Source organism: Streptomyces sp. NPDC002577 (assembly GCF_053594815.1).
Genome location: NZ_JBSFWK010000026.1, coordinates 5578 through 62899, shown reverse-complemented (window position 1 = coordinate 62899; position 57322 = coordinate 5578). Strand labels below are relative to the sequence as shown.

Annotated in this window: 49 protein-coding genes; 20 read left to right on the top strand and 29 right to left on the bottom strand. The window is 71.4% G+C overall.

Annotated elements, in window-relative coordinates; translation table 11 throughout:
• The first annotated feature begins 183 nt into the window (after positions 1-183).
• The 4 genes from ACWD4J_RS27570 to ACWD4J_RS27555 all read left to right on the top strand — a co-directional run bounded on the left by ACWD4J_RS27570 (position 184) and on the right by ACWD4J_RS27555 (position 2501).
• Positions 184-1050: an enoyl-CoA hydratase/isomerase family protein gene (locus ACWD4J_RS27570; RefSeq protein WP_451398118.1), complete on the top strand. Its 867-nt coding sequence runs from the start codon at positions 184-186 to the stop codon at positions 1048-1050.
• A 74-nt stretch (positions 1051-1124) separates the two neighbouring features.
• Positions 1125-1745 carry a flavin reductase family protein gene (locus ACWD4J_RS27565; protein ID WP_451398117.1) on the top strand — a complete coding sequence of 207 codons (621 nt, stop codon included), beginning with the start codon at positions 1125-1127 and terminating at the stop codon, positions 1743-1745.
• 91 nt (positions 1746-1836) lie between these two features.
• Positions 1837-2106, top strand: coding sequence for a hypothetical protein (locus ACWD4J_RS27560; protein ID WP_451398116.1), 270 nt, complete (start codon positions 1837-1839; stop codon positions 2104-2106).
• Positions 2103-2501: a PIN domain-containing protein gene (locus ACWD4J_RS27555; RefSeq protein ID WP_451398115.1), complete on the top strand. Its 399-nt coding sequence runs from the start codon at positions 2103-2105 to the stop codon at positions 2499-2501. The genes ACWD4J_RS27560 and ACWD4J_RS27555 overlap by 4 nt, the downstream gene beginning before the upstream one ends.
• 1 nt (position 2502) lies before the next feature.
• Here ACWD4J_RS27555 and ACWD4J_RS27550 read toward each other — a convergent pair whose 3' ends face one another.
• Entirely contained in the window at positions 2503-3819 is a 1317-nt protein-coding gene (locus ACWD4J_RS27550; RefSeq protein WP_451398162.1) for an MFS transporter, read from the bottom strand.
• Between the two features lie 168 nt (positions 3820-3987).
• Here ACWD4J_RS27550 and ACWD4J_RS27545 point away from each other — a divergent pair, with 168 nt between their 5' ends.
• Entirely contained in the window at positions 3988-5055 is a 1068-nt protein-coding gene (locus ACWD4J_RS27545) for a GlxA family transcriptional regulator (protein ID WP_451398114.1), read from the top strand.
• 66 nt (positions 5056-5121) lie between these two features.
• Here ACWD4J_RS27545 and ACWD4J_RS27540 read toward each other — a convergent pair whose 3' ends face one another.
• Together ACWD4J_RS27540 and ACWD4J_RS27535 are read right to left on the bottom strand one after the other, a co-directional pair.
• Entirely contained in the window at positions 5122-6171 is a 1050-nt protein-coding gene (locus ACWD4J_RS27540) for a Zn-dependent alcohol dehydrogenase (RefSeq protein WP_451398113.1), read from the bottom strand.
• Between the two features lie 22 nt (positions 6172-6193).
• Complete coding sequence (locus ACWD4J_RS27535) at positions 6194-7105, bottom strand: SDR family oxidoreductase (RefSeq protein ID WP_451398112.1); 912 nt, start codon at positions 7103-7105, stop codon at positions 6194-6196.
• A 101-nt stretch (positions 7106-7206) separates the two neighbouring features.
• Between ACWD4J_RS27535 and ACWD4J_RS27530 the strand changes: the two genes are divergently transcribed.
• On the top strand, positions 7207-8133 hold the full coding sequence (locus tag ACWD4J_RS27530; RefSeq protein WP_451398111.1) for a cyclase family protein: 927 nt from the start codon (positions 7207-7209) through the stop codon (positions 8131-8133).
• 441 nt (positions 8134-8574) lie between these two features.
• Here the strand turns inward: ACWD4J_RS27530 and ACWD4J_RS27525 are convergent, their stop codons facing one another.
• The 4 genes from ACWD4J_RS27525 to ACWD4J_RS27510 all read right to left on the bottom strand — a co-directional run bounded on the left by ACWD4J_RS27525 (position 8575) and on the right by ACWD4J_RS27510 (position 12768).
• Positions 8575-9096 carry an ATP-binding protein gene (locus tag ACWD4J_RS27525; RefSeq protein ID WP_451398110.1) on the bottom strand — a complete coding sequence of 174 codons (522 nt, stop codon included), beginning with the start codon at positions 9094-9096 and terminating at the stop codon, positions 8575-8577.
• 370 nt (positions 9097-9466) lie between these two features.
• Complete coding sequence (locus ACWD4J_RS27520) at positions 9467-10378, bottom strand: acyl-CoA dehydrogenase family protein (protein WP_451398109.1); 912 nt, start codon at positions 10376-10378, stop codon at positions 9467-9469.
• 7 nt (positions 10379-10385) lie between these two features.
• A complete protein-coding gene (locus ACWD4J_RS27515) occupies positions 10386-11567 on the bottom strand; it encodes an acyl-CoA dehydrogenase (RefSeq protein ID WP_451398108.1) in 1182 nt (393 codons plus the stop codon).
• A gap of 7 nt (positions 11568-11574) precedes the next feature.
• Positions 11575-12768, bottom strand: coding sequence for an amidohydrolase family protein (locus ACWD4J_RS27510; protein ID WP_451398107.1), 1194 nt, complete (start codon positions 12766-12768; stop codon positions 11575-11577).
• A 216-nt stretch (positions 12769-12984) separates the two neighbouring features.
• On the opposite strand from ACWD4J_RS27510, the gene ACWD4J_RS27505 reads away from it, so the two are divergent.
• Positions 12985-14520 (top strand): class I adenylate-forming enzyme family protein, encoded by a 1536-nt coding sequence (locus tag ACWD4J_RS27505; RefSeq protein ID WP_451398106.1) that lies wholly within the window; start codon positions 12985-12987, stop codon positions 14518-14520.
• Between the two features lie 55 nt (positions 14521-14575).
• Here the strand turns inward: ACWD4J_RS27505 and ACWD4J_RS27500 are convergent, their stop codons facing one another.
• Both ACWD4J_RS27500 and ACWD4J_RS27495 read right to left on the bottom strand, forming a co-directional pair.
• On the bottom strand, positions 14576-15088 hold the full coding sequence (locus tag ACWD4J_RS27500) for an EF-hand domain-containing protein (protein ID WP_451398105.1): 513 nt from the start codon (positions 15086-15088) through the stop codon (positions 14576-14578).
• A 206-nt stretch (positions 15089-15294) separates the two neighbouring features.
• A complete protein-coding gene (locus ACWD4J_RS27495; RefSeq protein ID WP_451398104.1) occupies positions 15295-15690 on the bottom strand; it encodes an STAS domain-containing protein in 396 nt (131 codons plus the stop codon).
• Positions 15691-16102: 412 nt separating this feature from the next.
• Between ACWD4J_RS27495 and ACWD4J_RS27490 the strand changes: the two genes are divergently transcribed.
• A complete protein-coding gene (locus ACWD4J_RS27490) occupies positions 16103-16681 on the top strand; it encodes an RNA polymerase sigma factor (protein ID WP_451398103.1) in 579 nt (192 codons plus the stop codon).
• Positions 16678-18090: a zf-HC2 domain-containing protein gene (locus ACWD4J_RS27485; RefSeq protein ID WP_451398102.1), complete on the top strand. Its 1413-nt coding sequence runs from the start codon at positions 16678-16680 to the stop codon at positions 18088-18090. Before ACWD4J_RS27490 ends, ACWD4J_RS27485 begins: the two co-directional genes overlap by 4 nt.
• A 72-nt stretch (positions 18091-18162) precedes the next feature.
• Here ACWD4J_RS27485 and purU read toward each other — a convergent pair whose 3' ends face one another.
• Positions 18163-19044, bottom strand: a complete 882-nt coding sequence (gene purU, locus ACWD4J_RS27480; RefSeq protein ID WP_451398101.1) for a formyltetrahydrofolate deformylase — start codon at positions 19042-19044, stop codon at positions 18163-18165.
• A gap of 177 nt (positions 19045-19221) precedes the next feature.
• Positions 19222-19722: an SCO4402 family protein gene (locus ACWD4J_RS27475; RefSeq protein ID WP_451398100.1), complete on the bottom strand. Its 501-nt coding sequence runs from the start codon at positions 19720-19722 to the stop codon at positions 19222-19224.
• A 117-nt stretch (positions 19723-19839) separates the two neighbouring features.
• Here ACWD4J_RS27475 and ACWD4J_RS27470 point away from each other — a divergent pair, with 117 nt between their 5' ends.
• The gene (locus ACWD4J_RS27470) at positions 19840-21132 is read left to right on the top strand and encodes an ABC transporter substrate-binding protein (RefSeq protein ID WP_451398099.1); all 1293 of its coding nucleotides are present in this window, start codon (positions 19840-19842) and stop codon (positions 21130-21132) included.
• 48 nt (positions 21133-21180) lie between these two features.
• Here ACWD4J_RS27470 and ACWD4J_RS27465 read toward each other — a convergent pair whose 3' ends face one another.
• The 3 genes from ACWD4J_RS27465 to ACWD4J_RS27455 form a co-directional block, all read right to left on the bottom strand.
• Positions 21181-22845 carry a transporter gene (locus ACWD4J_RS27465; RefSeq protein ID WP_451398098.1) on the bottom strand — a complete coding sequence of 555 codons (1665 nt, stop codon included), beginning with the start codon at positions 22843-22845 and terminating at the stop codon, positions 21181-21183.
• On the bottom strand, positions 22842-23630 hold the full coding sequence (locus tag ACWD4J_RS27460; protein WP_451398097.1) for an ABC transporter ATP-binding protein: 789 nt from the start codon (positions 23628-23630) through the stop codon (positions 22842-22844). Before ACWD4J_RS27460 ends, ACWD4J_RS27465 begins: the two co-directional genes overlap by 4 nt.
• 86 nt (positions 23631-23716) lie before the next feature.
• Entirely contained in the window at positions 23717-24424 is a 708-nt protein-coding gene (locus tag ACWD4J_RS27455; RefSeq protein WP_451398096.1) for a bifunctional DNA primase/polymerase, read from the bottom strand.
• Between the two features lie 302 nt (positions 24425-24726).
• Here ACWD4J_RS27455 and ACWD4J_RS27450 point away from each other — a divergent pair, with 302 nt between their 5' ends.
• The 3 genes from ACWD4J_RS27450 (at position 24727) to ACWD4J_RS27440 (ending at position 30080) form a co-directional block, all read left to right on the top strand.
• Positions 24727-26109 carry a transcriptional regulator gene (locus tag ACWD4J_RS27450; protein ID WP_451398095.1) on the top strand — a complete coding sequence of 461 codons (1383 nt, stop codon included), beginning with the start codon at positions 24727-24729 and terminating at the stop codon, positions 26107-26109.
• Positions 26110-26341: 232 nt separating this feature from the next.
• A complete protein-coding gene (locus ACWD4J_RS27445; protein ID WP_451398094.1) occupies positions 26342-28165 on the top strand; it encodes a hypothetical protein in 1824 nt (607 codons plus the stop codon).
• A gap of 511 nt (positions 28166-28676) precedes the next feature.
• Positions 28677-30080: a PAS domain-containing protein gene (locus tag ACWD4J_RS27440; RefSeq protein WP_451398093.1), complete on the top strand. Its 1404-nt coding sequence runs from the start codon at positions 28677-28679 to the stop codon at positions 30078-30080.
• 35 nt (positions 30081-30115) lie between these two features.
• Here ACWD4J_RS27440 and ACWD4J_RS27435 read toward each other — a convergent pair whose 3' ends face one another.
• Entirely contained in the window at positions 30116-30913 is a 798-nt protein-coding gene (locus tag ACWD4J_RS27435; RefSeq protein WP_451398092.1) for an SIS domain-containing protein, read from the bottom strand.
• Positions 30914-31254: 341 nt separating this feature from the next.
• Here ACWD4J_RS27435 and ACWD4J_RS27430 point away from each other — a divergent pair, with 341 nt between their 5' ends.
• Together ACWD4J_RS27430 and ACWD4J_RS27425 are read left to right on the top strand one after the other, a co-directional pair.
• The gene (locus tag ACWD4J_RS27430) at positions 31255-31947 is read left to right on the top strand and encodes a metal-dependent transcriptional regulator (RefSeq protein ID WP_451398091.1); all 693 of its coding nucleotides are present in this window, start codon (positions 31255-31257) and stop codon (positions 31945-31947) included.
• Between the two features lie 613 nt (positions 31948-32560).
• Positions 32561-33436 carry an alpha/beta fold hydrolase gene (locus tag ACWD4J_RS27425; protein ID WP_451398090.1) on the top strand — a complete coding sequence of 292 codons (876 nt, stop codon included), beginning with the start codon at positions 32561-32563 and terminating at the stop codon, positions 33434-33436.
• A 9-nt stretch (positions 33437-33445) separates the two neighbouring features.
• Here the strand turns inward: ACWD4J_RS27425 and pdxH are convergent, their stop codons facing one another.
• Positions 33446-34084 carry a pyridoxamine 5'-phosphate oxidase gene (pdxH, locus tag ACWD4J_RS27420; RefSeq protein WP_451398161.1) on the bottom strand — a complete coding sequence of 213 codons (639 nt, stop codon included), beginning with the start codon at positions 34082-34084 and terminating at the stop codon, positions 33446-33448.
• Between the two features lie 450 nt (positions 34085-34534).
• Here pdxH and ACWD4J_RS27415 point away from each other — a divergent pair, with 450 nt between their 5' ends.
• Entirely contained in the window at positions 34535-35635 is a 1101-nt protein-coding gene (locus ACWD4J_RS27415) for a citrate synthase 2 (protein WP_451398089.1), read from the top strand.
• 140 nt (positions 35636-35775) lie between these two features.
• On the opposite strand, the gene ACWD4J_RS27410 is transcribed toward ACWD4J_RS27415, so the two are convergent.
• The 11 genes from ACWD4J_RS27410 to ACWD4J_RS27360 all read right to left on the bottom strand — a co-directional run bounded on the left by ACWD4J_RS27410 (position 35776) and on the right by ACWD4J_RS27360 (position 50466).
• Positions 35776-36396 carry a TetR/AcrR family transcriptional regulator gene (locus ACWD4J_RS27410; RefSeq protein ID WP_451398088.1) on the bottom strand — a complete coding sequence of 207 codons (621 nt, stop codon included), beginning with the start codon at positions 36394-36396 and terminating at the stop codon, positions 35776-35778.
• On the bottom strand, positions 36384-37136 hold the full coding sequence (locus tag ACWD4J_RS27405) for an enoyl-CoA hydratase family protein (RefSeq protein ID WP_451398087.1): 753 nt from the start codon (positions 37134-37136) through the stop codon (positions 36384-36386). The genes ACWD4J_RS27410 and ACWD4J_RS27405 overlap by 13 nt, the downstream gene beginning before the upstream one ends.
• Complete coding sequence (locus ACWD4J_RS27400) at positions 37133-38710, bottom strand: 4-coumarate--CoA ligase family protein (RefSeq protein ID WP_451398160.1); 1578 nt, start codon at positions 38708-38710, stop codon at positions 37133-37135. Before ACWD4J_RS27400 ends, ACWD4J_RS27405 begins: the two co-directional genes overlap by 4 nt.
• A gap of 51 nt (positions 38711-38761) precedes the next feature.
• Complete coding sequence (locus ACWD4J_RS27395; RefSeq protein WP_451398086.1) at positions 38762-39937, bottom strand: acyl-CoA dehydrogenase family protein; 1176 nt, start codon at positions 39935-39937, stop codon at positions 38762-38764.
• Positions 39934-41802: an ATP-binding protein gene (locus ACWD4J_RS27390; protein ID WP_451398085.1), complete on the bottom strand. Its 1869-nt coding sequence runs from the start codon at positions 41800-41802 to the stop codon at positions 39934-39936. Before ACWD4J_RS27390 ends, ACWD4J_RS27395 begins: the two co-directional genes overlap by 4 nt.
• 7 nt (positions 41803-41809) lie before the next feature.
• Positions 41810-43408: an acyl-CoA carboxylase subunit beta gene (locus ACWD4J_RS27385; protein WP_451398084.1), complete on the bottom strand. Its 1599-nt coding sequence runs from the start codon at positions 43406-43408 to the stop codon at positions 41810-41812.
• Positions 43405-45102, bottom strand: coding sequence for an acyclic terpene utilization AtuA family protein (locus ACWD4J_RS27380; protein ID WP_451398083.1), 1698 nt, complete (start codon positions 45100-45102; stop codon positions 43405-43407). The genes ACWD4J_RS27385 and ACWD4J_RS27380 overlap by 4 nt, the downstream gene beginning before the upstream one ends.
• Complete coding sequence (locus tag ACWD4J_RS27375; protein WP_451398082.1) at positions 45099-45899, bottom strand: TIGR03084 family metal-binding protein; 801 nt, start codon at positions 45897-45899, stop codon at positions 45099-45101. The genes ACWD4J_RS27380 and ACWD4J_RS27375 overlap by 4 nt, the downstream gene beginning before the upstream one ends.
• 259 nt (positions 45900-46158) lie before the next feature.
• A complete protein-coding gene (locus tag ACWD4J_RS27370; RefSeq protein WP_451398081.1) occupies positions 46159-47133 on the bottom strand; it encodes an EamA family transporter in 975 nt (324 codons plus the stop codon).
• Between the two features lie 157 nt (positions 47134-47290).
• A complete protein-coding gene (locus tag ACWD4J_RS27365) occupies positions 47291-47473 on the bottom strand; it encodes a hypothetical protein (RefSeq protein WP_451398080.1) in 183 nt (60 codons plus the stop codon).
• A complete protein-coding gene (locus tag ACWD4J_RS27360; RefSeq protein WP_451398079.1) occupies positions 47470-50466 on the bottom strand; it encodes an FAD-binding and (Fe-S)-binding domain-containing protein in 2997 nt (998 codons plus the stop codon). Before ACWD4J_RS27360 ends, ACWD4J_RS27365 begins: the two co-directional genes overlap by 4 nt.
• 174 nt (positions 50467-50640) lie before the next feature.
• On the opposite strand from ACWD4J_RS27360, the gene serC reads away from it, so the two are divergent.
• Positions 50641-51759, top strand: a complete 1119-nt coding sequence (gene serC, locus ACWD4J_RS27355; RefSeq protein ID WP_451398078.1) for a phosphoserine transaminase — start codon at positions 50641-50643, stop codon at positions 51757-51759.
• 138 nt (positions 51760-51897) lie between these two features.
• On the opposite strand, the gene ACWD4J_RS27350 is transcribed toward serC, so the two are convergent.
• Both ACWD4J_RS27350 and ACWD4J_RS27345 read right to left on the bottom strand, forming a co-directional pair.
• Complete coding sequence (locus ACWD4J_RS27350) at positions 51898-53427, bottom strand: cellulase family glycosylhydrolase (protein ID WP_451398159.1); 1530 nt, start codon at positions 53425-53427, stop codon at positions 51898-51900.
• Between the two features lie 204 nt (positions 53428-53631).
• A complete protein-coding gene (locus ACWD4J_RS27345; protein WP_451398077.1) occupies positions 53632-54627 on the bottom strand; it encodes a WD40 repeat domain-containing protein in 996 nt (331 codons plus the stop codon).
• A gap of 99 nt (positions 54628-54726) precedes the next feature.
• Here ACWD4J_RS27345 and ACWD4J_RS27340 point away from each other — a divergent pair, with 99 nt between their 5' ends.
• The 3 genes from ACWD4J_RS27340 (at position 54727) to ACWD4J_RS27330 (ending at position 57168) form a co-directional block, all read left to right on the top strand.
• Positions 54727-55407: an SGNH/GDSL hydrolase family protein gene (locus ACWD4J_RS27340; RefSeq protein ID WP_451398076.1), complete on the top strand. Its 681-nt coding sequence runs from the start codon at positions 54727-54729 to the stop codon at positions 55405-55407.
• A 117-nt stretch (positions 55408-55524) separates the two neighbouring features.
• The gene (locus ACWD4J_RS27335; protein ID WP_451398075.1) at positions 55525-56112 is read left to right on the top strand and encodes a Uma2 family endonuclease; all 588 of its coding nucleotides are present in this window, start codon (positions 55525-55527) and stop codon (positions 56110-56112) included.
• 66 nt (positions 56113-56178) lie between these two features.
• Positions 56179-57168 (top strand): aldo/keto reductase, encoded by a 990-nt coding sequence (locus ACWD4J_RS27330; RefSeq protein WP_451398074.1) that lies wholly within the window; start codon positions 56179-56181, stop codon positions 57166-57168.
• The last annotated feature ends 154 nt before the right edge of the window (positions 57169-57322 follow it).

Genomic DNA, 57322 nt, shown 5'->3' with positions numbered 1-57322 from the left:
GCCGCCACCCCATCCCGGGCACGGACCCACGCCGCCACCCCATCCCGGGCACGGACCCACGCCGCCACCCCATCCCGGGCACGGACCCACGCCGCCACCCCATCCCGGGCACGGACCCACGCCGCCGCCGTCGCCCGCACCCACGCACGAGCCAACCGCCCTACCGAACGGAGCCACTCCCCCATGACCGACGCCCCCCTCGCGACAGCCTCCGACCACTCCCCCGAAGCTCCCAAATCCCCCGACAGCCCCGAAGAATCCGTCGAGTCATTGGTACTGCACGCCACTGACAACGGCGTCTCGTGGATCACGCTCAACCGGCCCGAGGTCATGAACGCCGTCACCTGGGACCAGCGAGAACACATCATCCGGCTGCTCGCCGACGCCTCCGCCGACCCCGCCGTACGAGCCGTCGTGATCACCGCGACCGGCAGGGGTTTCTGTGCGGGGGCCGACCTGCGCGGATCGCCCTCCAGCGCCGAGCGGATCCCCGGCGACGTGGCACGGACCATCAGGCTCGGTGCCCAGCGTCTGATCGCGGCCGTCCTCGACTGCGAGAAGCCCGTGATCGCCGCCGTCAACGGCACGGCCGCCGGGATCGGGGCCCACCTCGCCTTCGCCTGCGACCTCGTACTGGCCGCGGAATCCGCCAAGTTCATCGAGGTGTTCGTACGGCGCGGACTGGTGCCGGACGGCGCGGGCGCGTATCTGCTCCCCCGTCTCGTCGGTCCGCAGCGCGCCAAGGAACTGATGTTCTTCGGCGACCCGCTCCCCGCCGCCGAGGCCGAACGGCTCGGACTCGTCAACCGTGTGGTCCCGTCCGACGAGCTGGAGAAGACGGCCCGCGAGTGGGCACAGCGGCTGGCCGCCGGCCCCACCCGGGCCATCGCCCTCACCAAACACCTGGTGAACGCCTCCCTCGACTCGGACCGCGCGACGGCCTTCGCGGCCGAGGCCATGGCTCAGGAGATCAACATGTCGACGGCGGACGCGCAGGAGGGCGTGGCCGCGTTCGTGGAGCGCCGCCCTCCGGCATACAAGGGTCGCTGATTCACAGCGCTGCATCACAGCGGTCGCCGAACACCTTCACTTCTGACGATCCGTCAGTTTCAATGGATGGTGTGATGGGACACGCAGGGATGGCGGCCACCGTCGTCCGATACCTCAGGTCCGTCGGGGCGCCCACCGTCGCCCGAACCGTCGACGCGCTGCCGCGGCCGGAGCTGCGTGCGGTCAGGGACGACGAGCGCGCGCCGGTCGATGCGGCCGAGTTCCGGCGCGTACTGGGCGACTTCGCGACCGGCGTGACCGTGATCACCGCACCGGCCGCCGAGGAGGAGGACGGTCCGGCGGGCTTCGCCTGCCAGTCCTTCTCGTCGCTCTCCCTCGACCCTCCCCTCGTCGTCTTCATGGTGACCCGCACATCGACCACCTGGCCGCGCATCGCGCGGGCGGGCGTCTTCTGTGTCAACATCCTGGGGGCGCACCAGGGCGATATGTGCCGCGGCTTCGCGGTGAGCGGTGCCGACAAGTTCGCGGGCGTCGCATACGACCGGGCACCGGTGTCCGGCTCGCCGCGCCTCTCCGGCGCGCCCGCCTGGATCGACTGCACGATCCAGGCCGTGCACACTGGCGGTGACCATCTGATCGTGGTGGGACGCGTGGACGCACTGGGCACACAGGCCGACGGCCCGGGGGGCCCGCTGCTGTTCCACCGGGGTCGATTCGGACGGTTGAGCGACTGAATCTTCGGTTCCGCACATGGCGCTCATCAGTGCGAGTGATCCGTACGGCTGGGGCTGTTACGGAGCGTGGTGGGCGCCCTACCTTCGAGGCATGAACAAGCCCACACGCATCGACGTGTCCGAGCTGCACGAGCCCCATCGCCTCACGCAACTCGTCGCCGGCCCCTACCCTGTCGAGATCACGGACCACGGTGAGGTGATCCAGGTCATCGAGGGTGACAAGCCCTATCTCACAGCTGAAGAGATGATCCAGTTCTGGGAGTCCGGCGGCGGGATCGATCGCGAGATGCTGGACGAGATCGATGCCATGTTCTCCGACTCGGATGAATACACCTCCGGAGACTCCGGTCATGTGTCGTGAATGGTGAACTCGCCCTCGCAGACACCAGTTTCTTCGTGGGCCGCGAGGTGGGGCGTCCCATGGTCACGGCGCTGCCGCGACGGCTGGGGGTCTCCTCCATCACGCTGGCTGAGCTGAGTCTGGGCGTCAACACAGCCCGCAACGACGAAACGCGCGCACGTCGGCTCGCGACGCTCCGCACGGCAGCCGGGCACCGGATCCTGGTGCCCGACCGCATCGTCGCCTCCGTCTGGTCGCAGATGATGGCCGAGATAGTCAGTTCCGGTCGTCGCCTGCCCAAGGCCCGCGTCAACGACGCCTGGATCGCCGCCACCGCCCGCGCCAACAGCATCCCGGTCGTCACCCAGGACGACGGCTTCGCCGCCTTCCCCGGCGTCGGCGTCATCCGCGTATGACCTACGCCGCCACCGCCGTCGGCACGGTCGCACGCCCCCGCCTGATCACCAACACCATCAGCGTCGCCGCAGCGCACAGCGCCCCCGACGCGTACCAGACCATGTCGTAGGAACCGTACACATCCCGGGCGACGCCGCCGAGGAAGGCGACCAGGGCCGCACCGACCTGGTGGGAAGCCAGGACCCAGCCGAAGACGATGGCGCTGTCGTCACCGTAGTGCTCGCGGCACAGGGCGAGCGTCGGCGGGACCGTGGCAACCCAGTCGAGGCCGTAGAAGACGATGAAGAAGATCATCGGCGGGTGGACGGTGGGAGCCAGGAGCATCGGCAGGAACAGCAGCGAGATGCCGCGCAGGGCGTAGTAGACGGCGAGCAGGCGGCGAGCCTCGAAGCGGTCCGTGAACCAGCCCGACGCCACCGTGCCGACCACGTCGAAGATGCCGATGACGGCGAGCAGCGAGGCCGCCGCCGTGACGGGCATGCCGTGGTCGTGGGCCGCGGGGACGAAGTGCGTCTGGACGAGGCCGTTCGTCGAGGCGCCGCAGATGGCGAAGCTGCCGGCGAGCAGCCAGAAGGGACCGGTCCGTGCCGCGGAGAAGAGGGTCTTGAGCGCGCGCCGAGCGGCACCCGGGACAGGGGCGGGCTTCTCCACGAACTCCTGCGAGCCATACGCCTTCAGACCCACATCAGCCGGATGGTCGCGCAGCAGCAACCATACGAACGGGACCACTGCCAGCGCGGCCAGCGCCACCGTCCCGGCTGCCAGGCGCCAGCCTTGCTTGTGCTCCTCCACCAGCCAGGACAGCAGCGGCAGGAAGATCAGCTGACCGGTTGCGGCCGCCGCGGTGAGGATGCCGCTGACCAGACCGCGGCGCTCGATGAACCACCGGTTCGTCACGGTCGCCGCGAACGCCAGCGCCATCGAGCCGGTGCCGAGGCCGACCAGCACACCCCAGCACAGCAGCAGCTGCCAGGCAGCCGTCATCCACACGGTGAGGCCGGAACCGAGCGCGATCATGGTCAACGCGACGGCGACCACCCGCCGGATACCGAACCGGTCCATCAGCGCCGCGGCGAACGGCGCGGTGAGCCCGTACAGCGCGAGGTTGATGGACACGGCGAGACCGATCGTGCCGCGCGACCAGCCGAACTCCTCGTTCAGCGGATCGATGAAAAGGCCCGGCACCGAACGGAAGGCCGCCGCGCCGATGATCGTCACAAAGGTGACGGCCGCGACGAACCAGGCGCGGTGCACCGAGAGACCGCGGGTGCGCCCCCGGCTGGCCGGGACGGCCGCGCCGACCGGGCGGGTCGGCAGATCCGCGGCCGGCAGGTCCGCGGTCGGCGCGTCTGCGGCCGGCTCGTCCTGGATGCGAGGCGCCGCGGTTGTCGGGGTCACGTCGTTCTGCGTCACACACAAGAGCTTCCCGTGTACCCGCCAACGAGATCGAGTGGCCCGAAGGACATCATTCGCTAGGATCGGGCCATGGGTACCGTGCGCGCGCTCCGCAGACACCGCGTCGTCGTCCTCGCCATGGACGGGCTGCTGCCCTTCGAGCTGGGCATCCCCCATCGCATCTTCGGTGGCGCCCGGGACGCCGACGGAAGACGGCTGTACGAGGTCTTCACCTGCTCCATCCGGCCGCCGGGACCGGTGCGTACGCAGGCCGACTTCGACATCGACGTATCGAACGGGCCGGAGGCGCTGGCCACCGCGGACACGCTCGTCGTGCCCGCCTCCTACGAGCTCGGCCCGGTCTTCGAAGAGGGCCGGCTCACGGACGAACTGGCCGCCGCACTCGCCCACCTGAGGCCGGGAACGCGGCTTTTGTCCATCTGCACCGGCGTCTACGTCCTGGCCGCCGCCGGCTACCTCGACGGCCGGCCCGCGACCACGCACTGGCGCGACGCCGAGCACTTCCAGCAGGTCTTCCCCCAGATCAAGGTCGACCCGGACGTCCTCTTCGTCGACGACGGCGATGTGCTGACCTCCGCCGGGGTCGCCGCCGGAATCGACCTGTGCCTGCATGTCGTACGCCGCGACCACGGCACCGCGGTGGCCAACGAGGTCGCGCGGCGCACGGTCGTACCGCCCCACCGCGACGGCGGACAGGCGCAGTACATCCACCGGCCGGTCCCCGAACCGCAGCTGGCCACCACGGCTGCCGCGCGCGCCTGGGCGCTGGAGCGGCTGCACGAGCCGATCCAGCTGCGCGACATGGCCGAGCAGCAGTCCATGTCGGTACGCACCTTCACACGCCGGTTCCGTGAGGAGGCCGGCGTGAGCCCGGGCCAGTGGCTGACGCAGCAGCGGGTCGAACGGGCCCGTCAGCTGCTGGAGTCCAGTGACCTCTCGATCGACCAGGTGGCCCGGGACGCCGGTTTCGGCACCCCCCAGTCCATGCGCCAGCACCTCCAGGCGGCCCTCGGCGTCACGCCGACCGCCTACCGGCGCACCTTCCGCGCCGCCGGCCCGCCCTCCGGACCGTCTGCCGAACCGCCTGCCGGCCAGGCCGCGAAGCTACAGCTGGTCGCCGACCGGGCCGCCTCATGAAGCCCAGAGGCCGTCCAGAGGCCTCATGAGGCCTCATGATGAGGTCTTCATGAGGTCCAGCGCCGCTCAGAACGTCAGCACCGCCCGCGCCACGCGCCCCTCCCGGGCGTCCTCCGCGGCCTTCGCGAAATCCTCCACCGGATACGTCGTCGTCACCAGCTCGTCCAGGAGCAGCCGGCCGTCCCGGTACAGGTCCGCGTAGAGGACGATGTCCCGTTGCGGCCGCGACGATCCGTAGCGGCAGCCGAGGATGGACTTGTCCAGGTACATCGACGAGACGAGGAACGACGCCTCGGCGGTCGCCGGAGGGACGCCGAGCAGGATGGCCTGACCGTGCCGGTCGAGCAGGTCGATCGCCTGCCGGATCAGATCCACGCGCCCCACGCACTCGAACGCGTGGTCCGCACCCTGCGGCAGTACGTCCTTGACGCCCTCCGTCGAGGTGAGGAAGTGCGTGGCGCCGAACTGCCGGGCCACCGCCTCCTTGTCCGGGTTCGCGTCCACGGCGACGATCGTGAGGGCGCCCGCGATCCGCGCCCCCTGGATGACGTTCAGGCCGATGCCGCCGGTGCCGATGACGAGCACGGTGTCGCCGCGGTCCACGCGCGCGCGGTTGAGCACGGCGCCCACCCCCGTCAGCACCCCGCACCCGATCAGCGCCGCCGAGGTCAGGGGTATCCCGGACGGGATCCGCACGGCCTGCACCGCCTTGACGATCGTCTGTTCCGCGAAGGCCGAGTTGGACGCGAACTGGTAGAGCGGCCGCCCGTCCCGTGCGAACGGCTGCTGCGGCATTCCGATCGCCTTCCGGCACATCGTGGGCCGCCCGCGGTCGCACTCGGCGCACGCCCCGCAGTTGGCGAGCGTCGAAAGTGCTACATGGTCCCCCGGCTGGACATGTGTGACGCCCATACCCACGGCCTCGACCACACCCGCGCCCTCATGTCCGAGCACCACAGGCACGGGGAAGGGTATGGTCCCGTCCACCACCGAGAGATCGCTGTGGCAGAGACCGGCCGCGGACACCCGGACCAGTACCTCTCCCGGCCCGGGTTCCCGTATCTCCAGGTCGTCGACGACCTGGATCTGTTTCCCGTCGAAGATCACGCCTCGCATCGCAGACTCCTCACCACGTTCTCTACGCGTTCGGACGTTCCTTCGCCGCTGCTGCCCTCGCCATCTCCTCCAGTCGCGCCAGCATCGGCATCGGGTCCGTGCCGACCGTGCCCGGGAGGAAGTCGGCGATCTTCTCCGGGGTCCAGGAGCCGTCCGCGTAGCCGGCGCGCAGTTCCCGGGGCTGGGCCCATACGGCGATCTTGGGGCCGGCGATCGTGTACACCTGGCCGGTGATGTTCTCGGCCCTGGCCCGGTCGCTGAGCAGGTAGACGACGAGGGCCGCGACGTCCTCGGGCTCGCCGATCTCCTTGAGCTCCATGGGCACGTTCGCGGACATCCGCGTACGGGCCACGGGGGCCACCGCGTTCGCTGTCACGCCGTACTTGTGCAGGCCGAGTGCCGCGCTGCGGACGAGCGAGATGATGCCGCCCTTGGCCGCCGAGTAGTTGGCCTGGGACACCGAGCCCTGATGGTTGCCGCTGGTGAAGCCGATGAGGGTGCCGGAGCCCTGCCTGCGCATGACCGCCGAGGCGGCGCGGAAGACCGTGAAGGTGCCTTTGAGGTGGGTGGCCACCACGGGATCCCACTCCTCCTCGGACATGTTGAAGAGCATGCGTTCGCGCAGGATGCCGGCCACGCACACGACGCCGTCGATCCGCCCGTACTCCGCGAGCGCCACGTCGACGAGCCGCTGCCCGCCCGCCATCGTGGAGATGTCGTCGGCGACCGCGACCGCCTCTCCGCCCGCGGACTCGATCTCCTTGACCACCGCGTCGGCTATCTCGCTGGTCGGTTCGGCGCCGCCGACCGAGACGCCGTAGTCGTTGACGACGACCTTCGCGCCCTCCGCGGCGGCAGCGAGGGCGACCGCCCGGCCGATGCCCCGCCCAGCGCCCGTCACGGCGACGACCTTGCCTGTCAGGAAGTTCCCCACGCCCGTCCCCTTCCCGAGGTTTCTGACGGACCGTTAGATTCAGTTGGGAGCCGATTCTACGACCCATCAGATACCTGGAGACAAGCCCCGGGGAGGGACCGATGTCACTGCCTGCCGAGTTCCACGACATCGCCAAGCGCGTGAACAACTGGGGCCGCTGGGGCGCCGACGACGAGATCGGGACGCTGAACCTGATCACGGACGCGGTCGTACGGGAGGCGGCCGCGAGCGCCCGGACGGGGCGCCGGGTCCCCCTCGCGCTGCCCCTGAAGCAGGACGGCGTACAGACCGGCGTGATCCCGGGCCGGGTCAACCCCCTGCACGCCATGGTGCAGATCAACCAGGAGATCTTCGGTCCCGGCACGATCGCCTGCAGCGACGACGCCGTGACGATGGGGCTGCAGGCGGGGACCCACTGGGACGCCCTCACCCATGTCTCGCACTCGGGGAAGATCTACAACGGCCGGCCCGCGAGCAGCGTCACAGCGCACGCGGGCGCCGAGTTCAGCGGCATCGACAAGCCTCGGCACATCGTCTCGCGCGGCGTCCTGCTGGACGTGGCCCGCGCACGCGGCACGGACCGGCTCGACGGGGCCCACGCCGTGACCCCCGAGGACCTGGAGGCGGCCGAGGAACTCGCGGGCACGACGGTACGGGCGGGCGACATCGTCCTCGTGCGCACCGGGCAGATCCAGACGTATCTGGCAGGGGACAAGCACGGTTACGGCTTTCCGTCCCCCGGGCTCTCCGTGCGGACGCCCGAGTGGTTCCACGCGCGCGATGTGGCGGCGGTCGCGAACGACACCCTGACCTTCGAGATCTTCCCACCGGAGATCGACAACCTCTGGCTGCCGGTGCACGCGCTCGACCTGGTCGAGATGGGCATGCTGCAGGGCCAGAACTGGAATCTCGAGGAGCTCTCCGAGGCCTGCGCGGACGAAGGGCGTTACGCCTTCCTGCTGTCCGCGATGCCGGAGCCGTTCGTGGGCGGGACGGGCACTCCGGTGGCGCCGGTCGCGATCCTCTAGACCGCGATCCCCCAGGCCGCGACCCTCCAGGCCGTGGAGGTGGAGTGGCGGCGCGCCGCACCCGCCCCGAGCACGGAACCGCGCACCGCCATCCAACTCCGACGTGCCGGCACCACACCCCCTGTGCCCCCGCAAGGTGCCGGTGCCACGCCGCGATCCGCACTCGCCGAGGACCCCGGTGATGGACGCCCTCGGCGTCCCCTCGCCGCGAATCGCTGACCACAAGGGTGATGAATCGGACACCTCACGTCAACACCCGCTCGGGTGTTATGTAACTTATGCCTGATTTATCAGGGCGCGTAGGGGAGCATGCAAGGGCGCGATCTCGCGCGCACTTCAGCTCGGGACGCAAGCCCGCGTACGGCACACCGCCTGCCCAACGACCTGAGCCGCAAGGCCCCTTCCGCAACACATCGCGGGCACGCCCGGCGCGCCTGCCGCCTAAACGGCCTCAGCCCGCACCCCTTCGTACGCCGCACCCTCGAATGCCGAGCCTCCGTACACCGCACCTCCATGCGCCGTCGCCTCGTACGACGTTGCGGTCGAGGCCGCCGCCGCCTCGCAGCGGTCCACCTCGCACCAGATGCGCTTGCCCGCCCCTTCGTGCTGCCAGCCCCAGCGGTCGGCGAGTCCGTCGACCAGCGCCAGGCCGCGCCCGTTCGTCTCGTCGCCTTCGGCCTGCCGCGGCCGCGGGGCGCGGGCGCTGGAGTCGGCGACCTCGACGCGGACCGTGCCCGGAGGGGTTGCGGGCACACAGGGCAGAAGGAGGCGCAGCACAGCGGGACAGCCGGTGTGCACGACGGCGTTGGTGACCAGTTCGGACACGAGCAGGACCAGCGTCTCGGCCAGCGGTTCGTCGACCTCTATGCCGGACCCGGCGAGCCGCGACCTGGCCCATCTCCGGGCGCGCCCCACTTCCGCGGGGTCGGGCCGGACCTCGATCTGCACCTGAAGCACCTGCACCGCTCACACCATCCGAACCGGCGGACACATCGCCTCGCGCCTCCACGGGGTCACGGATCGTGATCCCGTTGTGAGACAGCATGGTTGACGTACAGTCACCCCAACAAGCGCTTCGGGCATATTCCAGCGCGAAGGAGTACGCGTGCGGCATACTGTGCGACGCGTGCTGCGGGGGGTCGAACAGGCGGGTACGTGGCTCCGCCATGCCCTGTGACCGGCGCGCATCGCGCGCTCCGGCGTCGCCGCAGGGGCAACTCCGGGATGGCTCAGTCTCACAACCGGTCGCATCCCACACAAGGTACCCGAGCCGGGACGTGACTCCTCGTTGTGACGAGTCACACGTAGGACACAACCGTGTATCGACGCAGGGTTACCGTTTCTCCGCCAGCAGCAGGTCCGCCGCCAGGGACTCCTCGTGCGCCGCCGCACCCGGCCCCCGCCGGGCCCTCACCCATGCCCGTTTCAGGTACATATGTACGTCGGCCTCCCAGGTGAAGCCCATGCCGCCGTGGATCTGGAGGCAGTCGCGGGCCCCGCGCACCGCCGCTTCGTCGGCGAGGAGCCGGGCGGCGGCGATGTCGAGCGGGTCGGCGGTCACGGCGGCCGCGTAGACCGCTGCCCGCGCCACCTCGGTGCGTACCAGCATCTGGGCGCACAGGTGCTTGACCGCCTGGAAGGAGCCGATGGGGCGGCCGAACTGCTGCCGTTCGCGGGCGTATAGGACGGCCATGTCGCAGGTGCGGGATGCGCCGCCGAGTTGTTCGGCGGCGGTGAGCAGCCCGACCGAAGAGTGGTCGGCGCCCGCCGTCGTGGGCAGAACGGCGGGCACGCTGTGCAAGGGCGTCAGCGGATCGACCGAGCGCAGGGGCACGGCCCCGACGGCGTCTCCCTGAACGACGTCGGCCTCGTCCAGCCACTCCACCAGCGTCCCGTCCACGGCCGTGACCACCGTCAGCCCCTCGGCGGCCCCGGGGACGGTGCCCGCGGCGAGGTGCGTGGCCACCAGCGGTCCCGGCAGCAGGGCGCGGCCCGCCTCCTCGAAGGCCAGTACGGCCTCCGGCAGTCCAAGCCCGACCCCGCCCTCCGCCTCCGGCAGACGCAGCGCGAAGAAACCTGCCTCGCCGAGCTCGCGCCACAGGGCGCGGTCCAGCCTGGCCGCCGCCCCGTCCACACCGGCCTGGTCCACGGCCGCCCGCAGCGCCTCGCGCCCGAAGCGGCCGGCCAGCAGCTCTCGTACGCCCGACTGCAAGGCGCGCTGGTCGTCCGTCAGTTGGAAGTGCACCCCGGGCTCACCGATCCTTCCGTCCGTCGCGGTCCTTCGGGAGGCCGAGGATGCGCTCGGCGACGATGTTCTGCTGGATCTGGGATGTGCCCGCGGCGATGGTGTACGAGAGCGAGGAGAGCCGGTCCAGGGTCCACTCGCGGGACAGGTCCAGCGCACCCGGGCCCAGGACCTCGGCCGCGGTGTCGTACAGCTCCTGGCGGGCGTGCGAGTAGCGGAGCTTGAAGACCGAACCCCCGACGCCCGGGACCCCGCCGGTCCTCTCCGACTCGCTGACGTTCCACTGGGTGAGCCGCCACAGGGCCCGGAACTCCGCGTTCAGCCTGCCCAGGCGGTGTCTGAGCGCGGTATCGTCCCAGCGGCCGTTCGCCCGCGCCTCACGGGCGAGTTCCCCGAGCACCCGCCGGCAGGCCACGACCTCGCCGACGAACGCCGTGCCGCGCTCGAAGGACAGCGTCACCATCGTCACGCGCCAGCCGTCGTTCTCCTCTCCCACCCGGTTCGCGACGGGCACCCGCACCTCGTCGAGGAAGACCTCCGCGAACTCCGTCGAGCCCGCGAGGGTCCGCAGCGGCCGGACCGTGACGCCGGGTTCGTCCATCGGCATCGCGAGCCAGGTGATGCCGCGGTGCTTGGGCACGTCGTCGCTGACGGGCTGCGTGCGTACGAGGAGTTCGCACCAGTCGGCGACCTCGGCGTGCGACGTCCAGATCTTCGCGCCGGTGATGACGTAGTCGTCGCCGTCCCGGACGGCCTTCGTACGCAGGGATGCCAGGTCCGAGCCCGCGTCCGGTTCGCTGAAGCCCTGGCACCAGACCTCCTCGCCGCGCAGGATCGGCGGCAGCCAGCGGGCCCGCTGCTCCGGCGTGCCTTCCGCGGCGATCGTCGGGCCCGCGTGCAGCAGCCCCACGAAGTTCGCGCCGACATAGGGCGCCCCGGCCCGTTCCGTCTCCTCCAGGAAGATCAGATGCTGGGTCGGGGTCGCCCCGCGGCCGCCCGCGTCGGCGGGCCAGTGCAGTCCCGCGTACCCGGCGTCGTACAGCATCCGCTGCCAGCCGAGGTCGTACGCCCTGCGCCCGGGCCAGTCGCCCGGGTCGGGCTTCGGCGGGAGCGCGGGCAGCACCTTCGCCAGCCACTCCCGCAGGCCCGCGCGGAACTCTTCCTCTTCCTCGGTGCAGGTGAGGTCCACGCGCGCGCTACTTGTCGAAGTCGAGGTCGAGCATGCGGATGGCGTTGCCCCGCATCAGCTTGTAGACCGTCTCGTCGTCGAGGCCCTTGACGTGGTCGAGGGCGACCTCCTTGGTGTGCGGGAAGGTCGAGTCGACGTGCGGGTAGTCGGTCTCGAAGGTCGCATTGTCCCGGCCGACCACGTCCAGCGAGGCGACCCCGTGCTTGTCGCGGAAGAAGCAGCAGAAGATCTGCCGGTAGTAGTAGGTGGACGGGGGCTCGGGGATCAGATCGCGCACCCCTCCCCACGCCCGGTGCTCCTCCCACACGTCGTCGGCGCGCTCCAGGGCGTACGGGATCCAGCCCATCTGGCCCTCGCTGTAGGCGAGCTTCAGCCGCGGGAACCTCACCAGCACCCCTGAGAACAGGAAATCCATCATCGACGCCATGGCGTTGTTGAAGGACAGCGACGCCTGGACGGCGGGCGGGGCGTCGGGCGACGCGGCGGGCATCTGGGACGACGACCCGATGTGCATGTTGACGACGGTGCCGGTGTCCTGGCAGACGGCGAAGAACGGGTCCCAGTAGCCGGAGTGGATGGACGGCAGCCCGAGGTGGGTCGGGATCTCGCTGAAGGTCACGGCCTTCACGCCGCGGGCCGCGTTCCGCTGGATCTCGGCCACCGCCAGTTCGATGTCCCACAGCGGGACGATGCACAACGGGATGAGCCGGCCGCCGCTGTCACCGCACCACTCCTCGACCATCCAGTCGTTGTAGGCGCGTACGCAGGCGAGCGCGACCTCCTTGTCGTGCGCCTCGGCGAACGTCTGACCGCAGAAGCGGGGGAAGGTCGGGAAGCAGAGCGACGCCTCGACATGATTCAGGTCCATGTCCTTGAGGCGCTCGGCCGGGTCCCAGCAACCGCGCCGCATCTCCGCGCGCGTGATGCCCTCCAGCGTCATGTCGTCGCGGTCGAAGCCGACGGCGGCGATGTTGCGCTTGTACGGGAACTTCAGGTCCTCGTAGATCCACCAGTCGGTCGGCGGGCCGTCCGGGTCCATGGTGATCTGGTACTTCCCGCCGACGTACGCGAGCTCCCCGATGCCCGCGGTGAGCGGCTTGGGGCCGTGGTCGCGGTACTTCTCCGGCAGCCAGGTCTCGAAGAGATGCGCCGGCTCGATCACATGGTCGTCGACGCTGATGATCCGAGGCAGTTCGGTCATGTGTCCGTGTTCCCTCCGGCGTTTCCGGTGGCCCGTACCCGGCCCGCCGGCGCCCGTCGTCGCTGTTCGACCCTCGGCACTTCTGACGATCCGTCAGATATTTTCCTGCAGCCAGGCTAGCCCCGCACCCCTGGACCGGCAAGGCGCCGAGCCCTACGCTCTCGGCACGATCTGACTAGTCGTCAGTTGTTGTCAGTTACGAGGGGACGGAACGCCGTGACCGACACCGCACACGCACTGGGCGCGTCCCGGACGCTCTGGGAGCTCGTCGACCGCCGCGCCGCACTCACCCCCGACGCCCCTGTCCTGCTCCAGGACGACCGGCGCCTCACCTTCGGCGCCCTACGGGACCGCGCCGAGCGCGTCGCGGCCGGTCTGTACGGCATGGGCGTACGGCCCGGGACCGTCGTCGCCTGGCAGCTGCCCACGCGCATCGAGACCGCCCTGCTCTCCCTCGCGCTGGCCCGGCTGGGCGCGGTGCAGTCACCGGTCATCCCCTTCTACCGGGACCGCGAGGTCTCCTTCGCGCTGACGGAGTCGAAGGCCGAGTTCTTCGCGGTCCCCGGTGTCTGGCGGGGCTTCGACCACACCGCGATGGCGCGGCGGCTCGACGCGAAGGGCGTCTTCGAGGCGTACGACTCGCTCCCGGAGGGCGACCCCGCCGTACTGCCCCCGCCGCCCGCCGACGGCACGCAGGTCCGCTGGGTCTACTGGACGTCGGGCACCACGTCGGACCCCAAGGGCGTGCTGCACACGGACCGTTCGCTGATCGCGGGCGGCGCCTGTCTCGCCCACGCCCTGCGCCTGTCGACGGACGACGTCGGCTCGATCGCCTTCCCCTTCGCCCACATCGGCGGGCCCGACTACACCGTCATGCTGCTGCTGTACGGGGTACCGGCCGTCATGTTCGAGCAGTTCGCGCTGCCGGAGGCGCTGGAGGGCTACCGGCGGCACGGCGTGACCATCGCGGGCGGCTCGACGGCCTTCTACTCGATGTTCCTCGCCGAGCAGCGCAGACAGCCCGGCCGGAAGCTCCTCCCGACGCTGCGCCTGCTCGCCGGCGGCGGCGCACCGAAGCCGCCCGAGCTGTACCACGCCGTCGTACGCGAGATGGGCTGCCGGCTTGCGCACGGCTACGGCATGACCGAGGTACCCATGATCACCATGGGCGATCCGGACGACACCGCCGAGAACCTCGCGACCACGGAGGGCCGTCCGCCCGAGGGCATGGAGATACGGATCACCGACGCGAAGGGCGCTCCGCTGCCCGCGGGGACGGACGGCGAGGTGCGGCTGCGCGGAGAGGCCGTCTGCCAGGGGTATCTCGATCCGGCCCAGAGCGCGCAGGTCTTCGACACCGAGGGCTTCCTCATCACGGGAGACCTGGGGCATCTCACGCCCGGCGGACACCTGGTGCTGACGGGACGCGTCAAGGACGTCATCATCCGCAAGGGCGAGAACATCTCCGCCAAGGAGATCGAGGACCTGCTGCATCAGCACCCGGCCGTGGGCGATGTCGCCGTGATCGGGCTGCCCGACCCGGAACGGGGCGAGCGCGTCTGCGCGGTCGTGGAACAGCCGGCGGGGGCCGAGAAGCTGACGCTGGAGACGGTCACGGCCCATCTGCGGGCGGAAGGGCTGTCCGTGCACAAGCTGCCGGAGCAGCTGGAGCTGGTGGACGCCCTTCCGCGCAACGAGACCCTGCGCAAGGTCCTCAAGTACAAGCTGCGGGAGCGGTTCGCGGGGGCGTGAACCCCGGAGGCATGAACCCTGGAGGCGTGAACCCCAGGGTCGCCGCGCGAGCGGGTTACTCGGGAACGGTGAAGTAGCGCGCGAACGCGGAGACGATCTCCGCCTCCGCGACGCGGCCGTCGCCGTCCGAGTCGAGTGTCGCGGCGGCCGCGGCCGCGATGTCGTCGCGCACGCCGAGCACCTTCAGCACGCGCTCGGTCTCCTGGACGGTGGCCGCGCCGTCCCCGTCCGCGTCGGCGACGGCCAGCACGGCGTGCAGGAAGGGACGGGCGATCTCGGCGAACCGCTCCGGGTTGTCACGCAGCCGCTTCACCGCACCGTTCACGAACTCGTCGCGGGAGATCCGCTGGTCGCCGTCCCGGTCCGCGATCCCCGCCATGCCCTGCCAGAACGCCTCAGCCCCGATGTACAGGGCCTGACCCTTGTCGCACCGGGCCGTCGTACCGAACTCGGCGAGCAGCGACTTGGCGGCGCCGCTGAAGTCCTCGCGGTCGATATATCCGTTGCCGTCCTGGTCGAACGTGGCGAAACGGGCAGCGATCTTGCGTTCGTACTCGGTGCTGACCATGGGGTGTCGGGCCGCCTTACGTCACTCGGGGGTGCATCTGGCAGGGAGCGTACGACGCCGGGGCCTGTTCGGGAGACGGAAAACGACGCTTGTACCAAGACCGCAGGAATTCTGGAACAACTGCGTGGCACTGTGCCGTCCAGCGACGGCGTGACCGCAGGTCAGCGACGCGCGGCGCGGGCCGCCCGGAGAGCCCGGGGGGCCGCTCACGCCGAGAGCGGGCCCGCCTCGTCGTCGACGGCCGACGCCACGTCGGGATGGATGTCGAAGAGCCGGCGTACACCCAGGGCGGCGAGGACCTTGTTGACGTGGGCGCCTCCCCGGTTCACGGCGGAGGCCGGGTCGAAGGTGGGCGCGGGAAGTATCAGCCGCAGGCGGCCCTGGCAGGAGCGGATCAGGCGGCGGGTGGCGATCAGGACGCCGACCCCGCTGGAGTCGCAGAAGAAGACCTCGGAGAGGTCGAGGACGAGGCTGCGGCGGCCGTCGGCCACGGCGTCGTGCACCCGCTGCCGCAGCAAGGGCGAGGTCACCAGGTCCATTTCACCCGACACGTGCAGAACGACCCACTCGCCCTTTTCGCCTTCTCTCACGCTCAGTGTCACGTCACGTCCTTCGCCAGTCGATCCGGAAGCCTTCCCTTCACTTCCCCTTCGCGGCTGCCCGGCCGTCGTGCCACGAAACGCCCCGGACGCAACCCCTTGGTAGGACGCCCCGCATGAGGAGTCCGGGTGAAGCGGCATCTCCTGAGGCACCTTGTGCATTCGGCCACCCAAGCGCTCACAGTCGCCGCACAATTGAACTCGTTCGGTCTCTTTCGGTCATCTGTGGGCCTCGTATGCTCACAGTACGCGCAAGAGAAGTCGACGGAGGGGCTTCAGGTGGCCAATACCACTTCGAGGCCTGAACTGGACGAGCATTGACGCAAAGAGGCGTGTCCCGCAGTGGCTGCCGACTACATTCGACACAGGGTGGCAGACGCACGGAACGCGCGGCACGACCAGGTGAGGGGATCGCATGGCGAAGGAGTCACCGCCCCGCTGGGACCGCAGGATGCAGCAACGACTGGCGCGCGGCGAGGCGGCGGCGCTCGGTGAGCTGTACGACCGTTTCGCGTCACTCGTGCACGGACTGGCGCACCGCGTCCTCGACGACGAGGAGGACGCCGACCGCATCACACGCGAGGTCTTCGCCCATGTCTGGGAGAACCCCGGGGCGTTCGATCCCCAGCAGGGCCCGTTGCGCTCCTGGGTGGCCACGCTGACCCACCGGCTGGCCGTGCAGCGGCTGCGGCAGACCGAGGCCGCCGCGCTGGCACGGGACGGCTCGGGCACCACGGAGGATCTGGAACGCAAGGTCCGGCGCGCCTCGGCGGCCGCCCGCGCGGACTACATCGTGACGAACATGCCCGCCCCGCTGCGGGCCGCCCTCGAACTGGCGTACTTCCAGCGCCGCGACTACCGGCAGGCCGCCGCCGACCTCGGCGTCACCGAGGACGAGGCGAGGCGCCGGCTCCGTCTCGGTCTGCAACTGCTGTCCACAGCCCACGACAAGGGCGTCTCGGGGACGCCTCCCGGACCGGGGAGGGCGTGGTGAACGGCCCCGAGCGGTTCGAGCCGTACGACGAAGGCCCGGGAGGAACACGGGGAGACGACGCCGCACGGGGAAGCGGGAACGGAGGCGGGAACGGGAACGGGCGCGCAAAGGACCACGGCAACGAGCCGGGCGCCGTGCCGCCGCGCATCCCGACACCCCGCTCCTCCGTGGAGGACGGCGAGCAGCCGCTGCCCCCCAGCGCGCCGACGACCACGTCCACGCCCCTGGTACTCGAGCACCGGGTCCTCAAGTCGCTCCTGGGGGCCTGGGCCCTCTCCGCGTGCTCGGCGGAGGAGGCGGAGGCCGTCGAGGCACATCTCGGCACCTGCGGACCGTGCGCCGAGGAGGCGCTGCGGCTGCGCGACGCGGTGGCGCTACTGCATCCGGCGGAGCCTCTCGACCTCGACCCGATGCTGCGCACCCGGGTCCTGGAGGGCTGCCTCGACCGGCGGCCGCCACGCTTCCCGGTGCCGGACTGGGTCGCTCCGTACGACGCGGAGACAGCGCGTCTCGACGCACTGCTGCAGGACTTCGGCGACTCGGAGTGGCACGCCCCGGTGCGGCTGCGGTGGTTCGACGGCGACGGGCTCGTGAGCCGCAAGACCACCGTCGCGGGGGTCCTGGCGCATCTGATGATGGTCGACGGCCTGGTGGCGCTCGCGCTCGGCCTGGACGATCTTCCCCCGATGGTCGAGGCGTCCGGGCGCGCCGGTGACCCGAGCAGGGCCCGTCCGGGCCCTGCCGAGCGCACCGAGGCGTACTGGCGCGCGTCACACCGGCCGCCCACCCGTGCGGTACGCGGGCCGTGGCGCGACCAGACCCATACGCTCGTGAGCACGGTGGCCTTCGAGGCCGGGCGCGCCTCCGAGGCCCCTGTCTTCGCCGCCGCCTCCGGTGCGGGATCACCAGGGCCGGGCAGCCTGTCCGTCGACTACGGCGACTTCGAACTGCCCCTGCGCGACTCCATGCTGGACCGCGCCTTCGAGTGCTGGGTGCACGCGGGGGACATCGCGGACGCCGTGGACTACCCGTACGGGCCGCCGGCCCCGCGCCATCTGCACCGCATGTTCGACCTGGCGGCGCGTCTCCTGCCGAACGCGCTCGCGGCGCGGCGGCGCGCCGGGCTCGCGAGCCCGCCCCACCGGCTGGTCGCCGCCGGATCTCCCGGCCGCAGCCTGCGGCTGGAGGTCGAGGGGGCCGGCGGGGGCGAGTGGTTCATCGCCCTCGACTCCCCCGGAGCCGTCGCATCCGCCGATCACGAGGTGGCGCACATCGCCCTGGACGGCGTCGAGTTCTCCCGGCTGGCCGCGGGGCGCGTCGCCCCCGACGAGACGGTGGCGGGCCTCGCCGGCGACCGCAAAGCCATCAGGGACGTACTGTTCGCGGCGGCTTCGCTGAGCAGGATGTAGCCGCCCTCGCCGGCGCCGGGCCGCGCACCCAACCCCCGGGCAACCACGGACTACGGCACCCGAAGCAGAACCTCAGGCGAAGATCACCGTACGGTGCCCGTTCAGTAGGATCCGGTGCTCCGCATGCCACTTGACGGCCCGCGCCAGCGCCTGGCACTCCACATCCCGCCCGATCGCCACCAACTGCTCCGGCGTCACCCCATGGCCGACCCGCTCGACCTCCTGCTCGATGATCGGCCCCTCGTCGAGGTCGGCCGTCACATAGTGCGCGGTCGCACCGATCAGCTTCACACCGCGTGCGTGCGCCTGGTGGTACGGCTTCGCGCCCTTGAAGCTCGGCAGGAACGAGTGGTGGATGTTGATGATCCGGCCGCTCAGCGCCTTGCACAGGTCGTCGGAGAGCACCTGCATATAGCGGGCCAGCACCACCAGTTCCACGTTCTCCGCGCGGACCAGCTCGAGCAGCTGCGCCTCCGCCTGCTCCTTGGTGTCCCGCGTGACCGGAATGTGGTGGAACGGAATGTCGTACGACGCCACGAGCTCGGCGAAGTCCGTGTGGTTGGACACGACCGCCGCGATCTCCACGGGCAGCGCGCCGATGCTGGCGCGGAAGAGCAGGTCGTTCAGGCAGTGCCCGAACTTCGACACCAGCAGGACGATGCGCATCTTCTGCTCGGCCTGGTGGATCTGCCAGTCCATCTGGAAGGAGTCACCGACCGCGGCGAAGCTGGCCCGCAGCTTGTCGACGGTCACCGGGGACTCCGCCGAGAAGTGGACCCGCATGAAGAACAGTCCCGTGTCGTGGTCGCCGAACTGCTGGCTGTCCTCGATGTTGCAGCCGGTCATGAAGAGATAGCTCGACACGGCGTGCACGATGCCCTTCTTGTCCGGGCAGGAGAGGGTAAGGACGTACTGCTCAGGGGACACGGAAGACCCAGCCGACTGCTCACTCATGGGGCCAGGGTCCCACAGCAGCCCCGGCTGCGGGCAAGCTCACCTCCCGGCGTCTCAAGAGCCGGGAGGCGGCACACCGGTGGCGACAGTGCGTAGACGCATCGGCACAGAAAGCGACCACGTGCGGTGTGCCCGGGCCTCAAGGGTGGCCATGAGGCCCCAGGGAACCCAGCCGCCTCAGGCGGACCGGGTCAGTATCCGCAGCACCTCGAGCGTCCGCGGCGGCGCGTCCGGGTCGTCCCCGTCGCTCATCGCGAGCCGCACGTGCGCGTCCCTCGCGGCCCGCACCGCCTCGGGCCACCCGTGGTGGTCGAGATACGCGGACACCGGGGCGTCCGGCCCCACCTGATGCATGATCCGCAGCACGCGCAGCACCGCCGTGTCCACGAGGGCCGCCTCCTGCGAGTCGCGGAAGATCGTCCCCACGTACTTCTCGGCGGACCAGTTGTCGAGCCAGGTGTCCTCGACCAGGCGGTACACGGCGTCGGTGACGTCTCCGTACCCCTCGACACCTGCCAGCCAGACGTCCCGCTGGAAGGCGGGCTCGGAGAGCATGTGGAGAGCGGAGCGGACATTGCTGCGCCAGCGCCACCACGGCATGTCGTTCACAGGCATGCCGCCCATGGTGGTGTAGCGGCGGCCGCGACGGGAAGACTTCTCCGAACCTTGCACGGTCATCGATCGTACGTTCCCCGTTCGGTCGACCGATCCGACCCCCGCAATTCACCCAGGCGTCACCATGCGTTGCCCCAAGATCACGCCTGGGTTAGAGATGCGAGGGAATCGTGCATGCCCATGACCGGCAGGCGACGCATGAGCCCCACCAATCCCGCTCCTCCCCGCCCGGCCAAGGCGGCCCTGCTCACCGCAGGAGCCTTGGCCGTGTGTGCGTCCGTCCTCGCCGCATGTGGCGTTCTCCCTGGGGCTGCGGGGGGCTCCAGGGAGCCCGTCACGGTGATGACCATGGCGCCCGAGAAGACGGAGGCGACCAACAAGCCCGGCATGCCCGCCATGGCGCTGGCGTACGCACGCTGGATCAACGCGAGCGGCGGCATCGGCGGCCGCGAGCTGAAGGTCATCACCTGCAACGACCACAACGACACCGTGGGCGCCGCGGACTGCGCGCGGCGCGCCGTCGAGGAGAACGTGGTCGCGGTCGTCGGCTCCTACAGCCAGTTCGGCCGGTCCTTCCTCGCCCCGCTGGAGGGCGCCGGCATCCCCTACATCGGCGGCTACGGCCTCACCGACGACGAGTTCACGAGCCCGCTGTCGTACCCCGTGAACGGCGGCCAGCCCGCGCTCATGGCCGGCCTCGGCCGCCAGCTCGCCAAGACGTGCTCGCGCGTCGCGCTCGTGCGTCCCGACACGATCGCGGGCGACCAGCTCCCGCCGCTGTTCGACGCCGGCCTCGCCGCGGGCGGCCGCGGCAAGGCCATCGACGTACGTGCCGTCGAGGACGCCACCGACTACACGCCGCAGGCCGGCCAGGCCCTCGCGCAGGCGAGCGCCGATCCCGTCACCGAGGGCTGTGTGACGGCCGCGCTGGGCGACCGCACCGACACGTTCTTCGACTCGTTCCGGCGCACCCGCGAGGAGTACCCGGCCGTCCGGATCGCCTCGGTGCTCGGCTCCGTCGACCAGTCGGTCGTCGACCGTACGGGCGGCAGGAGCGGCGTGTACGAGGGGGCTTTGGTCACCGGCTGGTACCCCGTGTCGAGCGACCACCGCTGGGACACCATGCGCAAGGTCATCAACGAGCACGCCTTCGGTGACAACCGGATCGACCCCACGGACGCGGGCGTGCAGACCACCTGGATCGCCTACACCGTGCTGAAGCAGGCCGTGGAGTCGCTCGGTGACGGCGAGGTGACGGCCCACACCGTCCGGGACGCCCTCGACGACGGCCTCAAGGTCCACACGGGCGGCCTCACGCCGCCGCTGAGCTGGCGCTTCGAGGACATGATCGCGGTCAGCGACTTCCCGCGCCTGGTCAACGCGTACGTCACCTTCCAGAAGGTCAGCGGCGGGCGCCTGGTGTCGGCGCAGAAGGGCTTCGTCGACATGGCGAAGACGCTGGAGAACAGCTGACGCGCCGGCCCGGCCCGACCCGCCTGCCACGCCCGGCCGCGCGTCGGCTCACCCCTTGCTGACCGCCGCCAGGATCTCCGGCAGCCGCCGCGCCGTACGGGGCGCGGCCAGGCGCAGGCCCAGAGCCGTGACGCCCGCCCCGTACGCCGTGCCGAGAGGCAGCAGCAGCCAGGTCCAGGCGTCCGCGCCCGCGACGTGCAGCCAGATGGTGAAGGCGAGCACCGGGGCGCACAGCAGGGCCGCTGACACCATGCCGCCGAAGATCGAGATCCAGGCGAGGCCGGCCTGTCCGGGGGCCACGTTCTTGTAGCCCTCCTGCGGGATGGAGTAGGGGAAGCGGGACGAGGACCAGGCGCCGGTGGCGAGCATGGCGCCGAGAAGGGCGAAGGACAGGCCCAGGACCTCGGGGAGCGCCGGCCAGTCGCCGAGCGTGGCGGTGGTCACGACGGTCACCAGCGTCGCGTACGGCAGGGTGATCACCAGCAGGGCCAGGGCGCGGCCGCGGAGTTCGAGGTACGCGTCGCGGGTCGAGGAGATCGTCATCGCGACCATCCAGAAGGCCGAGGTGTCCTGGCCGAACTGGTTGTACATCTGGATGCCGAGCATTCCGGCGGCGAAGCACGCGAAGTAGACCGAGCCGGTGCCCTGGAGAGCGTTGAAGAGCGGGACGATCAGGCCGATGGCCAGTGACGTGATCCAGGCCGCCTTGGTCTTGGGGTCGCGCCATATGTAGCGCAGGCTGCGTTCCATGACGGTGGCGGTGCGGCTGGGTGTGCCGCCCCGGGCGTCGGCCCTGAGGAAGGGCAGCAGGCGGGCCGGCCCCGTCGCGCCGCGCGCCCCGTCCGGCTTCGGCCCTGCGGCGCCGAGCGTCGAACCGTCGGGCGAGGTCATCAGGCGGGTCAGGTTGCGCTGCCAGGAGCGGAGGAGCACGGCCAGCGCGGCCGCGGTCAGGGCGAGTTGGGCGAGCGCGGTGGCGTACGCGCCGTCGCTGACCGAATCGACCGCGTCGAGGGCAGCCGCGGGCGGGATCCAGCGGAGCACGTCGGCGAAGGGCTCGAGCGGGGCGAGGCCGCCGGCCGCACCCAGCCGCTGGGCGCCGAAGTTGACGAACTGGGCGCCGACGGCGACGACGAGACCGCTGAGCACGGCCAGGTCGCGGCCTTTGCGGCTGGTCAGCAGCCGCACATTGGCGGCGGCGACGGCACGGGCCAGGGCGACGCAGACGAGGAGCGTCAGGGCGATCGCCAGGACGCCGACCGCGAAGGCCGCGGCGCCGTGCGCGACCGCGATCACCGCGCCCGCCACGAGGCAGAGGCTGAACAGCGGTCCGATGCCCACGAGGGATGCCACCAGCAGGGCCCGTACGAGAGGCGCGGGGCGCAGCGGGAGCATCACGAGGCGTGTGGGGTCGAGGGTTTCGTCGCCGCTCGGGAAGAACAGCGGCATCACGGCCCAGCCGAGCGCGAGCACGGCGACGAGCAGGACACCGACGGCGGCGGCGTGCTCGTTGCCCCGCAGGGCGATGAGGCCGACCAGTTGGACCGCGGCGAAGAGCAGCGCGACGACCATGGAGGCGATGTAGGCGGCGCTGCGCCCGGTGGACTGCCTCAGTCCGTTGCGCAGCAGCGACACCTTCAGCCGTACGAAGACGGAGGTCAGGGACTCCGCGGTGGCGCCGTCGGATACTGCCGCGGTGGTGCGGGTGGTGCTCATCGGGCGCCGCCGCCGAGCCAGTCGAGATCGGACCCCGTGGTGCGGGAGCCGGCGCCGACGAGTTCGAGGAATGCTTCCTGCAGCGAGTGCGCCGTCCCGCGTACCTCCTCGAGGGTGCCGCGGGCGCGGATACGGCCGGCGGCCATGACGGCGACCCAGTCACACAGGGACTCGACGAGCTCCATCACGTGGGAGGAGAAGACGACCGTCGCGCCGGAGGCCGTGTAGCGCTCCAGGACTCCGCGGATCGTCTGGGCGGACACGGGGTCGACGCCCTCGAACGGTTCGTCGAGGAAGAGCACTTCGGGGTTGTGGAGCAGGGCTGCCGCGAGCCCGATCTTCTTGCGCATGCCGGTCGAGTAGTCGACGACGAGTTTGTGCTGGGCCCCCGCGAGGTCGAGTACGTCGAGGAGCTGGGCGGCGCGCTTGTCGACCTCCGCGCCGGGCAGGCCCCGCAACCTGCCGGTATAGGAGAGCAGTTCGCGGCCGGAGAGCCGCTCGAAGAGCCGCAGCCCTTCGGGGAGTACGCCGATACGGGCCTTCACCTGGGCCGGGTCCCGCCACACGTCGTGGCCGGCGACCTCGACGGTGCCGTGGTCGGGGCGCAGCAGCCCGGTCACCATGGACAGGGTGGTCGTCTTTCCCGCGCCGTTGGGGCCCACAAGGCCGATGAAGCGGCCCGCGGGCAGTTCCAGGTCGATTCCCGCGACCGCGATCTGCTCCCCGAACCGCTTCCACAGCCCCTGCACGCGCACCGCCGGCGCGCCCGCCGCTTCGTCTGCCACTCGCCGGCCTCCCGTCGCTTCTGCGAGCAGAATACGGGGGGAGCCTGAGGTTCCGTCGCGGCGACGGCTCTCGGCCGGGCAGGGTCTCAGCGCTTGCCGTCCCGCCCGCACGCATACGCCACCGGCGAGATGATCTCCTCCGCTTCGGGCAGCCACCGGTTGGAGACGGTGGGGCGGCAGGCCCACTGAACGGCCCCGCGCCCGCCGACCCGTGTGGGCGGCGCGGCGACGTAGGAGCCTTCGCCGAGGGCGACGAGGTCCAGCGAGTGGGGCGACCACCCCAGCTTCCGCACGAGATCGGTGACCTTGGCCGCGCCGCCCGGCTGCACCAGGAAGTGCATCCGGCGGTCAGGGGTGCGGGTCACCGGGCCGAGCGTGGCGCCCATGCGCTCCATGCGGGCCAGGGCCAGGAAGCCGGCGGTCTCGGGCACGTCGAGCACGTCGAACGAGCGCCCTGTGGGCAGCAGGATCGATGCCGCGGGCTGCCTCGACCACAGGCGGCGCACGCCGGTCGCGCTGCCGGTCGCCTGCGTGGGCCAGTCCTCGCGGGCGGCGTGGGCGCCGGGCGCCTCGCACGCCGGGTCACCACAGGAGCACCGCTGAGTGCCCTCGACGGGCTCCAGCCAGGTGCCGGGAAACACGTCCCAGTGGCGCTCTTCCGCGTAACTCACGGCGGCTTCCAGCAGCGAGGTGCCACGTGCCGTGTCGTGGGCTGCTCCGCGCTGCTTGGGGATCTGCGCGGTTGACGTCACTCCGATGGTCATCTCATCCACGACGGCCTCAACTCCGTTCATCCGCAAGGGTTACGGCCGCCACACCCGGCACATCGGCGCATCGTTCCTTCATTCGGGGCGCACGGGTGCACGGCCGGGGCGCGTATGAGGATCGGCGCCAGGGGACGGGTAGGCAGCCGTGGGGTGCAACCGCACTTACCCCGGCATATCTCCCATATCCCGCATCTTCCGTTCGTTCGTGGGGCATTGATCTTCGCGGACACGACTTTCCGGCGCACGGGCAGGCAAGCACCGTAGCCACAGAGCGAGTGAGCCGAAGGGGCGCGCCGGAGGCGAACCGCAGAAAGCAGGGGGTACACGCCATGGCCGCAAGGCCTCTCGTCGCGCGGCAGCCGAACGAACGGCTGCAGGCGCTCATCCAGGAAGCCGGCTGCTCCAACGCGGGCCTCGCCCGCCGCGTCAACATGTGCGGCGCGGAGCACGGGCTCGACCTGCGGTACGACAAGACGTCGGTGGCCCGCTGGCTGCGCGGGCAGCAGCCGCGCGGACGAGCGCCCGCGATCATCGCGGAGGCGATCGGACGCAAGCTCGGCAGGACCGTCACGATCGACGAGATCGGCATGGCCAACGGCAAGAACCTGGCGGCCGGCGTCGGGCTGCAGTTCTCACCGACCGTCCTCGGCGCCATCGAGCAGGTCTGCGAGCTGTACCGCAGCGACGTGGGGCGCCGGGACTTCCTGTCCGGCTCGTCCGTCGCCTCGTCCGCGCTCGTCGAGCCCAGCCGGGACTGGCTGATCTCCGCGCCGGACCTGCAGGTCGCCCGGGCCGCCGGGCCGCGCGTCGGGCCCGCCGACGTCGCCGCCGTGCGCTCGATGACCCAGGCGCTGGTGGACCTGGACCACCAGTACGGCAGCGGACACGTACGGCCGGTCGTCGTCCACTACCTCAACAGCGTCGTCTCCGGACTGCTGGCCGGTTCGTACCGAGAGGCGGTCGGGCGCGAACTCTTCGCCACCGTCGCCCGGTTGACGGAGCTGGCCGGCTACATGGCGATCGACACCGGCCAGCCGGGGCTCGCCCAGCGCTACTACATCCAGGCCCTGCGCCTCGCACAGGCGGCCGGCGACCGCGGCTACGGCGGATACGTCCTGGCCGCGTCCATGAGCCACCTCGCGGCCCAGCTCGGCAACCCCCGCGAGATCGCACAGCTCGCACGCGCCGCACAGGAGGGCGCCCGCGGCCGGGTCACACCGCGCGCACAGGCCATGTTCTACGCCGCCGAAGCCCGCGGACACGCCCTGCTGGGGGACGCGCGGGCCGCCCAGGCCGTGATCGGCAAGGCCGTCTCGGCGATGGAGCAGGCCGATCCCGCCTCCGGCGACGACCCGGCGTGGATCGCGCACTTCGACGAGGCGTATCTGGCCGACGAACTGGCGCACTGCCACCGCGACCTGGGGCAGCCGGACGCCGCCGCCCGGCAGGCCGAGGAGTCCCTCGCCAGGCACCCGCAGTCACGCGTGCGGCGCCGCGCGATCGGCCTGGTGCTCCTGGCGACGGCACAGGTGCAGAAACGCGAGGTCGAGCAGGCCTGCCACACCGGGCTGCGGGCCATCGAACTGCTCGGCGGACTGCGGTCGAACCGGGGCGCGGAGTACCTCGACGACTTCCAGGAGCGACTGGCGCCGTACCGCGACGAGCCTGCGGTGCGGGAGTTCGGAGCACGGCTGGAACTGCAGGCGGCGTGAGGGGCACGGCGGCGACGGCGCGGGCGGAACGTACCGGGGCAGGTGCCGCCTGACGGGACCGAGCGGGCGCATGGCGGGGCGCGAAGGGGGGCGTATACAGCGCCGGGCCCGCAGGTTTTGTTACTGCGGTCACTGTGGCCGCAGTAACGTCCTGAGCTGCATGGCATCGCCGAGCGGCCACCCGGTAGCGTGAACCGACGATTCCGTAAGTACCCCAGTCGTAGGAGTCCCGGTGACGCAGAGCGGACAGGGCGAGGAGCCGCGTCTTCCCGCGGCGCGGCCCGTGCGAGAAGGCATCGTGCTGCCCGCTGACGGCGGCGAGCCGCTGCTCCCGGGCACCGCGAGCGACCAGACGGCTCCGGCCGGAGGCGACCCCTGGGGCCAGCCGTGGGGACCGGGGCAGGCACCAGCCGCCCCACCGGCGCCTGGTTCGTCCGGATACGAGTGGGGAGCGACCGCGGGCCAGGGTGCCCCCGGCGCCGGGGCACCGGGAGGTCCCTACGGAGGCGCACCGGGCTGGGGAGCAGCTCCGGGTGCCGCCGCCTCGGCCCCGGCACCTTGGGACGCTACACAGCCTCCGCAGCAGCCGGGGGTCGCCCCTTACCCGGGCGCACAGCACTCCGGCGGGCAGTTCCCGGGAGCTCAGCAGCCGGGGGGCGGTCCCGCACCGCTGCCCCCGCCGAACGCCTTCCCGACCGCTGACCAGGGCACCGCGGGTGCGCCGCTGCCGCCGGCTGCCGGATACGGCGGGGCCGGCGGATACGGCGGCGCGCTTCCGGCCCAGCCGACGGGCTACGGCACGACACTGCCCGCCAGTGGCCCCGAAGCAGGTCCGGGGGCCGCTGCCCCCACCACCGGATCCGGGCATGCCAGCGGCCCCCAGCCGCCCTACGGGCACGGCACTCCGCCGCCCCCCACCGGACAGACCGGCGCACCCCTCCCGCCCGCCGGCGATCCGGCCGCCCAGGCGACGCAGTACATCCCGCCTGTCGCGGGCGCTGGAGCCCAGGCCGGAACGCCCGGGAACTTCGACGAAGGCGCCACGCAGTACATCCCACCCGTGGCCCCCGGCGCGCTGCCGCCCGAGGTCGCCGCCGACGCCACCCAGTACCTCGGGCGCGTGCCTCGCAACGACGCGGCCCCCGGGACCGCACCCGACAGCCAGCCCACGCAGTACATCGCCCCCGTGCCCGCACCGCCGCCCGGCGCCCCGTACGGCATCCGGCCCGGTGCTCCTGACGACCGGCAGGCGCCCCCTGCCGAGTTCGACAACCTCTTCCGAACCGACCCGGAGCCCGAAGGGCCCGCGGCCACGCAGCAGTTGCCCCGCTTCCAGCCGCCGACGGCCGCGGCGGGCCACTACGGTGCGGCCACACCGCAGACCGGCGGGTACGCCGCCACGCACCAGGCACCCGACGGCGGCGGCAACGGCCGTACGCGCTCGAAGCTGCCCCTCATCGCAGCCGCCGGCATCGGCATCGCGGTCCTCGGCATCGGCGCGGGCGCCCTCCTCGCCGGTGGCGGCGACGACACGAAGGACGACAGCAAGACCGTCTCCGCGACGGCACCCGCCGGCGAGTCCGCGTCAGCGACCGCCGACCCCGCCAGGGACCAGGCGGTCGCACTCGACAAGCTGCTCGCCGACAGCAACAACAGCCGCGACGCGGTGGTCAAGGCCGTCGCCGACGTCCGTGCCTGCAACAACCTCGGCCAGGCCGCCACCGAACTGCGGAACGCGGCGAAGCAGCGCAACGACCTCGTGACACGCCTCGCGCAGCTCTCCGTCGACGAGCTCCCGGGCAACGCCCAGCTGACCAGCGCCCTCAACAGCGCTTGGAAGGCCTCCGCCTCCGCCGACAACCACTACGCCGCATGGGCCGACGACGTCGCCGGCAAGAAGGGCTGCAGGAAGGGCCAGGCCCGCGTCACCGCAAACCAGCGCGAGGGCGACCGCGCGAGCGGCACGGCCACCACGCAGAAGACCAAGGCCGCCGCACTCTGGAACGCCATCGCGTCGAAGTACGGCCTGACACAGCGCAGGCCGTACCAGCTCTGATCGCCGCCGGCGGGCGGGAAAGGCACCCGGCCCGGAACGCAGACGACCCGCGGGCCATGGTCCCTCCGAGGAGGGAGCCGGCCGGACGTACCGGCGGCCCGCGGGTCGGGTGACTGCGTGGATTTGGCCGGCTGCACGCTCAGCTCGCGTGCTGGTCCGGCACCGCACTCGGTGTGGTGACGGGCCGCTAGCCCGCAGCCACCTCACGCGTCCGGTATGCATACATCTGCCGAACCACCTCCTTTCCGTGTAAGCGCCACACTAGGCACCGTCCGGGGGGAGCCTCAAGGGATTTTCCGAGATGTTCGTGACGGCAGGGTTCCGGTGGATTCCGGCCGTCGAATCTCCAGCCTGTCTCCAGCCCGCAACGATTTCCCGGGAACTCTATGTGTGCTGGGTCACGTTCGAGTTGAATGATCCGTGATGCGGTACACGTTGGGCGCGACGCATCGCAGTGAGCACAGCACTACACAGCGCGGTACACGCAGACACGGCCTGCAGGGGGTGCCAGGTGAGTGCTTCCCGGCGTAGTGGGACCACGGACGAGCTGGGGCCTCCGGAGCCCGAGCGGGATGGTTCGGATCTTCTTGCGGCGCTGCTCGACGGCATGGACGCGGCGTTGTGCGCGTTCGACGCGGACGGTGTGGTGACGCACTGGAACCGTGAGGCCGAGCGGATTCTGGGCTGGTCGGCCGCGGAGGCGGTCGGGCGGCGGGGTCTTGCGGGGTGGGCCGTGCGGGCGGCTGATGCCGAGGAGGTCGAGGGGCGGCTGCTGTCGGCGATGCAGGCACCGGGGCGGCAGGTGCACGAGTTCGCGTTGCTGACGAAGGACGGCGGGCGGGTGCTCGTACGGACGCAGTCGGCCGCGGTGCGCGGGCAGGACGGGAAGCCGGCCGGGGTGTACTGCGCGTTCAGCGAGGTGCATGCGCAGATCGATCTGGAGCGGTCGATCGCTCTGAGCGAGGCGTTGTTCGAGGACGCGTCGTGGGGTGTCGTGCTGGTGGATGCGGATCTGCGGCCTGCGCTGGTCAATGCGCATGCGGCGCGGGCGCTGGGTTCGGGGCGTACGGCGCCGTTGGGGCGGCCGCTCGGTGAGCTGCTCGGGCAGGGCGCGGAGGAACTGGAGAGCGCTCTGACGCATGTGCTGGCGGAGGGCACGCCGCCTGCGCCTGCGGAGATGTGGGTGACGGTGCGTACGCCGGACGGTCAGCGGCGGCGGTGCTGGCGGAGCGGGTTTCTGCGGCTGTCGTCGCCGTTGGCGGAGGAGCCGGTGCCGCTGGGGGTGGGCTGGCTGTTCCAGGACGTGACGGAGTCGAAGCAGGCGGAGCAGGAGGCGGCGCTGTTGCGGTTCCGGGCGAACCAGCTGCATCGTGCGGCGCGGGCGGCCGGGGAGTGTGAGGATCCGGCGGAGGCGGCGACGATCCAGTTGGACTTCGCGCTGGCGGGGTTCGCCGATCATGCGCTGATCGATCTTGTGGTGGGTGATCCGGTGGCGGGTGAGCCGGGTGCGGGTGGGGAGCCGGTGCGTCTGGTGCGGGTGACGGCGACGCCTGCCGGTGCGCCGGGGCCGAGTATGCCGGCGCCGGGGGCGGGGTTGCCGGTGCGTTACCGGGAGGGGCATCCGGCGCTGCAGTGTGTGGAGCGCGCGGGGTCGGTGCGGGCGAGTGCGGGTGCGTCGGCTCCTGAGCGTGCGCGGGAGTGGGCCATGGAGCGGCGGTGGCCGGACGATGCGGTGCATGCGTTGTGTGCGGTGTTGCGCAGCCGGGGGCGGACGCTGGGGGCCGTGACGTTTCTGCGGGGCGGTAGCCGGTCCGCGTTCGAGCGGGCGGATGCGATGTACGCGGAGAGCGTCGCCGTACGGATCGCGGCGGCGCTGGATCTGGCGCGGGTCCTGGACAGCGGGAGCAACCGGTAGAGCTCGGGGCCGGTGGAGCTCGGTGCCGGCAGAGCTCAGTACCGGTAGAAGATCCGGTCCGCGTACTCGGTGAATACGCGCGCGTTCCATTCGGCGCCGCCGTCGACGTTGGCCGAGCGCAGCAGCGGGGGGTCGATGCCGCGGGCGGCCAGTTCGCCCGCGGCTGTGGCCATCACGGCCTGGAGGAGTGCGCTGGTGACGACGCCGGAGGCGGGGGCGAAGGGCGCCTCGATGCCTTCGGCGCTCAGTACGGCGTCGCCGATGGCGATCTTGCTGTCGATGACGATGTCGCAGTGGTCCTTGAGGTAGGTGCCGGACGTGTGCCGGGACTTCGTCTCGCTCGCGTACGCCACCGAGGTCACGCCGATGGTGCGCAGGCCGAGGGTGCGGGCGTGCATGGCCATCTCGACGGGGAGCGTGTTGCGCCCGGAGAGGGAGATGATCACGAGGGTGTCGCCGGCGCGGGCCGGGCCTGCGTCGAGTACGGCGCTCGCGAGTCCTTCGACGTGTTCCAGGGCGGAGCCGAGGGTGGCGGGCATGACGTCGACGCCGAGGGTGCCGGGGACGGCGAGGAGGTTCATCAGGGCGAGGCCGCCGGCTCGGTAGACGAGTTCCTGGGCGGAGAGCGAGGAGTGGCCGGCGCCGAAGGCGAAGAGGCGGCCGCCGTCGGCGACGGTGTCGGCGATGAGGGTGCCCGCGGCCGCGATGTTGGCCGTCTCCGCGTCGCGGACCTGCTGCAGCATGCCGATGGCGGCGTCGAAGTACCGCCCGGCCAACGTGGTGTCGCTGTCGCCGTGCTGTCCGGCCGGCCTGCTGTCGGTTCCGTCGCTCATCAGCGTTGCTCCCCGTCCGTCCCGCGAGCGCTCTTCGGCGGCTGCCCTCCGCCGTGTCGGGCCTCACGGTGCTGTCCCGGTCGGTGGCGTGTCAAGACGTGTCCGGCCGGTACGGTTGCGGGGCCGGGCCGTCGGTACACGGCACCGTCCCATGCCCCCGATGCGCGGCCCGTTCCGGGCGGCAGAAGCGAGGCGCGCACGGCGCACTCCAGCGCGCGCGTCCCAGCGCGTGGTTTTCCCGGCGCGGCACGGTTGTCGGTGGGATGCGTCAGAATTGAGTCAGGGCCAGCGCACAAGCCGGTGAGCCGTCGAGCCACTGGCAGAGCTAACGAGGGGCACGTATGTCCGGACTGATCGACACCACGGAGATGTATCTCCGCACCATCCTCGAGCTGGAAGAGGAAGGTGTGGTCCCCATGCGCGCCCGGATCGCCGAGCGGCTCGACCAGAGCGGTCCGACGGTCAGCCAGACGGTGGCGCGAATGGAGCGCGACGGGCTGGTGTCGGTCGCCAGCGACCGCCATCTGGAGCTCACGGACGAGGGCCGCCGACTGGCGACGCGCGTGATGCGCAAGCACCGGCTCGCGGAGTGCCTGCTGGTCGACGTGATCGGCCTGGAGTGGGAGCAGGTGCACGCGGAGGCCTGCCGCTGGGAGCACGTGATGAGCGAGGCGGTCGAGCGCCGCGTCCTGGAGCTGCTGCGCCACCCGACCGAGTCGCCGTACGGCAACCCCATCCCGGGTCTGGAGGAGCTCGGCGAGAAGGATCACGCGGACCCGTTCCTGGACGAGAGCATGGTGTCCCTGGCCGATCTGGACCCGGGCAGCGACGGCAAGACGGTCGTGGTGCGCCGCATCGGGGAACCGATCCAGACGGACGCGCAGTTGATGTACACGCTGCGGCGCGCGGGTGTGCAGCCCGGTTCCGTGGTGAGCGTGACGGAGTCCCCCGGCGGAGTGCTGGTGGGCAGCAGTGGCGAGGCGGCGGAGCTGGACGCGGGCATCGCCTCGCACGTGTTCGTCGCGAAGCGCTGAACCGCTGAGGCGGGCAGCGCCGCCTGGGACCACCACCGCGAAGTCGGCGGGAAGTCAGCGCGAAGCCGACGCGAAATCGCCGGGACACCGGCGTGAAATCGGTGATATTCAGACATCCACCCGAATCCAAGATTCAGTGGGCGGAATGGCAGCGGCCGGACCTTTTGCGTGCCAGGCTGTCGTGAGGTACACGACGTGAGGTCCTGATCGTCTCGGACCGGGTCGGGCCGCAGTCGGACCGGGTCGGGCAGCCCGGTCGGGAGGGGGCGCAGTGATGTGCCGCATACAGACGGAGGGCCCCGGCGCCGATCGGCGCCGGGGCCTGTCTCCCCCTGTTTCGACCCGGAGCCCCGAGCTCTCAGGGTCGTCCCCCTTCGGACCGGTATCCCCGAGCGGTCCGCCTCCCGCTGAAGATCTCCCCTCGGCCGCGCCGGTCAATCCTTGGGAGCGGTCACCCGAAAGAGGGGTGTTGGCGACAAATGGCACATTTTCGAATGAAGGTTCGATAGTGTGCCCGTACGGTGATACGGCTCGAGCCGCTCGGGCCTGACGCGACACGACCGCCAGACACACCGTGACCGGGCCGGCAGACACACAAGGGGGGTGCCAGACCATGGTGCGCATCGACGTGACGGGAGCGGGCGGCGTACGCCTCGCCGCCTGGGAGTTCGCCGATCCTCCCAAGAAGACGGGAGAGGTCGAGCGTGTTCCCGGCGTGCTGTTACTCCACGGCCTCATGGGCCGCGCCTCGCACTGGGCGTCCAGCGCCCGCTGGCTCGCCGAACGGCATCGCGCGGTCGCACTCGACCAGCGCGGCCACGGCCGGAGCGACAAGCCCGCCGAGGGCCCCTACACCCGCGAGGTCTACGTCGAGGACGCCGAGGCGGCCATCGTCCAGCTCGATCTCGCCCCCGCCGTCCTCATCGGCCACGCCATGGGCGCCCTGACCGCCTGGCAGCTCGCCGCCCGCCGCCCCGACCTGGTGCGCGGCCTGATCATCTGCGACATGCGCGCCTCCGCGTTCGGCGCGGCGTCGCAGCGCGAGTGGGAGAGCTGGTTCAAGGCCTGGCCCGTCCCCTTCGCGACCCTCGCCGACGTACGCAAGTGGTTCGGTGAGGACGATCCCTGGGTGGAGCGCCCCAGTCCGTCGCGCGGCGAGTTCTACGCCGAGGCGATGGCCGAGTCCCCCGACGGCTGGCGGCCCGTCTTCGACCCCGAGCAGATGCTGAGGACCCGTGAGACCTGGGTCCACGACGCGCACTGGGAGGAGCTCGCACAGGTCGAGTGCCCCGCGCTCGTCGTGCGCGGACTCGACGGGGAGCTCGGCCGGGCCGAGGCCCAGGAGATGGTGCGGGTCCTGCCGAAGGGCGAGTATGCCGAGGTGGCCGACGCCGGCCCCCTCGTCCACTACGACCAGCCCGAGGCGTGGCGCACGGCCGTCGAACCGTTCCTGAACCGGCTCGGCGTGGATCGGCCGTTCAGCGACTGAGCCGTCCGGTCAGGGGCTGAGTCGTTCGATCCGCCAGGTGCCGTCCTCGCGGTAGACATAGCGCAGCCTGTCGTGCAGCCGGTTCTCGCACCCCTGCCAGAACTCGATGGTCTCCGGGAAGACGCGGAAGCCGCCCCAGTGCGGCGGCACCGGGACCCGCTCGCCCTCCGGGTAGCGGGTGTGGAGTTCCTCGTACGCGGCGTCGAGCTCGGCGCGGGAGGCGATCACCGAGGACTGGGCGCTGGCCCAGGCGCCGAGCTGGGAGCCGTGCGGGCGGGTGCGGAAGTACGCGGCGGTCTCGCCGCGGCCGGTACGGGTGACCGTGCCGGTGACGACGACCTGGCGGGCCATGGGGTGCCAGGGGAAGAGCAGGCCGATGTGCGGGTTGGCCGCCAGGTCGCGGCCCTTGCGGGACTCGTAGTTGGTGTAGAAGACGAATCCCCGCTCGTCGTACTGCTTGAGGAGCACCGTACGGGAGCTCGGCCGTCCCTGCGCGTCGGCCGTGGAGACGACCATGGCGTTGGGTTCGTAGATACCCCCGAGCTCGGCGGCGTGCACGGCCTCCTTGAACCAGCGCGCGAACTGGTCCATGGGGTGCGCGGCGAGGTCGGCCACATCGAACCCCTGGGCGCGGTAGTGCGCGCGCATCGCGGCGGGGTCGGGGGCCTCGAAGGCATCGGCGTCGTGGGCGGTGCTGGCGGTGCTGGCGGTGCTGGCACGGTCGTTCACGCGGTCATCTTGCCGTACGAAGCGATGTGTCAGGCCCGGAGACCCAGGGATCCCGGCCACGACGCGTCGCCCGAACAGGCGCGGGGCCGCACGAAGTGGCACTGTGATGATGTGGCACTGAGTGCCGCGAGAGCCGCTAAAAGGTGGCACCAAGGGTCTCCCCAAAGGTGACACCAAGGGATAGGGTCCCCTTGCTGCCGAATCGGTTGGGTGACCGCCAGCCACACGGGGCATCACCGGTGTGACCGATCCGGACCGCGAATTTTCGGAATCGACCGTGGAACTGGGCTCCGAAGCCCACCGAAGCCCGCTTCTGAACGACTCCGGTGGTCCACACCGTCAGTCGCACACATCGTGAGGAGCCGCCTGATGTCCGACTTCGTACCCGGACTCGAGGGAGTCATCGCGTTCGAGACGGAGATCGCCGAACCGGATAAGGAGGGCGGCGCCCTTCGCTACCGGGGCGTCGACATCGAGGATCTGGTCGGCCACGTCTCGTTCGGGAACGTCTGGGGCCTGCTCGTCGACGGGGCCTTCGACCCCGGCCTGCCGCCCGCAGAACCGTTTCCCATCCCCGTGCACTCCGGCGACATCCGCGTGGACGTCCAGTCCGCGCTCGCCATGCTCGCCCCCGTCTGGGGCCTGAAACCGCTGCTCGACATCGACGCGGAGGAGGCCCGCGAGGACCTCGCGCGCGCCGCGGTCATGGCCCTGTCCTACGTCGCGCAGTCGGCGCGCGGGCAGGGGCTGCCGATGGTGCCCCAGCGTGAGATCGACAAGGCGCACTCCGTCGTCGAGCGGTTCATGATCCGCTGGCGGGGCGAGCCGGACCCCAAGCATGTGGCGGCCGTGGACGCGTACTGGACGTCCGCCGCCGAACACGGCATGAACGCCTCCACGTTCACCGCCCGCGTCATCGCCTCGACCGGCGCCGACGTCGCGGCCGCGCTGTCGGGCGCCGTGGGCGCCATGTCCGGGCCGCTGCACGGCGGTGCCCCCTCGCGCGTGCTCGGCATGATCGAGGAGATCGAGCGCACGGGCGACGCCGAGGCGTACGTGAAGAACGCCCTCGACAGGGGCGAGCGGCTGATGGGCTTCGGGCACCGCGTCTACCGGGCCGAGGACCCGCGGGCGCGGGTGCTGCGGCGCACGGCGCGTGAGCTGGGCGCCCCGCGGTTCGAGATCGCCGAGGCCCTGGAGAAGGCGGCCCTGGAGGAGCTGCACGCCCGCCGCCCCGACCGGGTCCTCGCCACGAACGTGGAGTTCTGGGCGGCCATCATGCTGGACTTCGCGGAGGTGCCGGCGCACATGTTCACGTCGATGTTCACCTGCGCCCGTACGGCGGGGTGGTCGGCGCACATTCTGGAGCAGAAGCGGACGGGGCGGCTGGTGCGGCCGTCGGCCCGGTATGTCGGGCCGGGGCCGCGGGGGCCGCAGGAGATCGGGGGGTACGAGGGCATCTCCCGCTGACGGCGTGCGCACCCCAGCATGAGGGGGCGCTGTGCGTCGTGGGCTGTGCCCACCCTCCCCCATTGCCTCAAGGGCATGGGAGGTACCCCCATCGCCCTGCGGAACGATTGCCCACAGCAGTACGAGCGGTACCAGCGCCCTCAGTCCAGTGCCTCATCGATCAGGGCCGCCCACTGCGCCACCACCCGCTCCCGTCGCGCCGCGTCGTCCGTCAGCAGGTTGGCGAGGCCCAGGCCGCGGGCCATGTCCAAGAGGCCCTGGACGGTTTCGCGGACGCCGGGGCGGGACTCGTCGGCGGCCAGGAGTTCGACCGCGATGTGGTGGGTCTCGCGGCCGACCCGGGCCTCCAACTCCGTCACCTGCGGACGCAGTTGCTCCTCGTTGGAGGCCGCGACCCACAGGTGGAGGGCCGCACGGAACAGCGGGCCGGTGTAGAGGTCCACCAGAGCGGCCACCACGACGCGGCGGTCCGCCGGGGCGTCCCCCCGGCCCTGCGGGAACAGCGCCCGCAGGGCCGTCGAGCGCTCCTCGGCGACGTATGCGACGGCCGCCGTGAACAGGTCCTCCCGGGTGGGGAAGTGGTGCTGGGCCGCACCCCGCGAGACACCCGCGCGCTCGGCCACGACCGACACCGTGGAACCCGCCCAGCCGTGCTCGGCGAGGCAGGCCACGGCGGCCTGCAGAAGGCGCTGCCGGGTGATGCGGCTGCGGTCCTGCTTGGGGAACCTGACTGCGCTGCCGGGCGGAGTCACAACACCCATACGGGATCCCGTCGTTCGAGGAAGGCCGTCATCCCCTCGCGGGCCTCCGCGGACGCGAAGAGTCGCGCGGAGAGGGCGGTCAGGGCCGCCGCCTCCCGGTCGAGGGTTTCCAGAACCCTAGCTGTGACCAGCCGTTTTGTCTCCGCCAGGGCCCCTGGGGCGGCCCCCCGCAGCCCGTCGATCACGGGCGCGAGCGCCGCGTCGACATCGTGCTTGGCCGCCATCGTCAACAGCCCGACGCGAGCCGCCTCGGCGGCGTCGAAGCGCTCACCGGTGAGGTAGTAGCGGGCGGCGGCGCGCGGGTCGAGGCGCGGCAGCAGCGGCAGCGAGATGACGGCGGGCGTGACCCCGATGCGTACCTCCGTGAAGGCGAAGGTGGCTTCGGGGCCCGCGGCCGCGATGTCGCACGCCCCGATGAGGCCGAGGCCGCCTGCGCGCGCGTGTCCGGTCACCCGTGCCACCACGGGCTTGGGCAGCTCGACGATCTGCCTGAGGAGCGCCACCAGGGCGGCGGGTTCGGGCGGTTCGCGCAGATCGGCGCCCGCGCTGAAGGTGTTGCCGGTATGGGTGAGGACGACCGCGCGTACGTCGTCGTCCTTGCCGCACTCCCCGAGCGCGGTGGTGAGGGCGGCGACGAGCCCGGCCGAGAGCGCGTTGCGCCGCGCAGGCGCGTCCAGCGTGAGTGTGGCGATGCCGCGCTCGTGGTGCCGGGTGACCGGCGCGCTGCCCGGTTCCGTCACGGTCGCTCCCCCGCCCGCTCCCGCAGTTCCCGGCGGAGGATCTTCCCGGAGGCCGCGCGCGGCACCCCGTCGATGAACTCCACGCGCCTGACCTTCTTGTACGGGGCGACCCGCTCGGCGACGTATGCCATGACCTCGTCCTCGCTGATGTCCGCGGCCGACCGCTGGCGTACGACGAAGGCCTTGGGAACCTCGTTGTTGTCCCCGTCGTAGACGCCGATGACGGCCGCGTCCGCGATCCCGTCGTGGGTGAGGAGCAGTGCCTCGAGTTCGGCGGGGGCGACCTGGAAGCCCTTGTACTTGATCAGTTCCTTGACGCGGTCGACGACGTACAGCCAGCCGTCGGCGTCGACGTAGCCGATGTCGCCGGTGTGCAGCCAGCCGTCGGCGTCGATCATCTCGGCGGTGGCGTCGGGCCGGCCCAGGTAGCCCTTCATGACCTGGGGGCCGCGGATGACGATCTCGCCGCGTTCGCCGACGCCGACGTCCTTGCCGGGGTCGTCGAGGGACAGGATGCGCATCTCGGTGCTCGCGATGAGCTTTCCGACGGCTCCCGGGGGCGGGTCGGCGGCGTCGAGCGGGACGACGTGCGTGCCGGGCGAGAGCTCCGTCATGCCGTACGCCTGGCCGACGGGCGGCAGCCCCAGGCGGCGCGAGCAGGCCTGGGCGAGCTCGGCGTCCAGCGGTGCGGCGGCGCTGATGAGGTAGCGCAGCGACGACAGGTCGTACTGCGTGACGGCCGGGTGTTTGGCCAGTGCGAGGACGATGGGCGGGGCGACGTACAGGCCCGTGATGCGGTGCTTCTCTATGGCCGCGAGGAACGTGTCGAGGTCGAAGCGGGGCAGTACGACGACGGTGGCGCCCTGCCGCAGCGGGGCGTTCATCAGCGCCGTCAGGCCGTAGATGTGGAAGAAGGGAAGCACTGCGAGGATGCGGTCGCCGGGGCCCATCGGGATGAGCGGCTCGAGCTGCGCGAGGTTCGTGGCGATGGAGCGGTGGGTGAGCATGACGCCCTTGGGCGTGCCGGTGGTGCCCGAGGAGTACGGCAGGGCGGCTATGTCCTCGGCCGGGTCGATGGTGACGTGCGGTTCGGGTGCGGTGGAGCCGAGCATGTCGAGCAGCGACCGGTGCCCGTCGGCTCGGTCGCAGACGAAGATCTCGGTGACGCCGCCCGCGCGTTCGGCCGCGGCCCGCGCCACGTCCAGGAGCGGCGAAACGGTGATGATCCAGCGGGCGTCGCAGTCGCGCAGCTGCTTGCCGAACTCCTCGGCGGTGGCGAGCGGGTGGACGGTGGTGACCGAGGCCCCCGCGCGCGTGGCGGCGTAGAAGACGGTCGGATAGGCGATGGTGTTCGGGCCGTGCAGGGCGAGGACGTCGCCCTTGCGGACACCGGCTTCGGCGAGGGCCGCGGCGACCCTGCGGTGGAAGGTGTCGAGCAGGGCGTACGACAGGGTGGTGCCGTCGACGCCGTCGATGAGGGCGGGCGCGTCGCCGAGTTCCGCGGCGCGGCCGAGGACGGCGTCGTGGATGGGTTCCTCGACCGAGGGGACATCTGCGTACTCACTGTGGAACACCATGTCGGCTCCTTGGACGTGAGGGCCCGCGCCGCAGCGGGGCGGGCGCGTCTAGTACGACTTGGGCAGCCCGAGGGTCTGGTGGGACACGTAGTTGAGGATCATCTCGCGACTGACGGGGGCGATCCGGGCCACGCGGGACGCGGTGACGAGCGAGGCGAGGCCGTACTCGCGGGTGAGACCGTTGCCGCCGAGGGTGTGCACGGCCTGGTCGACGGCCTTCACACAGGCTTCCCCGGCCGCGTACTTGGCCATGTTGGCGGCCTCGCCGGCGCCGGTGTCGTCGCCCGCGTCGTAGAGGTGGGCGGCCTTCTGCATCATCAGGCGGGCGAGTTCGAGCTCGATGTGGGACTGCGCGAGGGGGTGGGCGATGGCCTGGTGGGCGCCTATGGGCGCCTGCCAGACCGTGCGGTCCTTGGCATAGCCGACCGCGCGGGCGAGGGCGTGGCGGCCCATGCCGATCGCGAAGGCGGCGGTCATGATGCGCTCGGGGTTGAGGCCCGCGAAGAGCTGCAGCAGCCCGGCGTCCTCGTCGCCGACGAGCGCGTCGGCGGGCAGCCGCACCTCGTCGAGCACGAGCTCGAACTGCTTCTCCGGGGCCTTGAGTTCCATGTCGATAAGGTGCCGCCGAAATCCCTCGGCGTCACGGGGTACGACGAACAGGCACGGCTTGAGGCGGCCTGTGGGGCCCTCTTTATCGGACATAGTTTCGGTGCGGGCGACGACGAGTGTGGCGTCGGCGATGTCGACGCCGGAGACGAACACCTTGCGGCCGGTCAGCACCCAGTCCGTGCCGTCCCTGCGGGCCGTGGTGGTGATGCGGTGCGAGTTGGAGCCCGCGTCGGGTTCGGTGATGCCGAAGGCCATGGTGCGGCTGCCGTCGGCGAGTCCGGGCAGCCAGGCGCGCTTCTGCTCGTCGGTGCCGAAGCGGGCGATGACGGTGCCGCAGATCGCGGGCGAGACGATCATCATGAGCAGCGGGCAGCCGGCGGCGCCCAGCTCCTCGAGGACGATGGAGAGTTCCGCGATGCCGCCGCCTCCGCCGCCGTACTCCTCGGGCAGGTTGACGCCGATGTAGCCGAGTTTGGCGGCTTCCTGCCAGAGCTCGGTGGGGTAGGTGCCTTCGTCGACGGTGCGGGTGATGTGGTCGCGGCCGTAGCGCCTGCCGAGGGCGGCCACGGCGGCGCGCAGGGCGCGGTGCTCTTCGGTTTCCAGGGTGACGCTCATGAGGACTGGTCCTCCTCTGTCTCCGGTGCGGCGGATACGACGGCGAGCAGGGCGCCGACCTCGACCTGGCGGCCGGGGGCGGTGTGCAGGGCGGTGAGCGTGCCGGAGGCGGGAGCGGAGATCTTGTGCTCCATCTTCATGGCCTCGAGCCAGAGGAGGGGTTGTCCGGCGGTGACGGATGCGCCTTCGGTGAGCCCCTCGGCGACCCGGACGACGGTGCCGGGCATGGGCGCGAGCAGCGATCCGGGTTCCTGGCGGGCGGCCGGGTCGGGGAAGCGCGGCAGGGCTGTGAGGGACGCGGAGTTCACGTAAACCTGGTCGTCGCCGTACCGCGCCACCTCGAACTTGCGCTGTACGCCGTCCACTTCCAGTACGACCAGACGCGCGTCGGCGCGCACGACCCGCACCCCGTCGGCGGTCAGCCCCTCACGGGTGTGCCGGTAGCGGACCTCGTGCTCCTCGCCCGCCATGGCGTACCGCTTGGCCTGCGGCTGCGACGGCAGGTTGCGCCAGGCGCCGAACCGGGACCGGCCGTGGGCGTCGGCGAGGGCGGCGGCCAGCGGGGCGTACGGGTCGGGGGCCGGCTCGGTCAGCTGCGGCAGGTGGCGGTCGTAGAACCCGGTGTCCATGCGGCCGGTGGTGAACTCCTCGTGCCGCAGGGAGCGGACGAGCAGGTCCCGGTTGGTGACCGGGCCGTGCACGACCGCCCGTTCCAGGGCGCCCGCGAGCTTGCGGATCGCCTCCGCGCGCGTGGGGGCGTGGGCGACGGCCTTGGCGAGCATCGGGTCGTAGTGGACGCCTATCGGGTCGCCGTCGCCGTAGCCCGTGTCCAGGCGGACGCCGGGCACGGTCAGCCGGTGCAGGGCGCCGGTCTGCGGGGCCCAGTCGCGGGCCGGGTCCTCCGCGTACAGCCGGGCCTCGATCGCGTGGCCACGCGCGCGTGGCGGTTCGTCGTCCAGCGCCCCGCCCTCGGCGACCCGGATCTGGAGTGCGACGAGGTCGACTCCGAACACGGCTTCCGTCACGGGGTGCTCGACCTGGAGGCGGGTGTTCATCTCCAGGAAGTGCGCGTGGCCGTCCGCGACGAGGAACTCGACGGTGCCGGCGCCCCGGTACCCGGTCACGTGCGCGGCACGGACGGCCAGCAGGTGCAGCTGGTCGGTGAGTTCGTGCGACAGTCCCGGCGCGGGGGCCTCCTCGATGACCTTCTGGTGGCGGCGCTGCAGAGAGCAGTCGCGGGTGCCGAGGGCCCACACCGTGCCGTGTGCGTCGGCCATGATCTGGACCTCGACGTGCCGCCCGCCCTCGACGTACGGCTCGACGAACACCTCGCCGTCCCCGAAGGCGCTCAGCGCCTCGGCCCGCGCCGCCTCCAGCGCGCCGTCCAACTCGGCGAGTTCCCGTACGACCCGCATGCCGCGCCCGCCGCCGCCTGCCGCCGCCTTGACCAGCACGGGAAGGTCGTTCTCAGTGACCTGCGTGAGCGGCTCGAGTCCCATGAGCTTCTTCGCGCGCGTCTTGGACGCCATCGCCTCGATCGCCTCGGGCGGCGGCCCGATCCATACGAGACCTGCGTCGAGTACGGCCCGCGCGAAGCCGGCGTTCTCGGACAGGAAGCCGTAGCCGGGGTGGACGGCGTCCGCGCCCGCCGCAAGGGCCGCCTTCACGATCAGGTCGCCGCGCAGATACGTATCGGCTGGCGCCGCCCCGGGCAGCCGTACGGCGGCGTCGGCCACGCGCGCGTGGAGGGCGTTCTCGTCGGCGTCCGAGTACACGGCGACCGTCCGGATTCCCAGCTCACGGCACGTACGGAAGACACGGCAGGCGATCTCGCCACGGTTGGCGACCAACACGGTTGAAATCACTGGAACCTCACATCCGGAAGACGCCGAAGCCGCCGCGCGCGCCCTCGACGGGCGCCGTGTGGATCGCGGACAGGCAGAGCCCGAGCACAGTGCGGGTGTCCCGCGGGTCGATCACCCCGTCGTCGTACAGCCGCCCGGACAGGAACATCGGTAGGGACTCGGACTCGATCTGCTGCTCCACCATGGCGCGCAGGGCGGCGTCGGCATCCTCGTCGTACGGCTGTCCCTTCGCGGCGGCGGACTGGCGGGCGACGATGGAGAGCACCCCGGCGAGCTGCTGCGGGCCCATGACGGCGGACTTGGCGCTGGGCCAGGCGAAGAGGAAGCGCGGGTCGTAGGCACGCCCGCACATGCCGTAGTGCCCGGCGCCGTACGAGGCCCCCATCAGCACGCTCAGATGCGGCACGCGCGAGTTCGACACCGCGTTGATCATCATCGCGCCGTGCTTGATGATCCCGCCCTGCTCGTACTCCTTGCCGACCATGTAGCCGGTGGTGTTGTGCAGGAAGAGGAGCGGGATGTCGCGCTGGTTGGCGAGCTGGATGAACTGGGCCGCCTTCTGCGACTCCTCGCTGAACAGCACGCCCTGCGCGTTCGCGAGGATGCCCACGGGATAGCCGTGCAGCGTCGCCCACCCCGTGCACAGGCTCGCCCCGTACAGCGGCTTGAACTCGTCGAAGTCCGAGCCGTCGACGATCCGGGCGATGACCTCGCGCGGATCGAAGGGGATCTTCAGATCGCCGGGGACGATGCCGAGGAGCTCGTCCTCGTCGTACTTCGGCGGAGCGGCCGGGCCCGGATCGGGGTGCGCCTTGCGGTGGCCCAGGCGGGCCACGACCCGGCGCGCCCGGCGGAGGGCGTCCTGCTCGTCGAGCGCGTAGTAGTCGGCGAGACCGGACACGCGCGCGTGCATCTCGGCACCGCCGAGCGACTCGTCGTCGCTCTCCTCGCCGGTGGCCATCTTCACGAGCGGAGGCCCGCCGAGGAACACCTTCGCGCGCTCCTTGACCATGATCACGTGGTCGGACATGCCGGGGATGTACGCGCCTCCGGCCGTGGAGTTCCCGAAGACGACGGCGACGGTCGGGATACCGGCCGCCGACAGCCGCGTCAGGTCCCGGAAGATCCCCCCACCCGGGATGAAGATCTCCTTCTGCGACGGCAGATCGGCGCCGCCGGACTCGACAAGGCTGATGCAGGGCAGCCGATTGGCGTACGCGATCTCGTTGGCGCGCAGGGCCTTCTTCAGGGACCACGGGTTGCTGGCGCCCCCGCGTACGGTCGGGTCGTTGGCCGTGATCAGGCACTCGACGCCCTCGACGACCCCGATCCCCGTGACGAGCGAGGCCCCCACCGCGTACTCGCTCCCCCAGGCCGCGAGCGGCGACAGCTCCAGGAACGGGGTGTCCGGGTCGAGCAGCAGCTCGATGCGCTCGCGGGCGAGCAGTTTGCCGCGCTTCCGGTGCCGGGCGACGTACTTCTCGCCGCCGCCCGCGAGTGCTTTGGTGTGCTCGGTGTCGAGCTCGGCGAGTCTGGCGAGCATGGCCTCGCGGTTGGCGGCGTGGTCGGGGGCGGTGGTGTCGAGCGCGGACGCCAGGACCGTCACAGCAATACCTCCGGTATCTCCAGATGGCGCGAGCGCAGCCACTCGCCGAGCGCCTTGGCCTGCGGATCGAAGCGGGCCTGGGCGGCGACGCCCTCGCCGAGCAGTCCCTCGACGACGAAGTTCAGGGCCCGCAGGTCCGGCAGCACATGGCGCGCGACGGGCAGGCCGGCGCACTCCGGCAGCAGCTCACGCAGGCGCTCGACGGTGAGGGTGTGCGCGAGCCAGCGCCAGGCGTCGTCGGTACGCGCCCACACGCCGACGTTCGCGTCGCCTCCCTTGTCGCCGCTGCGGGCCCCGGCGACGAGCCCGAGGGGCGCGCGGCGGGTGGTGGGGCAGACGGGCAACGGCGCGGGCAGCGGGGGCTCGCCCACGGTCTCCAGTACGTGGAAGAGGGCGGGCGGAGTCACCGGAATCCGCCGTCCGTCGTGGAGGACGGCCAGGTGCTCCACGGCGCCCTGCTCGACGTAGGCAGCCTCGAACACCCCGTACGGCGCTCCCTTGCCCGGCGGGGCCGTCAGATGGAACCCCGGATAGCCGGAGAGCCCCAGTTCGACGGCGGCGCCGCTGACCGCGCGTCCCACCGCGTCCTGGTCGGCGTCCCGGACGACGAGCCGGAGCAGCGCGCTCGCGGTCTCCTCGGTGTCCGCGTCGGGCCGGTCGGTGCGGGCCAGCTCCCACCGGACCTCCCGCGGGCGGGACTTGGCGGCGTCGAACGCGGCCTCCATCTGATCCCGCACGAGGGCCGCCTTCGCCTCGACATCGAGTCCGGTGAGCACGAAGACGACTTCGTTGCGGAAGCCGCCGAGCCGGTTGAGCCCGACTTTGAGGGTCGGGGGCGGAGCCTCGCCGCGGACACCGCTGATGCGTACGCGATCGGGTCCGTCCTGCGTGAGGTGTACGGAGTCGAGGCGGACGGTGACGTCGGGTCCCGCGTACCGGGCGCCGGACGTCTCGTACAGCAGCTGGGCCGTGACCGTGCCGGTGTCCACGATGCCGCCGGTGCCGTCGTGCTTGGTGATGACGGACGACCCGTCCTCGTGGATCTCGGCGACCGGGAAACCGGGGTGGCGCAGGCGGCGTATGTCGTGTTCGGCGAAGAAGGCGTAGTTGCCGCCGGTGGCCTGGGTGCCGCACTCGAGAACGTGCCCCGCGACGACGGCGCCCGCCAGCCGGTCGTAGGCGTCAGGACCCCAGCCGAAGTGGGCCGCTGCGGGCCCGCTGACCAGCGCCGCGTCCGTGACCCGGCCGGTGACGACGACATCCGCACCCTCGCGCAGACACGCGGCGATACCGGCGCCGCCGAGGTAGGCGTGCGCGGCGAGGGTTCCCGGGAAGCGTTTGCCGAGGTCGTCGCCCTCGACGTGTGCGACGCGGACGGGGACGCCGAGCCGGTCGGCCAACGCGCGTACGGCATCGGCGAGCCCGGCCGGATTCAGCCCGCCCGCGTTGGCCACGATCCGCACACCGCGCTCTTGCGCGAGCCCGAGGCACTCCTCCAACTGCCGCAGAAACGTGCGCGCGTACCCGCCTGTGGGGTTCTTGAGGCGGTCCCGCCCGAGGATCAACATGGTGAGCTCGGCGAGATAGTCGCCGGTCAGGACGGAGAGCGGGCCGCCCGTCAGCATCTCGCGCATCGCGTCGAACCGGTCGCCGTAGAAGCCGGAGGCGTTGCCTATCCGCAGCGGGCCGGTCATCGGGCGGCGCCCTTCGGCGCACGACCGCCGCCAGGCGGCCCCGCGAAGGCCTGCGCGATGTCCAGCCACCGGTCGGCGTCGGGCCCCTCGGCCCGCACCGCGAGATCGGCGCGATGAGCGCGCTGGGTCACCAGCAGACAGAAGTCGAGCGCGGGCCCGGTGACCCGCTGGACGGCGTCCTCGGGCCCGTACGTCCACAACTCACCGGACTCGTCGGGCGCGGTGAGCTCGACGCGGAACTCCTCGCCCGGGGCGGCCAGTCCCCGCACCGCGAAGGCGAAGTCACGCGCGCGTACCCCGATCCGCGCCACGTGACGCAGCCGCGCGGTGGGCCGACGGGTCCTGCCGAGGCCGTCCACGATGTCCTGGCCGTGCGCCCAGGTCTCCATCAGTCGGCCGGTCGCCATGGAGGCCGCACTCATCGGCGGCCCGTACCAGGGGAAACGCTCCCCGGGCGGGGCGGCGCGCAGCGCCAGCTGCAGCTCTTCGCGCCCGGCGCGCCAGCGGGCGAGCAGCTCCGTGTGGGGCAGCCCGGCGCCCGCTTCGGCCGCCTGGTCGACGAAGGTGTCCGGAGCGGCCAACGCCTTCGCGACCTCGCCGGCGAAGCCGTCCGGGTCGGTGACGGCGAGCACCGCCATGCGGTCGGTCCACTCCAGATGGGCGATCTGGTGGGCGATGGTCCAACGTGGCGCAGGGGTCATCCAGGCCCACTTCTGGCCGCTCAGCCCTCCGACGAGTCGGTCGAGTTCATCGCCTTCGGCACGCAAGTCGTCCAGCACGGCGGCGGGTTCGGACACGGTGCGCTCCCCTCGGGGCACGTCGATGTGTGCCCCGGAGCATGGCAGCGCACCAAGAAACAAGCAAGCGTGCTTGCATTGATTTTCGGCCGTCGGTTTCGCGGATGGGCCGCGCACGACGAGCCGCGCACTAGCTCCGGGAACGCGGGCTCGTCATCACCGTGCGCGGTAAGGGCTCGTTCGTCGTCGAGCAGCCGCCCGGGGCGGAGCAGCCGGAGGAGTCCGACGCGGACGGCCAGGCGTAAGAGAACGCCTCGCGTCAGAGGGCGGGGTCCTGGGCCGCGTCGTCCAGCCCCTTCGCCTTCCCGCGCCCCACCTGCGTCCGCACAGCCCCCATGCTCGCCCCGATGACCAGCGCGATCGCCAGCGCCTGAGTGGCGGACAGCGCCTGGTGCAGGACCAGGAAACCGGCGAGTGCCGCGAGGGCCGGTTCCAGGCTCATCAGGATCGCGAAGGTGGAGGCGGGCAGACGCCGCAGTGCGATCAGTTCGAGGGTGTACGGCAGGACGGACGAGAGCATGGCGACGCCCGCCCCGAGGCCCAGTGTGACCGGGTCGACGAGCTTCGTGCCCGACTCCGCGATGCCCAGCGGCAGGAACAGCAGGGCCCCGACGGCCATGGCCAGCGCAAGCCCGTCGGCCTGCGGGAAGCGGCGTCCCGTACGCGCGCTGAAGACGATGTACACCGCCCACATGGCGCCGGCGCCGAGCGCGAAGGCCACGCCCACGAGATCAAGGCTGTCGAAGCCTCCGCCGCCGAGCAGGAAGACACCGCCTAGGGCGAGGCCCGCCCAGATCACGTTCACCGCCCGGCGGGACGCGAGGACGGAGAGCGCGAGCGGGCCCAGGACCTCGAGGGTGACGGCCAGTCCCAGCGGGATTCGGGCGACGGCCTGGTAGAAGAGCCCGTTCATGGCGGCCATGGCGATACCGAAGGCGATGACCGTGCCCCAGTCGGCGCGCGAGTGGCCGCGCAGCCGCGGACGACAGACGGCGAGCAGCACGACCGCGGCGACGACCAGCCGCAGCGTCACGACGCCGAGGGCACCGGCCCGAGGCATCAGGTTCACCGCGAGCGCGCCGCCGAACTGCACGGAGATGCCGCCCGCGAGGACCAGGCCGACAGGGCCGAGCGAGCCGAACCGGCGCGGCGCCCCACCCGGCGTCGGCGCGTGCCCCGTCGCGGAGGCGGCCGGGGCCGGTGAGGACTGGGCAGCGGTGCTGTGCGTGGTCACGGGGCTTCCAGGGGGCTCTCGGCTCGGGGTTCGTTCATCGCGATGTACTGCTCGGTCCAGAGTAATGGACTTCGCCAGGTGTGTGAACCCGTTATACGACTGTCCCAGAGTGCTGGGAAAGACCGCTGTCCGAGAGAGTGGATTGGGGCCTCGTGAGTCAGATGCCCGGCCAGGGCTCCTCGTCGCGGAACAGGGGGCGCCCGTCGGGAAGCGTGGTGGGGACGGTTCCGTAGGCGTGCCCCGGGAACACGGCCTCGTACGGCTCCCGCCAACCCCCTTGGACCGCGTCCGGAGCGGCGGCATGGGCTCCGTGGCCGCCCGACTGAGAGCCCGCCGTCAACGGCGGCGGCCTCGTCGCCCGCCCGGCCCGTCCGCCGGCGCCTCCGTCATCGGCTCCGTCATCGCCTCCGCCGGCCCGTCCGTCAGCCCCTCCGCCAGCACCTCCGCCAGGTGCCGGCCCCGTACCCCCGCCAGTTGCTCCAGCTGGGTGCGGCAGGAGAAGCCGTCCGCGAGGACCGCCGTGCCGGGCGGTGCCTCCCGCACCGAGGGCAGGAGCTGTTCCTCCGCGCACACCGCCGAGACCTCGTAATGCCCCTTCTCGAAGCCGAAGTTGCCCGCCAGTCCGCAGCAGCCGCCGGACAGGTCTCCGGTCAGGCCCGCGGCCCGGCGCAGCCGGCGGTCGGGGGCGTCGCCGAGGACCGCGTGCTGGTGGCAGTGGGTCTGGCCGGCCACGGGGCGGTCCAGCGCGGGCGGGGTCCAGTCCGGGGCGTGGCGCTCCAGGGCTTCCGCGAAGGTCAGGACCCGGGCGGCGAGCCGGGCGGCGCGGGGGTCGTCGTGCAGGAGCTCGGGCAGGTCCGTGCGCAGGGCCGACGCGCAGCTCGGTTCCAGGACGACGACCGGGACGTCGCTGTTCAGGACCGGTGCCATCAGGTCCAGGGTGCGGCGCAGCACCGCGCGGGCGCGGTCGAGTTGGCCGGTCGACACGTAGGTGAGGCCGCAGCAGACGCGGCCGCGCCGGATCGCGAAGGGGTTCAGGGCGATCGACTTGCCGTCGCCCACCGGCCGCTTCTTCATCCGCAGCGTCGGCGGCAGGATCACCGTGAGGCCCGCCGCCTCCAGCACCCGCACCGCCGCCTGCCCCACGGACGGCGAGAGGTACTCGGTGAAGGTGTCCGGCCACAGGACGACGAGCCGCGACGGTTCCTCGGGCCCTTCGCGCCTGACCGCACGGCCGGCCGCCGCCCGTTCCGCCGCGACCGCCCGCCGCGCCTGCTGGGTGAACCGCCGTCGCCACCACCGGCTGAACGGCTCCCGCGCCAGCCGCGGAATCTCCCGCTCCGGCGCGATCCCGCCCAGCCGCTTGGCCACCGCGGCGAGCGGCCGTACCGAGGCGAGGGCGTTGACGGCAGCCGCCGTGCGCGTCCGGGCCGTCCAGCGCAGCCACACCGGCAGCCACCCCATGGAGTAGTGCGCGGCCGGCCGGCGCCGCCCCGCATAGTGGTGGTGGAGGAACTCCGCCTTGTACGTGGCCATGTCGACCTCGACCGGACAGTCCGAACGGCAGCCCTTGCAGGACAGGCACAGGTCGAGCGCATCCCGCACCTCGGCCGACCGCCAGCCGTCGGTGACCAGTTCACCCGCCAGCATCTCGTGCAGCAGCCGGGCACGCCCGCGCGTGGAGTGCTCCTCCTCGCCCGTCGCCCGGAACGACGGGCACATGACGGACGCGCCGGACACCACAGTCGTACGGCACTTCGCCACACCCACGCAGCGCCGCACCGCCGCCGCGAAGTCGCCGCCGTCCGCCGGGTAGCCGAAGGCCACGTCGACGGGTTCGCGCGGCAGGACGGAGAAGCGGAGGTTGGCGTCCAGGGGCGCGGGGCGCACCAGCATCCCGGGGTTCAGCAGGTCGTCCGGGTCCCAGACGCCCTTGGCCCGCTCGAAGAGCGTCACCATCTCCGCGCCGTACATCGTCGGCAGCAGCTCCGCGCGCGCCTGACCGTCCCCGTGCTCCCCGGACAGCGAACCGCCGTGCGCCACCACCAGTTCGGCCAGCTCCTCCGAGAAACGGCGGAAGCGGCCGATGCCCGCCTCCGTCAGCAGGTCGAAGTCGATGCGGACGTGGATGCAGCCGTCCCCGAAGTGCCCGTACGGCGTGCCGCGCAGGCCGTGGTCGGACAGCAGCCCCCGGAAGTCCCGCAGGTAGGCCCCGAGCCGGGCGGGCGGCACCGCGCAGTCCTCCCAGCCCGGCCAGGCCTCCGTGCCGTCCTGCATCCGCGTCGCCGTGCCGCTCGCGTCCTCCCGGATCCGCCACAGGGAGCGCTGCCCCGCGGGGTCCGTCACCACCAGGGAGTCGAGGACATCGGCGGCGCGCACGATCGCCTCCGCACGCGCGCGTGCCTCCCCCTCCGTGTCGCCGCCCGTCTCCACGAACAGCCAGGCCCCGCCCCGGGGCAGCTGGGCCGCGGGCGGCACCAGGTCCGCCGCCATGCCCTCCACCGTGAGCGGCTTGTGGGGCAGCAGTCCTGCCGCGGCCTCGGCGGCCGCGCTCTCGTCGGCGTACCCCAGCACGGCCAGCGCACGCGCGCGGGGCAGCGGCACGAGCCCCACCACCGCCTCCGTCAGCACGCCGAGCGTGCCCTCCGAGCCGCAGAAGGAGCGGGCCACGTCGGCGCCCTTCTCGGGCAGCAGCGCGTCCAGCGCATACCCGGAGATACGGCGGGGCAGCTCCGGGAAGCCGGTCCGCAGCCGCGCCAGCTCGCCCTCCGCCAGGGCGCGCAGCCCCTCCGGCGCCCCCGCCCACCCCTGCCCGAGCCGCAGCCGCCGCCCCCGCGCGGTGACCACCGACAGCTCCCGCACACTGTCCGCCGTCGTCCCCCACGCCACCGAGTGCGAGCCGCAGGAGTTGTTGCCGATCATCCCGCCGAGCGTGCACCGGCTGTGCGTCGAGGGGTCCGGGCCGAAGCGCAGGCCGTGCGGGGCGGCCGCCTCCTGGAGCCGGTCGAGCACCAGCCCCGGCTGGACGACGGCCGTGCGCGCATCCGGGTCCAGGGACACCAGGCGGTTCATGTGCCGAGTGAAGTCCAGCACCACCCCGGTGCCCGTGGCCTGTCCCGCGATGGACGTCCCGCCGCCCCGTGCCACCACCGGCACCCCGCGCGCCCGGCACACCTCCAGCACGGCCGCCACGTCGTCAACATCGCGAGGGGCGACCACTCCTATCGGGACACGCCGGTAGTTCGACGCGTCCATGGTCACCAGCGCCCGGGAGGTGACGTCGAACCCGACGTCCCCCCGGACGGCCCGCCGCAGCTCCGCCTCCAGATCAGCCATGACTCCAGCATGCATCCGACCACTGACAGTGACGACCAGGCCCGTGACTTGCAGATCTCCGCAGGCAGATCTGCATAGATCGTCTGCAGATCTTCACCGGTCCAGGGTGGCGCGGCCGTCTCATCCGACGGACACGTTTCCGTCCGGTTTCGCCGAGCGACTAGGCTCCGCACCGTGGCTGAGATCCAGATTCCTGCTGACATCAAGCCCGCGGACGGTCGATTCGGCGCGGGTCCCTCCAAGGTGCGGGTGGAGGCGCTGGACGCCCTGGCCGCCACCGGTACGTCCCTGCTCGGCACCTCCCACCGCCAGGCCCCGGTCAAGAACCTGGTCGGCAAGGTGCGCGAGGGCATCAGCGAGCTGTTCCAGATCCCGGACGGCTACGAGGTCGTCCTCGGCAACGGCGGCTCCACCGCCTTCTGGGACATCGCGACCCACGGCCTGATCGAGAACAAGTCGCAGCACCTCAGCTTCGGCGAGTTCAGCTCCAAGTTCGCCAAGGCCGCCAAGCTCGCCCCGTGGCTCGCCGAGCCCACCGTCATCTCCTCCGACCCGGGCACCCACCCCGAGCCCGAGGCCGAGGCGGGCGTCGACGTCTACGCCTTCACGCACAACGAGACCTCGACCGGTGTCGCCGCCCCGATCAAGCGGGTCGCGGGCGCCGACGAGGGCGCGCTGGTCCTGGTCGACGCCACCTCCGGCGCGGGCGGCCTCCCGGTCGACATCGCCGAGACCGACGTCTACTACTTCGCGCCGCAGAAGTCCTTCGCCTCCGACGGCGGCCTGTGGATCGGCATCTTCTCCCCGGCCGCGATCGAGCGCGCCGAGCGCGTCCACGCGTCCGGCCGCCACGTCCCGGAGTTCTTCAGCCTCCCCACGGCGATCGACAACTCCCGCAAGAACCAGACGTACAACACCCCGGCCCTCGCCACGCTCTTCCTGCTGAACCAGCAGCTGGAGTGGATCAACGGCCAGGGCGGCCTGGACTGGTCGGTGCGCCGCACCGCCACCTCCTCGCGGACGCTGTACGGCTGGGCCGAGGACGTCAAGTACGCCAACCCGTTCGTCACCGACCCGGCCAAGCGCTCGCAGGTCATCGGCACGATCGACTTCTCGGACGAGGTCGACGCCGCCGCGGTCGCCAAGGTGCTGCGTGCCAACGGCATCGTGGACACCGAGCCGTACCGCAAGCTGGGCCGCAACCAGCTGCGCGTCGCGATGTTCCCGGCGATCGAGCCGTCGGACATCGAGGCGCTGACGAAGTGCGTCGACTACGTGATCGAGAACCTGTAACCGCTTCTCCCACGGAGTCCGTACGTCGGTAACGGACCCCACGGAACCCGCGGAAACCACGCAACCCGTACGTCAGCAAGGGCGCCCGGCGTGTCACCACGCCGGGCGCCCTTCGCTCATGTCGCCGTGCGGCTCAGCTCATGCCGCCGTGCAGGTCAGCTCCGGCACGTCCCCGCCTCCGGGCGCACCCGAGAACCCGAAGCTCGCCGAACCGCCCGCCGCCACGCTCCCGGCGTAAGCGCTGTTCGAGGCGACGACCGTCGCCCCGCTCTGCGTGTAGGTCGCGTTCCACATGTTCGTGACCTGCTGCGAGCCGCTCCACGTCCACGTCACCTTCCAGGACGTGAGCGCGGTCGCCCCCGTGTTGGTCACGGTCACGTCGGCGTTGAAGCCGCTGCCCCAGTCACTGCTGACCTTGTAGGCCGCACTGCAGGCCGCCGTGGTGTCTCCGCCACCGTCATCGCCGCCGCCGTCGTCACCTCCCCCGTCCCCGGTACTGGGGAAGCCGGCCGCCTTGATGCTCGCCAGATACCCGTCCTTGACGGTGTCCACGGTCGACCAGTCGTCCTTCAGGATTCCGCCCGTGTCACCGGAGTTGGGGTTCCAGGACCAGAAGGTCCAGGAGATGCTGTCGGCACCGTAGGTGTCCGTGGGCCGCAGATACGCGACCAGCGCGGCCAGCCACTTCTGGTCGACCGTGGACTGGAGCGTGGTCCCGAACTCGCCCACCCACACCGGGGCGATGTTCTGCTTGAAGATGTAGCCCCAGTACTTGTCCCAGATCCCGGGCATGTTGTCCGGGAAGCTCGGGTCGCTGAACCAGCTCTGCTGGGCCACGCTGGTCGCGTAGTCGTGGGCGGAGTAGACGACCCGGTTCGCGACGTCGAGCTGCACCGGGTACTGCGCGACACCCATCAGGTTGCCGCCCCACCAGCCCGACACGCCGTCGTACGTCTGCACGCCCTCGACGAAGATCAGCAGCTCGGGGTTGACGGACAGGATCGCGTTCCCGGCCCGCTGGGCGGCCAGCCGCCAGTCCTTCGTCTCGTCCCCACAGCCCCAGCAGGCAGGATCGTGCGGCTCGTTGTGCACGTCGATGCCCACCACGGCGGTTTCGCCCTTGTAACGGGTGGCCAGCGCCTTGAGGTTGTCGATCCACGTCGACTCCGGGACCGCACTCGTGTACCAGAGCGCCGACTGCCCGCCCGAGTCCGGCCGGTGCCGGTCGAGGATGACCTTCAGGCCGTCCTGACCGGCGTACGAGACGATCTTGTCCAGGACCTGAAGCGAGTTGAGCCCCTGCAGGTCGGCGTTCTTGCCGCTGGAGAAGTCGATGCTGTTGGGCACCGTGCTGCTCTTGAAGATGTCGTCGCTGTACGGCAGCCGGATGGTGTTGTAGCCCAGCGACTTCATCTGGTCGATCATGCTCTTGTAGTCACGGGACCAGAGGCCGTGGACCACGTAGTTGCCGGTCTCGAAGCCGAACCAGTTGATTCCGGCGATACGGACGGGCTGGTCCGCCGAGTCCAGGATCTGCCGGCCACTGGTGTGCCAGTAGCCGGCTCCGGGGGCCTCGGCGGCGGATTCGGCGTGCGCTGTCTGGGCGCCCGCCAGGGGTATCAGGAGCGCTGCGGCCACACACAGCGCTCTTCGTAGGCCGCGGAACATCGTGCGGGTTCCTCTCGGGTAGGCGCGGCCCCGGAACATGTGGGAGCGCTCCCACGACCGCGCACCCCCATGGAAGCGATAGATCATGAGCACGTCAACACCTGGGACACAGGATCGGCCGACGCGGGCTTGGACCGGCCGACGCGGGCGCGGCCGCGCCACGCCCTACGCGCGCGTGGCCGGAACGCGGCAGGCAACGGCCCGTCAGCGGCGCCGCAGCAACCGCTTCAGACCGAGGACGACGGCCAGGGTCACGGCCAGAGCGACGGCGCCCGTCTTGAAATCGGCGTCGAAACCGCCCCCGGTGCCCGTGGCCGCACTGCCGCCCGGAGCCTCGCTCGCCGACGGCGACTTGGAGGCCTCGCCGTCGGCTCCGCCGTCACCCTGCTGCACCTCGACGGGCTCGACCGGGCTCTGCTCGCCCTCGCTGCCGTACATCAGGGCCGAGCCGTCCGCCGTGTAGGTCACGGACTCGCCCTGCCGCTGCAGGGGCACGCTCAGCCGCCCCTCCCGCACCGGCTTCCCGTCGCGCCACGCGTAGAGCGCCCCACCGAAGTAGCCGCGCAGGGCGAGGTGCTTGCCGTCGGGCGAGAAGGCGCCGTCGGTCACCCAGAGATCGGTGCCGGCCACGCGCTTGAAGACGTTGGTGCCGGAGGAGGAGAGACGGGCCGGGCCTTCGTAGAGCGATCCGCCGTCCTCCTTCTTGTCGGCGATGTACACCCGCCCCGTCTTCGGATGCACCATCAGCGCCTCGGCGTCCCGCGGGCCGTCCTCGTACTTCACGACGAACTGCGTGGCGCGGATCGTCTGGTCGTGCAGCTGCTTCGGCTCGGGGAGCTTGTAGATCCAGACGTAGGGCCAGGTACCGCCGAGGTTGTCGCCGATGTCGCCGACGTAGAGGTCGTCGTCGGGCCCGATCGAGATGGCCTCGACGTCACGCGGCCGGCCGACGCCCGTCATGGTGATGGTCGCGACGGTCTTCCCGGTCTTCGAGTCGACCGCATAGAGATACGGTCCGTCGTCGCTGTCGTTGTGCGTCCAGTAGATACCGGGGTGGGCGTGCGAGGCGGCGAGTCCGCTGGACTCGGTGATCCGCGGATCCTTGATCGTGAACCCCTCGGTGCCGCCGTCGGCGAGGGCGGCGGGCGTCGACAGCGCGACGAGGAGGACGGCTCCCACGAGGGGCGGCAGGGATCGCATGCCCTCAAGACTGCCACCCCACCCCTGTGTTCACCGGGCGTGTCCATCCTCACATCCCCGACCGTCCCTGGCCGGGGTTTGATCGACAATGATGAGCGGATGCTCAGGTTCATGCCCGTCGGGGACTCGATGACGATCGGAAGCGCGGGCGAGCACACCTGGCGCTACCGGATGTGGCAGCACCTGCGCGGGACGTACGGCGGTCCGTTCAAGATCGTCGGCCCGCGCGAGACGCTGCACGACAAGGCGACGGACTCCCCCTCGTCCTACGAGTACGCCGAACCGGACTTCCCGCGCGCCCATCTGGCCGGCTGGGGCGAGGGCTGGCTGCACATGGCCCCGCTGATCCGCGAGACGGTGGCCCGCGAGCGGGCGGACGTGCTGCTGATCTCCCTCGGCCTGATAGACCTCGGCTTCTACACGAACGCGGAGCAGACGGCGGAGAACGCACGCGCCTTCGTGACCGAGGCGCGGCAGGCGAACCCGCGCATACGCATGGTCCTGCTCCCGGTGATCCCGAACGTACGCGCGGAGGCGGACGCGGAGTTCGCGACCGAGGTCGGCCGCTTCAACGAACTCCTGGCGAAGGCGGCAGCCGACCTGGACGAGCCGTCCTCGCCCCTCCTCCTGGCCTCGGTCCCCGAGTCGTACGACATCCACCGCGACACGTACGACGGGACGCACCCGAACGCGAGCGGGGAGCACAAGCTGGCGGGGGCGTTCGCGGAGGCGATGTATCAGGCGTGGGGGTTGGGGGCGCCGTACGGAGCGGGGGCGTAGGCGCGCGTCCCAGAGGACGACGGCACGCCCCGGAAGCCCCCACACCCCGGTCACCGTGCGTATCGTTGTAGTGCGCGGCTGTACGCACCAAAGCGGCAGCCGGGGAGGAGCGCCACGATGACCGTCCTTGACGACAGGATCAAGATGGCCGACAGCGACGACGAGATCGCCCTGGACGACATGTTCGCGCGGCTCGAGAAGATGCCCGTCCCCGAGGGATACAAGGTCGAGATCGTCGAGGGGACCGTATTCATGTCGCCGCAGCGGGACACCCATTGGGAGATCATCGCGGACATCTACGAACAGCTGCGCACCAAGTACCCGCGGAAGCGCGTGAAGTCCGACGTGCGCATCGACTACCCGGGCCATCTCAACGGCTTCGCCACCGACGTGACCGTGATGGCCGAGGGAGCTGCCAGGAACGAGGAGGGTCACTGGCGGTACCAGGACGTCGAGTTCGCCGCCGAAGTGATCTCCAAAGGGACGGCGGCCAACGACTACGGCCCGAAGAAGACCGCGTACGCGGTCGCCGAGGTCCCCGTCTATCTGGTCGCCGACCCCTACCAGGGCAAATGCCACCTCTACAGCCAACCCAAGGACGGCGACTACGTCAGCGAGCTGACCGTCACCTTCGGCGGTGAGATCGACCTGACGAACACCGTCGTCGGCCTCACCCTCAAGACCGACGAGTTCCCCCGCGACTGACCCGCGCCCCGCCCCGCAGAAAGTGCCCTTGCCTAGAGCGCACTCCACGGCGTTGGCTAAAGCCTCATGAAGTACACGCAGCTCGGACGTACGGGTCTCAAGGTCAGCCGGATCGTGCTCGGCACGATGAACTTCGGTCCGCAGACCGACGAGGCCGACAGCCACGCCATCATGGACGCGGCGCTGGACGCCGAAATCAACTTCTTCGACACCGCCAACGTGTACGGCTGGGGCGAGAACAAGGGCCGCACCGAGTCGATCATCGGCGACTGGTTCGCCAAGGGCGGTGAGCGGCGCGACAAGGTCGTCCTCGCCACCAAGGTGTACGGGAACATGGCGCCCGACGGCGACGCCTGGCCGAACCACGACAAGCTGTCCGCCGTCAACATCCGGCGGGCCGTCGACGCCAGCCTGAAGCGGCTGCAGACGGACTACATCGACGTCTACCAGTTCCACCACATCGACCGTCAGACGCCCTTCGAGGAGATCTGGCAGGCCATCGACGTCCTGGTCCAGCAGGGCAAGATCCTCTACGCCGGGTCGTCGAACTTCCCCGGTTACAAGATCGCCCAGGCCAACGAGACCGCCGCCCGGCGCGGCAGCTTCGGGCTGGTCAGCGAGCAGTGCCTGTACAACCTCGCCGAGCGCCGCGCCGAGATGGAGGTCATCCCGGCCGCGCAGGACTACGGCCTCGGGGTCATCCCCTGGTCCCCGCTGCACGGCGGCCTGCTCGGCGGCGTGATCAAGAAGGAGGTCGAGGGCGGCCGCCGCGCCTCCGGCCGGTCCGCGGACGCCCTCGCCAACAGCTCCGTACGCGCGCAGATCCAGGCGTACGAGGATCTGCTCGACAAGCACGGGATCGAGCCCGGTGAGGCGGCTCTGGCCTGGCTGCTGACGCGCCCCGGCGTGACCGGCCCGATCGTCGGCCCGCGCACCGCAGACCAGCTCGCCTCGGCGCTGCGCGCCGTCGAACTGGAACTGTCGGAAGAAGTACTCGCGTCCCTCGACGAGATCTTCCCGGGGCCTGGGCCTTCGCCGGAGGCGTTCGCCTGGTAGCCGTGCCACCGGGACCGGTCCGGCCGGGGGTCCGGGGGTTGCCCCCGGGACAGCACAGCCCGGGGCCTGGGCCTTCGCCGGAGGCGTTCGCCTGGTAGCCGTGCCACCGGGACCGGTCCGGCCGGGGGTCCGGGGGTTGCCCCCGGGACAGCAC

What these genes read in the sequence shown, in the direction of transcription:
- ACWD4J_RS27570 (WP_451398118.1), top strand. Translation starts at nt 184, where the DNA reads ATGACCGACGCCCCCCTCGCGACAGCCTCCGACCACTCCCCCGAAGCT.
- ACWD4J_RS27565 (WP_451398117.1), top strand. Translation starts at nt 1,125, where the DNA reads ATGGGACACGCAGGGATGGCGGCCACCGTCGTCCGATACCTCAGGTCC.
- ACWD4J_RS27560 (WP_451398116.1), top strand. Translation starts at nt 1,837, where the DNA reads ATGAACAAGCCCACACGCATCGACGTGTCCGAGCTGCACGAGCCCCAT.
- ACWD4J_RS27545 (WP_451398114.1), top strand. Translation starts at nt 3,988, where the DNA reads ATGGGTACCGTGCGCGCGCTCCGCAGACACCGCGTCGTCGTCCTCGCC.
- ACWD4J_RS27540 (WP_451398113.1), bottom strand. Translation starts at nt 6,171, where the DNA reads ATGCGAGGCGTGATCTTCGACGGGAAACAGATCCAGGTCGTCGACGAC.
- ACWD4J_RS27530 (WP_451398111.1), top strand. Translation starts at nt 7,207, where the DNA reads ATGTCACTGCCTGCCGAGTTCCACGACATCGCCAAGCGCGTGAACAAC.
- ACWD4J_RS27510 (WP_451398107.1), bottom strand. Translation starts at nt 12,768, where the DNA reads ATGACCGAACTGCCTCGGATCATCAGCGTCGACGACCATGTGATCGAG.
- ACWD4J_RS27500 (WP_451398105.1), bottom strand. Translation starts at nt 15,088, where the DNA reads ATGGTCAGCACCGAGTACGAACGCAAGATCGCTGCCCGTTTCGCCACG.
- ACWD4J_RS27490 (WP_451398103.1), top strand. Translation starts at nt 16,103, where the DNA reads ATGGCGAAGGAGTCACCGCCCCGCTGGGACCGCAGGATGCAGCAACGA.
- purU (WP_451398101.1), bottom strand. Translation starts at nt 19,044, where the DNA reads ATGAGTGAGCAGTCGGCTGGGTCTTCCGTGTCCCCTGAGCAGTACGTC.
- ACWD4J_RS27475 (WP_451398100.1), bottom strand. Translation starts at nt 19,722, where the DNA reads ATGACCGTGCAAGGTTCGGAGAAGTCTTCCCGTCGCGGCCGCCGCTAC.
- ACWD4J_RS27470 (WP_451398099.1), top strand. Translation starts at nt 19,840, where the DNA reads ATGACCGGCAGGCGACGCATGAGCCCCACCAATCCCGCTCCTCCCCGC.
- ACWD4J_RS27465 (WP_451398098.1), bottom strand. Translation starts at nt 22,845, where the DNA reads ATGAGCACCACCCGCACCACCGCGGCAGTATCCGACGGCGCCACCGCG.
- ACWD4J_RS27455 (WP_451398096.1), bottom strand. Translation starts at nt 24,424, where the DNA reads ATGAACGGAGTTGAGGCCGTCGTGGATGAGATGACCATCGGAGTGACG.
- ACWD4J_RS27450 (WP_451398095.1), top strand. Translation starts at nt 24,727, where the DNA reads ATGGCCGCAAGGCCTCTCGTCGCGCGGCAGCCGAACGAACGGCTGCAG.
- ACWD4J_RS27435 (WP_451398092.1), bottom strand. Translation starts at nt 30,913, where the DNA reads ATGAGCGACGGAACCGACAGCAGGCCGGCCGGACAGCACGGCGACAGC.
- ACWD4J_RS27430 (WP_451398091.1), top strand. Translation starts at nt 31,255, where the DNA reads ATGTCCGGACTGATCGACACCACGGAGATGTATCTCCGCACCATCCTC.
- ACWD4J_RS27425 (WP_451398090.1), top strand. Translation starts at nt 32,561, where the DNA reads ATGGTGCGCATCGACGTGACGGGAGCGGGCGGCGTACGCCTCGCCGCC.
- pdxH (WP_451398161.1), bottom strand. Translation starts at nt 34,084, where the DNA reads ATGCGCGCGCACTACCGCGCCCAGGGGTTCGATGTGGCCGACCTCGCC.
- ACWD4J_RS27415 (WP_451398089.1), top strand. Translation starts at nt 34,535, where the DNA reads ATGTCCGACTTCGTACCCGGACTCGAGGGAGTCATCGCGTTCGAGACG.
- ACWD4J_RS27410 (WP_451398088.1), bottom strand. Translation starts at nt 36,396, where the DNA reads ATGGGTGTTGTGACTCCGCCCGGCAGCGCAGTCAGGTTCCCCAAGCAG.
- ACWD4J_RS27395 (WP_451398086.1), bottom strand. Translation starts at nt 39,937, where the DNA reads ATGAGCGTCACCCTGGAAACCGAAGAGCACCGCGCCCTGCGCGCCGCC.
- ACWD4J_RS27380 (WP_451398083.1), bottom strand. Translation starts at nt 45,102, where the DNA reads ATGACCGGCCCGCTGCGGATAGGCAACGCCTCCGGCTTCTACGGCGAC.
- ACWD4J_RS27360 (WP_451398079.1), bottom strand. Translation starts at nt 50,466, where the DNA reads ATGGCTGATCTGGAGGCGGAGCTGCGGCGGGCCGTCCGGGGGGACGTC.
- ACWD4J_RS27350 (WP_451398159.1), bottom strand. Translation starts at nt 53,427, where the DNA reads ATGTTCCGCGGCCTACGAAGAGCGCTGTGTGTGGCCGCAGCGCTCCTG.
- ACWD4J_RS27345 (WP_451398077.1), bottom strand. Translation starts at nt 54,627, where the DNA reads ATGCGATCCCTGCCGCCCCTCGTGGGAGCCGTCCTCCTCGTCGCGCTG.
- ACWD4J_RS27340 (WP_451398076.1), top strand. Translation starts at nt 54,727, where the DNA reads ATGCTCAGGTTCATGCCCGTCGGGGACTCGATGACGATCGGAAGCGCG.
- ACWD4J_RS27335 (WP_451398075.1), top strand. Translation starts at nt 55,525, where the DNA reads ATGACCGTCCTTGACGACAGGATCAAGATGGCCGACAGCGACGACGAG.
- ACWD4J_RS27330 (WP_451398074.1), top strand. Translation starts at nt 56,179, where the DNA reads ATGAAGTACACGCAGCTCGGACGTACGGGTCTCAAGGTCAGCCGGATC.